The sequence below is a fragment of the Lysobacter sp. Hz25 genome (assembly GCF_046097045.1).
Lineage (GTDB): Bacteria > Pseudomonadota > Gammaproteobacteria > Xanthomonadales > Xanthomonadaceae > Lysobacter > Lysobacter antibioticus_B.
On sequence record NZ_CP175666.1, the window covers coordinates 4448075 to 4504450 of the forward strand.

General features: G+C 65.7%; 58 protein-coding genes (2 of these 58 only partly in view). 12 read left to right on the forward strand and 46 right to left on the reverse strand.

Features of this window, described 5'->3' with window-relative positions; all coding sequences use genetic code 11:
- The 4 genes from prpB to ACKN61_RS18300 all read right to left on the reverse strand — a co-directional run.
- Positions 1-119 carry the start of a methylisocitrate lyase gene (prpB, locus tag ACKN61_RS18285; protein WP_031373152.1) on the reverse strand. The gene continues 769 nt to the left of window position 1, outside the view, so 119 of the gene's 888 nt are visible here — the first part of the coding sequence; its start codon is at positions 117-119; its stop codon lies off the left edge, out of view.
- A 132-nt stretch (positions 120-251) separates the two neighbouring features.
- Positions 252-1304 (reverse strand): suppressor of fused domain protein, encoded by a 1053-nt coding sequence (locus tag ACKN61_RS18290; RefSeq protein WP_408950722.1) that lies wholly within the window; start codon positions 1302-1304, stop codon positions 252-254.
- 131 nt (positions 1305-1435) lie between these two features.
- Entirely contained in the window at positions 1436-3346 is a 1911-nt protein-coding gene (gene prpE, locus ACKN61_RS18295) for a propionate--CoA ligase (protein WP_408950723.1), read from the reverse strand.
- A 1025-nt stretch (positions 3347-4371) separates the two neighbouring features.
- The gene (locus tag ACKN61_RS18300) at positions 4372-6723 is read right to left on the reverse strand and encodes a TonB-dependent receptor (RefSeq protein ID WP_408950724.1); all 2352 of its coding nucleotides are present in this window, start codon (positions 6721-6723) and stop codon (positions 4372-4374) included.
- A gap of 405 nt (positions 6724-7128) precedes the next feature.
- Here ACKN61_RS18300 and ACKN61_RS18305 point away from each other — a divergent pair, with 405 nt between their 5' ends.
- The 4 genes from ACKN61_RS18305 to ACKN61_RS18320 all read left to right on the forward strand — a co-directional run bounded on the left by ACKN61_RS18305 (position 7129) and on the right by ACKN61_RS18320 (position 14055).
- Complete coding sequence (locus tag ACKN61_RS18305; RefSeq protein WP_408950725.1) at positions 7129-8457, forward strand: MFS transporter; 1329 nt, start codon at positions 7129-7131, stop codon at positions 8455-8457.
- A 60-nt stretch (positions 8458-8517) separates the two neighbouring features.
- Entirely contained in the window at positions 8518-9840 is a 1323-nt protein-coding gene (locus ACKN61_RS18310) for a dicarboxylate/amino acid:cation symporter (protein ID WP_051885240.1), read from the forward strand.
- A gap of 122 nt (positions 9841-9962) precedes the next feature.
- Positions 9963-11165, forward strand: coding sequence for an OprO/OprP family phosphate-selective porin (locus ACKN61_RS18315; RefSeq protein WP_408950726.1), 1203 nt, complete (start codon positions 9963-9965; stop codon positions 11163-11165).
- A 223-nt stretch (positions 11166-11388) separates the two neighbouring features.
- Positions 11389-14055, forward strand: a complete 2667-nt coding sequence (locus ACKN61_RS18320; protein WP_408953856.1) for a PAS-domain containing protein — start codon at positions 11389-11391, stop codon at positions 14053-14055.
- A gap of 347 nt (positions 14056-14402) precedes the next feature.
- Here the strand turns inward: ACKN61_RS18320 and ACKN61_RS18325 are convergent, their stop codons facing one another.
- From ACKN61_RS18325 to ACKN61_RS18345, 5 genes are all read right to left on the reverse strand, one after another.
- Positions 14403-15071, reverse strand: a complete 669-nt coding sequence (locus ACKN61_RS18325) for a LuxR C-terminal-related transcriptional regulator (protein WP_408950727.1) — start codon at positions 15069-15071, stop codon at positions 14403-14405.
- Between the two features lie 268 nt (positions 15072-15339).
- On the reverse strand, positions 15340-16326 hold the full coding sequence (locus ACKN61_RS18330; protein ID WP_408950728.1) for a malate dehydrogenase: 987 nt from the start codon (positions 16324-16326) through the stop codon (positions 15340-15342).
- A 117-nt stretch (positions 16327-16443) separates the two neighbouring features.
- Entirely contained in the window at positions 16444-16821 is a 378-nt protein-coding gene (locus ACKN61_RS18335) for a glutaredoxin domain-containing protein (RefSeq protein WP_031373214.1), read from the reverse strand.
- A gap of 44 nt (positions 16822-16865) precedes the next feature.
- The gene (locus ACKN61_RS18340; protein WP_408950729.1) at positions 16866-18071 is read right to left on the reverse strand and encodes a pyridoxal phosphate-dependent aminotransferase; all 1206 of its coding nucleotides are present in this window, start codon (positions 18069-18071) and stop codon (positions 16866-16868) included.
- Between the two features lie 406 nt (positions 18072-18477).
- Positions 18478-18984 carry a peptidylprolyl isomerase gene (locus ACKN61_RS18345; protein WP_031373212.1) on the reverse strand — a complete coding sequence of 169 codons (507 nt, stop codon included), beginning with the start codon at positions 18982-18984 and terminating at the stop codon, positions 18478-18480.
- 364 nt (positions 18985-19348) lie between these two features.
- Here ACKN61_RS18345 and typA point away from each other — a divergent pair, with 364 nt between their 5' ends.
- The 8 genes from typA to ACKN61_RS18385 all read left to right on the forward strand — a co-directional run bounded on the left by typA (position 19349) and on the right by ACKN61_RS18385 (position 27443).
- Positions 19349-21178 carry a translational GTPase TypA gene (gene typA / locus ACKN61_RS18350; RefSeq protein WP_408950730.1) on the forward strand — a complete coding sequence of 610 codons (1830 nt, stop codon included), beginning with the start codon at positions 19349-19351 and terminating at the stop codon, positions 21176-21178.
- A gap of 378 nt (positions 21179-21556) precedes the next feature.
- Entirely contained in the window at positions 21557-22030 is a 474-nt protein-coding gene (locus tag ACKN61_RS18355) for a DUF2127 domain-containing protein (RefSeq protein ID WP_031373210.1), read from the forward strand.
- A 253-nt stretch (positions 22031-22283) separates the two neighbouring features.
- Entirely contained in the window at positions 22284-22367 is an 84-nt protein-coding gene (pqqA, locus tag ACKN61_RS18360) for a pyrroloquinoline quinone precursor peptide PqqA (protein ID WP_036111709.1), read from the forward strand.
- A 65-nt stretch (positions 22368-22432) separates the two neighbouring features.
- Positions 22433-23365, forward strand: a complete 933-nt coding sequence (pqqB, locus tag ACKN61_RS18365) for a pyrroloquinoline quinone biosynthesis protein PqqB (RefSeq protein WP_408953857.1) — start codon at positions 22433-22435, stop codon at positions 23363-23365.
- Between the two features lie 55 nt (positions 23366-23420).
- Complete coding sequence (gene pqqC / locus ACKN61_RS18370; protein WP_408953858.1) at positions 23421-24203, forward strand: pyrroloquinoline-quinone synthase PqqC; 783 nt, start codon at positions 23421-23423, stop codon at positions 24201-24203.
- Complete coding sequence (gene pqqD / locus ACKN61_RS18375) at positions 24200-24496, forward strand: pyrroloquinoline quinone biosynthesis peptide chaperone PqqD (protein ID WP_408950731.1); 297 nt, start codon at positions 24200-24202, stop codon at positions 24494-24496. Before pqqC ends, pqqD begins: the two co-directional genes overlap by 4 nt.
- A complete protein-coding gene (gene pqqE / locus ACKN61_RS18380; RefSeq protein WP_408950732.1) occupies positions 24493-25659 on the forward strand; it encodes a pyrroloquinoline quinone biosynthesis protein PqqE in 1167 nt (388 codons plus the stop codon). Before pqqD ends, pqqE begins: the two co-directional genes overlap by 4 nt.
- Positions 25660-25808: 149 nt before the next feature.
- On the forward strand, positions 25809-27443 hold the full coding sequence (locus tag ACKN61_RS18385) for an amidase (RefSeq protein WP_408950733.1): 1635 nt from the start codon (positions 25809-25811) through the stop codon (positions 27441-27443).
- A gap of 43 nt (positions 27444-27486) precedes the next feature.
- Here the strand turns inward: ACKN61_RS18385 and ACKN61_RS18390 are convergent, their stop codons facing one another.
- From ACKN61_RS18390 to rpoC, 37 genes are all read right to left on the reverse strand, one after another.
- Entirely contained in the window at positions 27487-28491 is a 1005-nt protein-coding gene (locus tag ACKN61_RS18390; protein WP_408950734.1) for an alpha/beta hydrolase, read from the reverse strand.
- An 888-nt stretch (positions 28492-29379) separates the two neighbouring features.
- A complete protein-coding gene (locus tag ACKN61_RS18395) occupies positions 29380-30768 on the reverse strand; it encodes a class II 3-deoxy-7-phosphoheptulonate synthase (RefSeq protein WP_031373809.1) in 1389 nt (462 codons plus the stop codon).
- A 60-nt stretch (positions 30769-30828) separates the two neighbouring features.
- The gene (locus ACKN61_RS18400) at positions 30829-31329 is read right to left on the reverse strand and encodes a disulfide bond formation protein B (protein WP_408950735.1); all 501 of its coding nucleotides are present in this window, start codon (positions 31327-31329) and stop codon (positions 30829-30831) included.
- A gap of 307 nt (positions 31330-31636) precedes the next feature.
- Positions 31637-32011: a 50S ribosomal protein L17 gene (rplQ, locus tag ACKN61_RS18405; RefSeq protein WP_031373811.1), complete on the reverse strand. Its 375-nt coding sequence runs from the start codon at positions 32009-32011 to the stop codon at positions 31637-31639.
- 300 nt (positions 32012-32311) lie between these two features.
- On the reverse strand, positions 32312-33310 hold the full coding sequence (locus tag ACKN61_RS18410; RefSeq protein ID WP_031373812.1) for a DNA-directed RNA polymerase subunit alpha: 999 nt from the start codon (positions 33308-33310) through the stop codon (positions 32312-32314).
- Positions 33311-33462: 152 nt separating this feature from the next.
- A complete protein-coding gene (gene rpsD, locus ACKN61_RS18415; protein WP_031373813.1) occupies positions 33463-34092 on the reverse strand; it encodes a 30S ribosomal protein S4 in 630 nt (209 codons plus the stop codon).
- A gap of 14 nt (positions 34093-34106) precedes the next feature.
- Positions 34107-34499 (reverse strand): 30S ribosomal protein S11, encoded by a 393-nt coding sequence (gene rpsK / locus ACKN61_RS18420; RefSeq protein ID WP_031373814.1) that lies wholly within the window; start codon positions 34497-34499, stop codon positions 34107-34109.
- Between the two features lie 12 nt (positions 34500-34511).
- Positions 34512-34868: a 30S ribosomal protein S13 gene (gene rpsM / locus ACKN61_RS18425; RefSeq protein ID WP_031373815.1), complete on the reverse strand. Its 357-nt coding sequence runs from the start codon at positions 34866-34868 to the stop codon at positions 34512-34514.
- A 232-nt stretch (positions 34869-35100) separates the two neighbouring features.
- A complete protein-coding gene (gene secY / locus ACKN61_RS18430; protein ID WP_031373816.1) occupies positions 35101-36474 on the reverse strand; it encodes a preprotein translocase subunit SecY in 1374 nt (457 codons plus the stop codon).
- Between the two features lie 7 nt (positions 36475-36481).
- Positions 36482-36919, reverse strand: coding sequence for a 50S ribosomal protein L15 (gene rplO / locus ACKN61_RS18435; protein ID WP_408950736.1), 438 nt, complete (start codon positions 36917-36919; stop codon positions 36482-36484).
- Between the two features lie 10 nt (positions 36920-36929).
- A complete protein-coding gene (rpmD, locus tag ACKN61_RS18440; protein ID WP_057918897.1) occupies positions 36930-37136 on the reverse strand; it encodes a 50S ribosomal protein L30 in 207 nt (68 codons plus the stop codon).
- Positions 37129-37668, reverse strand: coding sequence for a 30S ribosomal protein S5 (rpsE, locus tag ACKN61_RS18445; protein ID WP_031373819.1), 540 nt, complete (start codon positions 37666-37668; stop codon positions 37129-37131). The genes rpmD and rpsE overlap by 8 nt, the downstream gene beginning before the upstream one ends.
- 191 nt (positions 37669-37859) lie before the next feature.
- Positions 37860-38213: a 50S ribosomal protein L18 gene (rplR, locus tag ACKN61_RS18450; RefSeq protein WP_057918898.1), complete on the reverse strand. Its 354-nt coding sequence runs from the start codon at positions 38211-38213 to the stop codon at positions 37860-37862.
- Between the two features lie 65 nt (positions 38214-38278).
- Entirely contained in the window at positions 38279-38806 is a 528-nt protein-coding gene (gene rplF, locus ACKN61_RS18455) for a 50S ribosomal protein L6 (RefSeq protein ID WP_057918899.1), read from the reverse strand.
- 14 nt (positions 38807-38820) lie between these two features.
- Complete coding sequence (gene rpsH, locus ACKN61_RS18460; RefSeq protein ID WP_031373822.1) at positions 38821-39219, reverse strand: 30S ribosomal protein S8; 399 nt, start codon at positions 39217-39219, stop codon at positions 38821-38823.
- A gap of 137 nt (positions 39220-39356) precedes the next feature.
- Entirely contained in the window at positions 39357-39662 is a 306-nt protein-coding gene (rpsN, locus tag ACKN61_RS18465; protein WP_031373823.1) for a 30S ribosomal protein S14, read from the reverse strand.
- Between the two features lie 17 nt (positions 39663-39679).
- Positions 39680-40222, reverse strand: coding sequence for a 50S ribosomal protein L5 (rplE, locus tag ACKN61_RS18470; protein WP_031373824.1), 543 nt, complete (start codon positions 40220-40222; stop codon positions 39680-39682).
- 11 nt (positions 40223-40233) lie between these two features.
- Entirely contained in the window at positions 40234-40548 is a 315-nt protein-coding gene (rplX, locus tag ACKN61_RS18475; protein ID WP_031373825.1) for a 50S ribosomal protein L24, read from the reverse strand.
- Between the two features lie 15 nt (positions 40549-40563).
- The gene (gene rplN, locus ACKN61_RS18480; protein ID WP_031373826.1) at positions 40564-40932 is read right to left on the reverse strand and encodes a 50S ribosomal protein L14; all 369 of its coding nucleotides are present in this window, start codon (positions 40930-40932) and stop codon (positions 40564-40566) included.
- A gap of 14 nt (positions 40933-40946) precedes the next feature.
- Positions 40947-41216: a 30S ribosomal protein S17 gene (rpsQ, locus tag ACKN61_RS18485; RefSeq protein WP_031373827.1), complete on the reverse strand. Its 270-nt coding sequence runs from the start codon at positions 41214-41216 to the stop codon at positions 40947-40949.
- 9 nt (positions 41217-41225) lie between these two features.
- Complete coding sequence (rpmC, locus tag ACKN61_RS18490) at positions 41226-41411, reverse strand: 50S ribosomal protein L29 (RefSeq protein WP_031373828.1); 186 nt, start codon at positions 41409-41411, stop codon at positions 41226-41228.
- Positions 41411-41824, reverse strand: coding sequence for a 50S ribosomal protein L16 (rplP, locus tag ACKN61_RS18495; protein WP_031373829.1), 414 nt, complete (start codon positions 41822-41824; stop codon positions 41411-41413). Before rplP ends, rpmC begins: the two co-directional genes overlap by 1 nt.
- A 6-nt stretch (positions 41825-41830) precedes the next feature.
- Complete coding sequence (rpsC, locus tag ACKN61_RS18500) at positions 41831-42574, reverse strand: 30S ribosomal protein S3 (RefSeq protein WP_031373830.1); 744 nt, start codon at positions 42572-42574, stop codon at positions 41831-41833.
- A gap of 14 nt (positions 42575-42588) precedes the next feature.
- Entirely contained in the window at positions 42589-42924 is a 336-nt protein-coding gene (rplV, locus tag ACKN61_RS18505) for a 50S ribosomal protein L22 (protein WP_036149638.1), read from the reverse strand.
- A 10-nt stretch (positions 42925-42934) separates the two neighbouring features.
- Positions 42935-43204, reverse strand: a complete 270-nt coding sequence (gene rpsS, locus ACKN61_RS18510; protein ID WP_031373832.1) for a 30S ribosomal protein S19 — start codon at positions 43202-43204, stop codon at positions 42935-42937.
- A gap of 6 nt (positions 43205-43210) precedes the next feature.
- Positions 43211-44038, reverse strand: a complete 828-nt coding sequence (rplB, locus tag ACKN61_RS18515) for a 50S ribosomal protein L2 (RefSeq protein ID WP_031373833.1) — start codon at positions 44036-44038, stop codon at positions 43211-43213.
- 10 nt (positions 44039-44048) lie between these two features.
- Positions 44049-44345 carry a 50S ribosomal protein L23 gene (rplW, locus tag ACKN61_RS18520; protein WP_031373834.1) on the reverse strand — a complete coding sequence of 99 codons (297 nt, stop codon included), beginning with the start codon at positions 44343-44345 and terminating at the stop codon, positions 44049-44051.
- Positions 44342-44947 (reverse strand): 50S ribosomal protein L4, encoded by a 606-nt coding sequence (gene rplD, locus ACKN61_RS18525; RefSeq protein WP_036149636.1) that lies wholly within the window; start codon positions 44945-44947, stop codon positions 44342-44344. Before rplD ends, rplW begins: the two co-directional genes overlap by 4 nt.
- 2 nt (positions 44948-44949) lie before the next feature.
- Entirely contained in the window at positions 44950-45606 is a 657-nt protein-coding gene (rplC, locus tag ACKN61_RS18530; RefSeq protein WP_031373836.1) for a 50S ribosomal protein L3, read from the reverse strand.
- Positions 45607-45616: 10 nt separating this feature from the next.
- The gene (rpsJ, locus tag ACKN61_RS18535; protein WP_031373837.1) at positions 45617-45928 is read right to left on the reverse strand and encodes a 30S ribosomal protein S10; all 312 of its coding nucleotides are present in this window, start codon (positions 45926-45928) and stop codon (positions 45617-45619) included.
- Between the two features lie 669 nt (positions 45929-46597).
- Positions 46598-47188, reverse strand: a complete 591-nt coding sequence (locus ACKN61_RS18540; RefSeq protein WP_408950737.1) for a papain-like cysteine protease family protein — start codon at positions 47186-47188, stop codon at positions 46598-46600.
- Positions 47189-47208: 20 nt separating this feature from the next.
- Positions 47209-47895 carry a hypothetical protein gene (locus tag ACKN61_RS18545; RefSeq protein WP_408950738.1) on the reverse strand — a complete coding sequence of 229 codons (687 nt, stop codon included), beginning with the start codon at positions 47893-47895 and terminating at the stop codon, positions 47209-47211.
- 906 nt (positions 47896-48801) lie between these two features.
- Positions 48802-49992: an elongation factor Tu gene (tuf, locus tag ACKN61_RS18550; RefSeq protein ID WP_031373753.1), complete on the reverse strand. Its 1191-nt coding sequence runs from the start codon at positions 49990-49992 to the stop codon at positions 48802-48804.
- Between the two features lie 73 nt (positions 49993-50065).
- The gene (gene fusA, locus ACKN61_RS18555; RefSeq protein WP_408950739.1) at positions 50066-52183 is read right to left on the reverse strand and encodes an elongation factor G; all 2118 of its coding nucleotides are present in this window, start codon (positions 52181-52183) and stop codon (positions 50066-50068) included.
- Positions 52184-52327: 144 nt separating this feature from the next.
- Positions 52328-52795 (reverse strand): 30S ribosomal protein S7, encoded by a 468-nt coding sequence (rpsG, locus tag ACKN61_RS18560; protein WP_031373763.1) that lies wholly within the window; start codon positions 52793-52795, stop codon positions 52328-52330.
- Between the two features lie 86 nt (positions 52796-52881).
- The gene (gene rpsL / locus ACKN61_RS18565; RefSeq protein WP_031373762.1) at positions 52882-53256 is read right to left on the reverse strand and encodes a 30S ribosomal protein S12; all 375 of its coding nucleotides are present in this window, start codon (positions 53254-53256) and stop codon (positions 52882-52884) included.
- A 307-nt stretch (positions 53257-53563) separates the two neighbouring features.
- On the reverse strand, positions 53564-56376 hold the 3' portion of the coding sequence (gene rpoC / locus ACKN61_RS18570) for a DNA-directed RNA polymerase subunit beta' (RefSeq protein ID WP_408950740.1). It continues 1429 nt past the right edge of the window; the window shows 2813 of its 4242 coding nt (coding positions 1430-4242); its start codon lies off the right edge, out of view; its stop codon occupies positions 53564-53566.

Genomic DNA, 56376 nt, shown 5'->3' on the forward strand with positions numbered 1-56376 from the left:
CGATAACCGGCGCGCTTGGCCAGCAGCGCATGATTGGCGTTGATCGCACCGATGACCTGCAACGGCGATTCTTCGGCGAGCGCGGCGCGGAACTTCGCGCCAGCGGACAGTAGCGTCATCTTGGAACTCCGGATGGCCCGGGCGGGGCGATCCGGCATTTTAACCCGCCTCGCCGACCCGCCGATGACGCCCCCGTACAGTCGCCCGGGCCGCGGCCCGCGACAGCGGTCCCAGACCGGCGCCCAGGGTCTTCAGCCGAGCTTCGGCTCCGGCCGGTCGTGGTGGCCGGGGCCTTCGCTCTTGCGCACCACCACTTCGACCGAGTCGAGCCCTTCGACCTGGTAGCGCCCTTCCTGGGTGCGCAGGCAGGCCACCAGATTGCGCAAAGTCGCCTCGTTCAGGCGCAGATGCAGGGCCTCGTCGGCGACTTGCGCGCTGTTGCGCGGCGCCGGTTCGAACACGATCCGCGCCGTCGGGCCGATCAGGCTGAAGGGCTTTCCGAACGGCAGGCGCAGCGGCAACAAGGCGAGCAACTCGCCGACCTGGCGCGAGTCCAGGGAGATTTCGGTGATCGGCCGGCGCAGCAGGCGCTTTTGCTGGCGCCACTCCAGTTGCTCGGTATAGACCATCGCCGAACTGGAGCCTTCGTGGAGGGAGCCTTCATGCAGGCGCTCGGCGATCTGCACATCGTCGAGCAGGGATTCGCGATCGAGCTCGGTCACCCACAGCGGCAGGTAATCGAGAAAGACCTCCAGCACCCGCAGGGTCGACCAACGCTTGAGCGCGAACTCTTCTTCGTTGGTGATGCCGACTGCCTGCAGGAACTCGACCCGGCCGTGCTCGGTGTCGATCGCCGGCATCTCGGGATCGGGCGCGAACGCCACCGCCTGGATGCGGGTGGTGGTGTCGGCGGCGATCGGGCCGTTGGCGTTGAGGTAGTGCCCGGCGTGGAAGGCGTTGCCGCTTTCGAACACGTAGCGAGCCAGGTTCTGCAGGAAATCCGGCACCCAGGCCGGTGGGGTTTCGGCGTCGCCCGGGTTGGCCAGGCGGAAGGTCAGCTCGAAACCGAAACCGCTGACCTGCGGGTCGTCGGAGGTCTTGCGATACAGCTCGCTGAAACCGTAGGTGATGAAATGCCAGTGAGGCACCGGGGTGATGCGTTTGTAGGCGCGGATGCCCGCCAGGGGTTCGCTGCCATCGTCGACCGAGGGGCCGTAGTGCTTGGGCTCCTGACGCAGATACAACCGGGTCAAGGCCCGGTCGATCGCATCCCAACCTGGCGCGCTGTCCTGTAGTGCATCCATTACGCGTTCTGCCTCGCTTTTGGCGATGAGAGCGGACGTACCCGCACACTGGGGCCGATGCTAACGCGACTGCGGAAAAAGTTCTGTCAACAAGCCTATCGCCATCCTCCCCGGCTCTCAACAGTCTGCCCTCAACCACCGGCATCGGCCCCGCGCACCAGGGCGCGGCGGACCTCGTCGAGCGCGGCCGGGTCGTCGAGGGTCGACAGGTCGCCGGGGTCGCGGCTTTCGGCCAAGGCCTGGATCGAGCGCCGCAGCAACTTGCCCGAACGCGTCTTGGGCAAGGCATTGACCACGTACACCCGCGCCGGCCGCGCGACCGCACCGAGCTGCTCCACCACGCAGCGCTGCATGCCGGCCGCCGCCATGGCCGGGTCCTGGTCGGCGGACTGCTTGAGGGTCGCGAATACCACCGGCACCTGCCCCTTGAGCTCGTCGTGCACGCCGATCACCGCGGCCTCGGCGACGCTGGCATGGCTGGCGACGGACTCCTCGATCTCGCGCGTGCCGAGGCGATGGCCGGCGACGTTGATCACGTCGTCGGTACGGCCGAGGATGAAGGTGTAGCCGTCCTCGTCGCGGATCGCCCAGTCCAGCGAGCTGTACAGCAGCTCCTTGAAGTGGCTGAAGTAACTCGACAGGAAGCGCGCGTCGTCGTTCCAGACCGTGGTCATGCAACCCGGCGGCAGCGGCGGCACGATCACCAGCACGCCCTTCTCGCGCGGGCCGACGTCGGCGCCGGTGGCCTCGTCGATCACGCGCAGGTGATAGCCCGGCGTCGGCAGCCCGGGCGAACCGAACTTGACCGGTTGCAGATCCAGACCGGGCATCAAGGACAGCACCGGCCACCCGGTTTCGGTCTGCCAGTAATTGTCGATGATGGTCTTGCCGATGCCGTCGGTGATCCAATGCGCGGTCGGCTCGTCGAGCGGTTCGCCGGCGAGGAACAGCCATTGCAGTTTCGACAGGTCGTGTTTCTTCAGCCACGACGCGTCCTGCTTCTTCAGCACGCGGATGCCGGTCGGCGAAGAGAACATGGTGCGCACGCCGTACCGCTCGCAGATGCGCCACCAGATGCCCGGGTCCGGATTCGTCGGCAGGCCTTCGTACAGCACCGAAGTCGCGCCGGCGATCAGCGGACCGTAGACGTTGTAGGAATGGCCGACCGCCCAACCGACGTCGGAGGTGGAGAACATCACCTGCCCGGCGCGGACGTCGTAGATCGACCACATCGACAAGGCCAGTGCGACCGCGTAGCCGCCGACGTCGCGCTGCACGCCCTTGGGCTTGCCGGTGGTGCCTGAGGTGTAGAGCAGATAGCTGGGCTCGTTGGATTCGAGCCATTCGACCTCGACCTGGGCGCCGTCGTGGAGGGCGCGCAGGGCGGCATAGTCGACATCGCGCCCGGCAACGAGCGTCAGCGCCGGGTCGAGGCCGCGGCTGACGACCAACACCCGCGGCGGCGGCGACTGCGCTTCGGCGCAGGCGGCGTCCACCAAGGGCTTGTAGGGAATCACCTTACCGCCTCGCATGCCGGCGTCGGCGCAGATCAACAGCTTGGGCGTGGCATCGTCGATGCGCAGGGCCAGGTTGTGCGCGGCGAAGCCGCCGAACACCACCGAATGCACCGCGCCGATGCGCGCGCAAGCGAGCATGGCGAACACCGCCTCGGCCATGTTCGGCATGTAGATCACCACGCGGTCGCCGCGCCCCACCTCGAGCGACTTCAGGATCGCCGCGAAGGTATTCACTTCGCGATGCAATTCGGCGTAACTGACCTCGCGCGTCGATCCGGTTTCGCTGGAGATCGCGATCAGCGCGGCCTGCTCGCCGCGCGCTTGCAGATGGCGGTCGACCGCGTTGTAGCAAAGATTGGTTTCGCCGCCGGCGAACCAGCGCCGGAACGGCGGCCGCGAATAGTCGAGGACCTGTTGCGGCGGCTTGTGCCAATGGATCGCCTGCGCCTGCTCTGCCCAGAACGCCTCGGGCTGCTCGATCGAGCGGCGATGGAACGCTTGATAGGACTCGACCTCGTCACGCATGCGGCTGCCTCGTGCGACCTTGGGGGCTATCGCTCGCAGGCTAGACCAAGCGGCGGGCGGGCGGCGTTACGACCATGGTCTAGAGGGGTGTTGGCGGGGTGTGAATGGGGGGCCTTGGCGATCCCGTCGGGAGGCTCGCCCCAGGAGTCGCTGCCCTGCCCTTGCTACGGTCAGCCATTGCTGCGGCTTTGGCTTTGGCTTTGGCTGCGGCTTTGGCTTTGGCTTTGGCTGCGGCTGTGGCTGTGGCTGTGGCTGTGCGCAGCTTAAGACTCGCGAAGGCAATAGAAGACCCGGAGGGCGGCCTGCATGGATGCAGGCCGTTTTTCATCGGGACAGGGATGTCCCGTATGAAAAATCCCTGCGTCGGCATCGCTCGTGCGGGCCTGTGATTCAAAGAGAAAGCGTTTTTCTTTGGTTACTTTCTTTTGTCGCTTTTGACAAAAGAAAGTTACCCGCCGCTTTAGTGGCGGAAGCTTTAGGCGTTTGATCTGGATTTTGATCTTGATCTCGCGGGAGCGAAACGCCGCAAGACCGCCGCAGCGCGGTCGCGGCTCGCGCCGCTCCTACCCTGGGACGGGCTGCGGCTGGCATCGGCGCGATATTGAGAGGTCACGGTCGCGGCTCACGCCGCTCCTACAGGAGAAGGATTCGCGATGCTCCCTTCTTCGAGCAAGTGCAAAGCTTTCGCCCGCAAGCGGGCGAGTTACTTTCTTTTGTCATAAGCAACAAAAGTCCGATTGGATTCCCTTCGGTCAAAGGTAACCAAAGAAGTTGCTTTTCTTTGAATCACAAGCCCGCACGCGCGAAGCTGACGCAGGCATGCAACACACGGGACATCCTTGTCCCGGTGTTGCACGGCGCGCATCCATGCGCGCCGCCCTCCGGGTGACCTTTGCCTTCGCGAGACTTAAACCGCGCACAGCCAAAGCCAAAGCCAGAGCCAGAGCCAGAGCCAGAGCCAAAGCCAAAGCCAAAGCCAAAGCCAGAGCGTAAGCCGAGTCGAGTCGAGCTAAAACCAGAGCGGATCAGAATCGGGCGTCGATCGTCAGAAACACCTGCCGCGGCGCGTTGGCATGGAAGGCGAAAGTCTTGCCCTGCGGATCGGACGCACTGAACGCGGACAGATTGCTGGCGGTGCGCTTGTCGGTGAGGTTGCTGCCATTGAGCGCGACCGACCACTGCCGGAACGGACCCATCGCGCCGAAGGTGTAGCGGGCCGAGGCGTCGAAGGTGGTCGAGCCGCCGAAGCCGTTGTCGTTGGTGTAGGTGTAGTAGCGCTTGCCGGTGTACTTGCCGCTCAGGCTCAGCAGCCAGGGGCCGTTGCGATAGCTGACTTCGCTCGACAGCATCTTGTCGGGCACGTCGACCACGCGCTTGTCGCGGGTCTGGATCACGCGGCCGCTATCGATGTAGTTGTCCTGATAGGTCGACTTGTTCCACGACAAGGCGTTGTACCACTGGAACTGTTCGCTCGGCTTCCAGATGAAGACCAGCTCGCTGCCGACACTGTCGACCGAGCCGACGTTGAAGAACTTGGTGATGCACTCCGGCCGGGTGCCGGCTTCGATGCTCGAGCAGGGGTTCAGCGACAACAGGCGGTTGTCGAAACGCACCGCGTACAGGCTCAACGAGGCCTGGTAGGTCTCGCCGACGCGGCGGTAGCCGGCTTCGATGGTGCGCGACTCCTCGGGGTCGAGGCTGTCCTTTTGCGCATCGAACGCGGCCTGGTTGATCGCCAGCGGGCCGCCGGCGCCACCGCCGACGAAGGCCGCGACGTTGCGCGTATAGGCCGCAAACAGCTCCTGGCCTTCGCCGAGCTTGTAGCCGATGCCGAGCTGCGGCAGGAAGCTCTTGTCGGTCTTGAGGCGGCCGGTCGCGTTCGGCACTTCCATGGTCGACGGCGCCACCTGGCGGGCGCGCATGTCGACCTGGGTGCTCTTGGCGCCGATGTCGAGGGTCATGCGCCCGTCGAGCAGGCTGATGGTGTCCTGCAGATAAGCCTGGCGCGTGTTGATGCGGTACTTCTGGAAGAACAGGCGGCGGTCCGGGTCGCGCAGGTAGCGGTCGTCGTTGACCGGGCCTTCGATGAAATAGAAGTTGCGCTGCACATCGTGGTGGTTGCTCTCGTACCAGAAGCCGCCTTCGATGCGGTGGTTGCCGATCTCCCAGTTCAACGACGCCATCGCGCCGTAGCGGTTGATGCCGTAGTTGGTGCTGCGGATCGAGATCGGGATCGCCTTGGAGGTGTTCGGGTAGGAGTAATTGCCCGGCGACCACCAATGGCCCTGGCCGCGGTTGTCGTGGTAGTAGGCCTGCGACTTCAGCTGTAGGCCTTCGCCGAGATTGAACTCGCCGGCGATCGCGGCGAGGTGGTCGGTGCGCAAAGCGCGGCTGGCGTAATAGGCATCGTCGATGCTGTTGGCCGGGCCGCTGAAGGCGCAGCGCGGGTCGCCGGCCAGGTGCTGGCGCGCCGGCCACGGGCGCGGCGCGCAATAGGCCGCGGCCAGGGCGCGTTGCCAATCGGGCTTGTACAGGTTCCAGTCCCAACCGGCGCCGCGCGCGAGCAGGCCCTTGGACAGATAGGCGAAGTTGGCCTGGCTGGTTTCGGCGCTGGCGAGGTAGGCGCTGATGCGGTGGCCGTCACCGAAGTTGTAGACCGCCTTGAGGTTGACCTGGTTCTGGTCCTGGTTGTCGCCCGGCGCCGACCACATGTCGGCGCTGAGGATCGAGCCGGACAGATACATCGAGAAGCCGCCGTGCTCGCCGGTGTCCAGGCGCGCATAGGTGCGGCGGGTCTTGTCGCTGCCGAAGGTCTGGGCCAGGCGCAGGCCGAACTCGGCCTCCGGGTCGGACGAGAAATACTGCAGGGTGCCGCCGAGGTTGCTGGTCGAGGCGGTGCCGAGCGAACCCACGCCGGCGGCGAGTTCTGCGCCGGCGAGGTTTTCGCCGATCAGGGCGCGGCTGATGCCCAGGCCGTTGTAGTTACCGTAGCTGTTGTCGCCGAGCGGGATGCCGTCGAGCGTGTAGCCCAACAGGCGCTGGTTGAAGCCGCGCAGGCTGATGGTCTGGGATTCCTCGTTGGCGCCGTAGACGTCGTTGGACTGCACCGAGATGCCCGGCAGCTTGTTGAGGATCTTCTGTGCGCTGGTGCCCGGGGCCGGCAGCTCGAGGTCGGCGCGCTTGATGCGCTGGACCTGGCGGGTCTCGCCCATGCCGATCACCGACACCGCATCGAGCGTGGTCGCGTCGCTGTCGGCGGCCGCACCGGCCGCAGAGTCGAGGGCACCGCTCTCGAGTTCGGCGGCCTGTGCCGGCAGCATCGCCAGCGCCGACCAGATCGCCAGCACCAGGGTCGGCGTTGCGTGGGCTCGTTTCATTCGCACATCTCCAAAGGGGCATCGATCACAGCCGGCAAGGATGGCGGTCGCAGATGACGCGAAGATGGCGAGGTTGCGCCCGCGACGCCGCTGCGAGGCGCGAGTGCGGCCGCGCCGCGACGCCGATCGCCGACGGCGCGGCCCGCGGATTCATCGACCGCGGTCACGGCGCCGAAGCCCCTCGCCGCCGTCGATCCGCACAGGCCGAATGCGGCGGAGCGCCTGCATTTCCGGCCTTCGGCGCGGCCTCGGCCGGCCCTAACCCTAAGGTGCTATTGGTCGCGGCCGGCCGCGCACCCACCATCGGCAACGGGCGCAGGGACGTGCCGCCGTCGTGCCATGGCCGTTCCGCGATGCCTCCGCATCGAACGATCCGGCGCCGTCCCTACCCAACCAGGAGCCGCCGTGAGCGCCACCACCGCCGACACCCTCCTCGCCAGCGCCCCGGCCATGAGCCCCAGCCAGCGCCTGAAGTCGATCTTCTCCGGGTCGATCGGCAACTTGGTCGAGTACTACGATTGGTACGTCTACAGCGCGTTCTCGCTGTACTTCGCCCACGTGTTCTTCCCCAAGGGCGACCCTATCTCGCAAGCGCTCAATGCCGCGGCAATCTTCGCCGTGGGCTTCCTGATGCGCCCACTCGGCGGCTGGGTGTTCGGCCGTTACGCCGACCGCCGCGGCCGCAAGGCAGCGCTGATGCTGTCGGTGCTGATGATGTGCACCGGCTCGCTGATCATCACCTTTACCCCGGGCTACGAAACCCTGGGCATCTTCGCGCCGATCCTGCTGGTGTTCGCGCGCCTGCTGCAGGGGCTCAGCGTCGGCGGCGAATACGGCAGCTCGGCGACCTACCTCAGCGAGATGTCCTCGCGCGAGAACCGCGGCTTCTGGTCGAGCTTCCTTTACGTCACCCTGATCATGGGCCAGTTGCTCGCCCTGATGGTGCTGATCGTGTTGCAGCAGTTCGTGCTCGACGACGAGCAGCTGAAGTCCTGGGGCTGGCGCATTCCGTTCGCGATCGGCGCCCTGGCCGCGGTGATCGCCCTGTACCTGCGCCGCAACATGCAGGAAACCGAATCCTTCACCAAGCTCAAGGCCAGCGACACGCCGCAGCGCAAGGAAGGCTCGCTGCGCACCCTGATGCAGCACCCGCGCGCGGTATTGACCGTGATCGGCCTGACCATGGGCGGAACGTTGGCGTTCTACACCTACACCAACTACATGCTGAAGTTCCTCACCATCAGCACCGGCTTCGACAAGGAGACCGCGTCGTTGATCAACGCCGCGACCCTGTTCGTCTACATGCTGATGCAGCCGCTGGTCGGCGCCCTGTCCGACCGTATCGGCCGGCGCCCGCTGCTGATCGCCTTCGGCGTGCTCGGCACGGTGCTGACGGTGCCGGTGATGCACCTGATCCAGGACGCACGGACGCCGATGCAGGCGTTCTGGCTGATCATGATCCTGCTCAGCGCGGTCAGCGGCTACACCGCGATCAATGCGGTGGTGAAGGCCGAACTGTTCCCGGTCGAGATCCGCGCGCTCGGCGTCGGCCTGCCCTACGCGCTCACCGTCGCCCTGTTCGGCGGCACCGCCGAGCCGGTGGCGCTGTGGTTCAAGAAGATCGGCATGGAGACCGGCTTCTTCTGGTACGTCAGCGCCTGCATCGCCTGCTCGCTGCTGGTCTACACCCTCATGCCCGACACCCGCAAGCATTCGCACATCGACCGCGACTGAGCGCCAACGCTCCACTCACTGCTCGTTCCTCTTCACTCGTTCCTCGCCTGAGTACCCGCCATGAAAAAGTCCGGCTCGCGTTTCTACCTCTGGGTGCTCGGCGCCATTCTCCTGGGCGGCGTGGTCGGCCACTTCTTCCCGGACTTCGCGGTCAAGCTCAAACCGCTCGGCGATGGCTTCATCTCGCTGATCAAGATGCTGATCGCGCCGATCATCTTCCTGACCGTGGTGCTCGGCATCGCCGGCGTCTCCGACGTCAAGAAGGTCGGCCGTGTCGGCGTGAAGGCGATCCTCTATTTCGAGGTCGTCTCGACCATCGCTTTGGTGATCGGCCTGATCGTGGTCAACACGCTCAAGCCCGGCGCCGGCTTCAACGCCGATCCGGCCACCCTGGATGCGAGCGCGGTCGAGAAGTACGCCGCCGCGGCCAAGGACCAGAGCACGGTCGAGTTCCTCCTGCACATCATTCCCAAGACCTTCACCGACGCCTTCACCGGCAACGGCGACCTGTTGCAGGTGCTGCTGCTCGCGGTGCTGTTCGGCTTCGCCCTGCTGCACATCGGCAAGACCGGCGAGAAAATCGTCGACCTGTTCGAGTCGGTGTCGAAGGTGTTCTTCGGCATGATGAGCATGATCATGAAGCTGGCCCCGATCGGCGCCGGCGCGGCGATGGCCTTCACCATCGGCAAGTACGGCGTCGACTCGCTCGGCCCGCTGGCGCGCCTGATGGGCAGCTTCTACCTGACCTGCGCGGTGTTCATCCTGGTCGTGCTCGGCACCATCGCCTACTTCACCGGCTTCAGCATCCTGCGCTTCATCCGCTACATCCGCGACGAACTGCTGCTGGTGCTCGGCACCTCGTCGTCGGAGTCGGCGCTGGTGCCGTTGATGCGCAAGCTCGAACGCCTGGGCTGTTCCAAGCCGGTGGTCGGCCTGGTGGTGCCGAGCGGATATTCCTTCAACCTCGACGGCACCAACATCTACCTGACCATGGCGACGATCTTCATCGCCCAGGCGCTGAACGTCGACCTGACCCTGACTCAGGAACTGACCCTGCTCGCGGTGGCGATGCTGACCTCGAAGGGCGCTTCCGGCGTCACCGGCGCCGGCTTCATCACCCTCGCCGCGACCCTGACCGTGGTGCCGGCAGTGCCGGTCGCGGGCCTGGCGCTGATCCTCGGCATCGACCGCTTCATGAGCGAGGCGCGCGCATTGACCAACTTCATCGGCAACGGCGTCGCCACCATCGTGGTGGCGCGCTGGGAAAACGAGCTCGATCGCGACAAGCTCAACCATGAGCTGCTCAACCCGCCGAGCGCAGTCGAACTCGATGCCGCCCTGCCCTCGGACACCCACGCGCCGCTGGCCGACAAGATCGCCTGAGCCCTCCGTAACGCCCGCTTAGCCCTCCCCCTCCCTTAGCCATCGCCGCAGCCGGACGCATCGCGTCCGGCACGGCACGCTGCTGCCAGGACGGCTGCTGCACGACCCTGGAGCCCGCCCCGATGCCGCGTCCCGATCGTCTCGCCCTCGCCTTGTCCGCCGTGTTGTTGTCGTCCGCCGCCTGCGCCGCCCAGGCCGCCGGCTTCGACGATTGGCCTACCAAGTACAGCTTCGGCAACGGCACCGAGTTGTCGGCCACCGGCAATTTCGCCTACGACGTGGTCGACTTTTCCGGCGACCGCGGCTACGGCACCGCAGCGACCGCGCTCGGCGACGACGGCCACTACCGTCGCCGCGAGTTCGGCATCGGCCTGAAGAAGAAAGATGTCTACGATTTCACCGCGGTCATGGACTTCGAGTCCAAGCTCTGGCTCGACGTCGCCCTGCGCCTGGAAACCAAGGCGCTGTTCGGCGCCGACTACGGCAAGCTGCGGGTCGGCTATTTCAAGACCCCGGTCAGTATGGAAAGCGTCGCGGCCTCGCGCACGGGCAGCATGATGGAACTGTCGGCGGCCTCGCAGGCGATGTTCCAGGGCCGCCGCACCGGCGTGGAGTGGTCACTGGAACGGCCGCGCTATGCCGTGAGCACCTCCTACTTCTTCGGTCACGACCTGCAGGGCGACAACCCCGGCACCACCGCCGCGGCACGCGCGGTGTGGACGCCGGTCAAGGACAAGAACCGCGTCGTGCACCTGGGCCTGACCGGTTCGGTCGAAAACCCGCACGGCTTCCGCGACGGACGCGGCGCCTACTTCGGCCCGTCGGCGCGGTTCCGTGCGCGCCCGGAGAACGGACTGACGTCGGTGCGCCTGGTCGACTCGGGCAGCCTGCGCAACACCGACCGCATCGTGCGCAACGGCCTGGAAGCGCTGTGGATCGACGGCCCCTGGTCGCTGCAGGCCGAGTACCTGCGCGCCAGCGCCGAACGCGAAAACGGCGCGCGCGATTTCACCGCCCACGGTTATTACGTGACCGGCAGTTGGGTGCTGACCGGCGAAACCCGCCCCTACAGCAACAACAACGTCGCCAACATCAAACCGGCGCACGGCTATGGCGCGGTGGAACTGCTCGCGCGTTACGGCGAGCTCGACCTCGACGACGGCGGCATCGCCGGAGGCCGCCAGCGCGACCTGACCCTCGGCGTGAACTGGTACCTGACCACGCACTTCAAGTTCCAGGCCAATTACGTGCGCGTGTCTGCCGACAAGGGCGTGTTGTCGGCGAGCCCGGACGTGCTGGAGGTGCGGGCGCAGGTGCATTTCTGACGGTACGCAGCTGACGGACCGTCGCATCGTCGTCGCAGTGACGCGGTCGCGGCTTGCGCCGCTCCTACCCGGAAGCTGCGTAGCAAAGGGTAAGAGCGGCGTCCTACTGGATTTCCTCCGCTCACAAGCCGCGACGGCGAACCCTCGACACCCGGCGCCGCTGCGGCCCTCGGCCCAAACCGGTTAGTCTTGCCCCGAGGCCCCAGCGAGCCCCGCCACCGTGATTCCCCGCCCACGCCAGCTCAAGACCGCGCTTTGGATCGCCGCGATCCTGGCCGTGCTGTTGCTGGCAATGCTGATCGCCGGGCGCGTGGCTTATACCCGGGCGCTGCAACGCCAAGCCACCGAGGCGCGCGCCCTGCTCGATCAGCGCGCCCAGGTCATCGAACAGCACATCGACCGCTACCGGATCATGCCGGCGGTGCTGTCGCTCGATCCGCAACTGCGCGCCACCCTCGCCAATCCCGACGACACGCTGCAACGCCAGCGCGCCAACGAACGCCTGGTCCAGCTCAATTTCGCCAACCGCACCAGCACCCTGACCCTGATCGACGGCAACGGCATCGGCATCGCCGCCAGCAACTGGGCGGGGTCGAACAGCAACGTCGGCCATTCCTATGCCTTCCGCCCTTATTTCCAGCAGGCGATGACCGAAGGCACCGGCGAGTTCTATGCGATCGGCGTGACCACCCACGTGCCCGGCCATTTCATCGCCCGCGCCATCCACGACGAACGCGGCGGCGCGGTCGGCGCGGTCGCGGTCAAAGTCGAACTCGAAGACATCCGTTCGGACTGGAGCGAGCGCGGCGACCTGGTGTTGCTCAGCGACGCCAATGGCGTGGTGTTCCTGAGCGCGGCGCCGCAGTGGCGCTACCGCATGCTGGAGCCGCCGACACCGGCGCAACGCCGCGAACTGCAACTGACCCGGCAATACCAAGGGCAGTCCTTGCGCCTGGCCTCGATCCGGCTCGAACGCGACATCGGCGGCGGCGCGCGCGTGGTGCGCCTGCGCGACCCGGCCATGCGCGAGCCGATGCTGTGGCAATCGCTGCACCTGCCGCGCGAAAACTGGACCCTGCACCTGCTGCGCGACACCACGCCGAGCCTGCGCACCGCCTGGATCGCGCGCGCGGTCGCCGCCGGCGGCTGGTTGTTGCTGGTCTCGCTGGCCCTGCTGATCCTGCAGCGTCACCGCATCGCGACGCTGCGCCTGCGCAGCCGGCAGGAACTGGAAAAGATGGTCGAGCACCATGCCGAGGCCTTGCGCACGGCGCAGGACGGCGTGGTCCAGGCCGCCCGCCAGGCCAGCCTCGGCGAAGGCCACAGTCTGGAGCATCTGCCGCAAGGCGTCAGCGTGGTCGATTCGCAACTGCGCCTGGTCGCCTGGAACCAGCGTTACGCCGAGTTGTTCCGCTACCCGCCCGAGCTGCTGCAGGTCGGGCGGCCGATCGAAGACCTGATCCGCTACAACGCCCGCCGCGGCCTGCTCGGCAGCGATCCCGAAGAGGCGATCCGCCGCCGCCTCGATCACCTGCAACGCGGCCAGCCGTATCTGCACGAACGCGAGCGCCCCGACGGCACCGTCATCGAAATCCGCGGCAATCCGATGCCCGACGGCGGCTTCGTCACCAGCTACGCCGACATCACCGCCTACAAGCAGGCCGCGCGCGATCTGCGCACGCTCGCCGACAGCCTCGAACGCGGCATCGAACAACGCACCAGCGACCTGCAGACCGCCAAGGGCGAGGCCGAACGCGCCAACCGCTCCAAGACCCGCTTCGTCGCCGCGGCCGTGCACGACTTGTTGCAGCCCTTGAACGCGGCGCGCATGTATTTGTCGTCGCTACGCCGGCGCGTCGATGCCGAGGGCCGCGAACTCACCGACCACATCGAGGCCGCGCTGGCGGCGCAGGACGACATCTTGTCGAGCCTGCTCGACATCTCGCGCCTGGAATCGGGCGCGCTGGAAGTGCGCCGTGGCGCCCTGCCGTTGGCTCGCGTGTTCGCCACCATCGACAGCCAGTTCCGCATCCTGGCCGAGTCGCGCGGCCTGCGCCTGCACTGCATCGCCTCCAGCGCCGCGGTCGACAGCGACGAAGTGCTGTTGCGCCGGATCGTGCAGAACTTCCTGTCCAACGCCTTGCAGTTCACCCCGCGCGACGGCCGCATCGTGCTCGGCGCACGGCGCCTGCGCAACGGCCTGCGCATCGAGGTCTGGGACACCGGCCCCGGCATTCCGGCCAATAAACTCGAACTGATCTTCGAGGAATTCCAGCGCCTCGACCTCGGCGTCGAAGCGCCGGCGCGCGGCGCCGGGCTCGGCCTGGCGATCGTGCGACGCGTCGCCCAACTGCTCGACCATCGCATCGCGGTGCGTTCGTGGCCCGGCCGCGGCAGCGTGTTCTCGGTGGAAGTGCCGTATGCGGCCACGCAAGCCGAACCGGCTGTGGCCGCGGCTTCGGGCCAAGCCCACGACAGCGATCCCGTATCCGATTTCGATCCGTTGTTGCGCGGTCGTCGCGTGTGGGTGGTGGACGACGATCTGCATTCGCGACAAGCCGCGCAGCGGCTGCTCAGCGATTGGGGCTGCCGCGTCGACACCGCCGCCGACGCTGCCGGCGCCCTGCACATGGCCGCATCGCTGGCCATGCCCGAACTGTTGCTGCTCGATTATCGTCTGGGCGAAAGCACCGGCTTCGAACTGGCCGTCCAACTCGAAGCCGAGTGGGGGCGCATGCCGCCGGTGGTGCTGATGTCGGCCGATGCCGACCCCACCCTGCGCCCGCGCGCCGCCGAACGCGGCTGGAGCTTCCTGCCTAAACCGCTCAAACCGGCCGCACTGCGCGCGCTGTCGATGCGCTTGTTGGGACGCGGTGCGGTTGAGGGATAGCGGTTGCGTGTTCGGAGCGAGCCTTAGTCAGAGACAAGGCACTGCGCTGCTTTGCTTGAGCGTTGGCCGCAAAGCCAAAGCAAATCCCCCCTACCCCCCCTTTTTCAAAAGGGGGAACTGCACGGCTGCCTTGTCGCGTTGTCGGCCGTGCAAGATCCCAGCTCGTAACGAGGTTGCCGACCGGAATAATCGCCCCCTTTGGCAAAGGGGGCTGCGCCCTGCGCCATCACGAGGCCTGAGTTCGGCTCAATGGCGCGGGGGATTTGCTTTAGCGCTCACTGCAAAGCCAAAGCCCCCTCCCTTTTGCAAAGGGGGGAACTTCATACGGGTTCCGGCGTCCTGTTCCGCTACTGCGTCGTCGAGCCGTGCAAGTCCGCGCCTTCGTCTTCCAGCGACAGCCCCTTCACCAGCACCGCCGCCTGGGTGCGCGAGTGGCAACCGAGTTTGCGCAGGATCGCGGTGACGTGAATCTTCACCGTGTTCTCGGCCAGCGACAGTTCGTAGGCGATCTGTTTGTTGAGCAGGCCATCGGCGAGACGCATCAACACGCGCAGTTGCTGCGGCGTCAGCAGGGCAAGACGGTCGGCGAGTTGCGCATCGTGTTCGTCGCGTTCGGCCTTCTGCGCCGGAAACCAGACGTCGCCGGCCAGCACCGCCTTGACCGCTTCGCCGAGCACCGTGGTCGGCGCCGACTTGGGTACGAAGGCGGCGGCGCCGAACTGCTGGGCACGACGGATCGTGCGCGGATGTTCGTTGGAGGAAATGATCACCACCGGCAACTCGGGCCGTTCGCCGCGTACGTATACCAGCGAGGAGAAACCCATCGCGCCGGGCATCATCAGGTCGAGCATGGCGAGGTCGAACTCCTCGCCGCTGGCGATGGCCGCCTCGAGCGCGCTCTGGCTCGACACCTCGACGATACTCGCGCCCGGCGCGATCTCGCCGAGCGCATAACGCAACGCCGCCCGGAACATCGGGTGGTCGTCGGCAATCAACAGGCGCAGGGTCTCGCTCATCGGACTGTGGTCCCCTCGGACTTCGGAGCGGGATCGATGCTACACGCTCGCGGCCGGTTCGGCGGCAGAGGCCCCGGCCCCTTTCGACCCAGGGGAAAGCGGTTGGGGTGCTGCGCAATGGGCCGACGACGCGAGCCGCCATCGCGATGCGTTGGCGAGACACAGGGCGATCGCCGCGGAGAGGGATCGGGGCATCCGGCGGTCCAGCACCCAAACGAAAACGGGGCGGCCAAGGCCGCCCCGTTCATGCATCGCGATGCCGCTGCGATCAGCCCAGCAGATGGGCCACGCCGGCGCGCTCTTCTTCGAGCTCGGCCAGGGTCTTGTCCATGCGCTCGCGGCTGAAGGCGTCGATTTCGAGGCCTTCCACGCGGGTGTATTCGCCGTTCGCGGTGATCACCGGCACACCGTACATCACGCCTTCCGGGATGCCGTAGCTGCCGTCGGAGGGCACGCCCATGGTCACCCACTTGCCGTTGCTGCCGAGCACCCAGTCGCGGATGTGGTCGATCGCGGCGTTGGCCGCCGAGGCCGCCGAGGACAGGCCGCGCGCTTCGATGATCGCCGCGCCGCGCTTGCCGACGGTCGGGATGAAGCTGTCGGCGTTCCAGGCGGCGTCGTTGATCTTGTCCTTCAGCGACACGCCGCCGGCCTTGGCGAAGCGGTAGTCCGGGTACATGGTCGGGCTGTGGTTGCCCCACACGATCAGGCTGTCGATCTCGCCCACGGCGACGCCGGCCTTGGCGGCGAGCTGGCTCAGCGCGCGGTTGTGGTCCAGGCGGAGCATGGCGGTGAAGTTCTTCGCCGGCAGGTCCGGAGCCGACTTCATCGCGATGTAGGCGTTGGTGTTGGCCGGGTTGCCGACCACCAGCACCTTGACGTCGCGCGAAGCGACCTTGTTCAGCGCCGCGCCCTGGGCGGTGAAGATCTTGGCGTTTTCCAGCAGCAGGTCCTTGCGCTCCATGCCCGGGCCGCGCGGACGCGCGCCGACCAGCAGGGCCACGTCGGCGTCCTTGAACGCGACTTCGGCGTCGTCGGTGCCGATCACGCCGGCCAGCAGCGGGAACGCGCAGTCCTCGAGCTCCATGATCACGCCCTTGAGCGCGGCCTGGGCCTTTTCGAGCGGCAGTTCGAGCAACTGCAGGATGACGGGCTGGTCCTTGCCGAGCATTTCGCCGGAGGCGATGCGGAACAGCAGCGAGTAGCCGATCTGGCCGGCAGCACCGGTGACGGCAACGCGGACGGGGGTCTTCATCGGGGTGTTTCCTTCGCTAGTTGATCGATAGTGCGGGCACGGGGCCCGCCAAGGTGATCGTGAATGAGGGTGGAAAGCGCTACGCGCTTTCGAAGGTGGGTAGCCGCGCCAGGCGCTTCAGAGTCGATAGCCCAGCGGTTTCAGCCGGTCCTTGATCTCGTCCATGTCGTAGCCGTAGACGATCTCCTGGCCGACGATGGTCACCGGCACGCCGCGCGCGCCGACCGCGCTCATGGCGCGCTGGCCGGCGGGCGTGTCGATGTCGATGATGCTGTAGCGCACGTCGGCGAGTTCGAAATCCTTGCGCAGCTTTTCGCAGTAGCCGCACCACTCCGCGGCCAGCATGACGATGCGCTTGTCGCCGGTCTGGTGACGCGGGTCATCGGGTTTCAGTTCGGCCTGGCGGGTGGCGAACCAGGCGGTATCGCCCTTGTAGGCCAGCGCATACGCGCCACCGGCCAGACCCAGGATCAGCAGGACGGTGAGTACGCGCATGCGAGGCTTTCCTTGGCTACGTCAGTGATGGGACTGCGCCGGGCTCAGACGAGCTCGGCGAAGAACTCCTGGAACCGCTGCAGGCCCGGAGCGAGCTGCGGCGTCGGGCAGGTGTAGCTGATGCGCAGCGCGCGCGGCTCGCCGAACGCCGAACCCGGCACGCAGGCGACGCCCTTGGTTTCCAGCAGCGCGCTGCAGAAATCCATGTCGTTGCCGATCTTCAGGCCGCTCGGCGCGTGGGTCTTGCCGAAGGCGACGCTGATGTCCGGGAACACGTAGAACGCACCCTGCGGACGCGGGCAGACCACGCCCGGAATGGCGTTCATCACCGCCATGACCTGGTCGCGCTTGGCCTGGAATTCGGCGCATTTCTGCGTCGGCACGTCCTGCGGGCCCGACAGCGCGGCGACTGCGGCGGCGGTGACGACTTCCGGCACGTTGGTGATGTGGTTGGAGTTCATCGTGGTCACGGCCTGGGCGACCGATTCCGGTCCGGCCATGAAGCCCACGCGCCAACCCGGCATGCCGTAGGTCTTGGACAGCGAGTCGATGAAGATCACGCGGTCGCGCAGTTCCGGACGGGCATGGACGAAGTTGTGGTAGCCCAGGCCGTCGAACACCATGCGGTTGTAGATGTCGTCGGTGATGATCCAGGTGTCCGGATACTTCGCCACGACGTCGGCCAGCGCGTCGATTTCTTCCTTCCCGTAGACCATGCCGGTCGGGTTGGACGGGTTGTTGAACAAGAACACCTTCGGCTTCTTCGCCAGTGCGGCGTCGAGCTGGGCGGGGGTGAGCTTGTAGTCCTGCGAAGCCGGGCACGGCAGCAGGTCGATCCGGGCGTTGACGATCTCGGCGATGTCGAGATAACTGGTCCAGTACGGGGTCGGGAACGCGATCGTGTCGCCTTCGTCGAGCAGCGCTTCGGCGATGTTGTAGATCACGTGCTTGGCGCCGATGCCGGTGGCGACGTTGACGCGGCCGTAGCCGGTCAGGCCGATCTTGCTCATGTGCTCGATGAAGGCATCCAGCAAGGCGTCGGCGCCGCGGTTGCTGCCGTACTGGCCGCTGTCTTTGGCCAGCGCATCGCGCACGGCGGCGTAGACATGGTCGCCGGGCAGAAAGTTGGGAACGCCGATCGAAAAGCTGATGATGTCGCGGCCTTCGGCTTTGAGCCGCTTGGCCTTTTCGGCAACCTGCATGATCGCGCTGGGCTTGGCGCGACCGATGCGCCGGGCGAGCTGGGGCATCGTCTTGAACCTCGTGGGGTGGTGTACGACGGAGCTGGTGCGGGAGAGGAGCGTGCGCGAGACGGCAGTGGCGGCGCGTCGGCGTGCCCGGCAGCTGAAGAACAATGCTCCGGAAACGCCTGCCGGAACCACTGGTTCGAGCCGCAAAATGGTAGCACAGCGTCGCCGCCGCGCCGGCTTCGATCAGGCCTGTTTACGCGCCCGGATCGGCGTCTTCGCCGCCGTTCGCGGTGCCCGATCGGCCGCGCCGCTTTGCCGGGGCGGCCGCTTCGGCGCGGCCCTGGCGCGGCAGCCGCGGCGGAGGCCGGCGGCGGCGCTGCAAAAACGAAAAGACGGCCTTGCGGCCGTCTTTCCTGTCCTGCCTTGGAGAGGGCCGCGGCGGTGGCCGCCGCAGCCCCACCACGCCTCAGGCGCGGGCGTTCTCGTCGAGGACCTTGTTCCAGTCGGCGACGCGCTCGGCCTTGGCGGCCAGGGCGCCGGCGACATCGCCTTCGATCTTGACCGACTTGATCTTGTCGCCCTGCTTGACCGCGTCGACCACGTCCAGGCCTTCGAGGACCTTGCCGAACACGGTGTGCTTGCCGTCGAGCCAGTCGCAGACGATGTGGGTGATGAAGAACTGGCTGCCGTTGGTGCCCGGGCCGGCGTTCGCCATCGACAGCACGCCGCGCTGGTGGCCCAGGCCGTTACGGGTCTCGTCTTCGAAACGGTAGCCGGGGCCGCCGGTGCCGGTGCCCTGCGGGCAGCCGCCCTGGATCATGAAGTTCGGGATCACGCGGTGGAAGTTCAGGCCGTCGTAGAAGCCGCGCTGGGCCAGATTGACGAAGTTGGCGACGGTCAGCGGCGCCTTGTCGGCGGCGAGTTCGACGCGGATCGGGCCGCGGTCGGTGTCGAAAGTGGCGATCAGGCTCATACAGCGGACTCCAGATGGTGCGAGGGGATGGGACAACGGACGTTCGGCAGCCGACATGGCGGCGCCCGGGGCCATCCACAAGGGTACCCGATGGACGATTCGGGCCGTCCCGCATGAGCCGCGCGCGGCCGCGCCCGCGGCAGCCGGCGGCGCCTGGCTCAGCTTGGGGCGGTCCGCAGGGGGCGCGGGGAAAACGGCGTCCGAGGCCTGCGCCCCGGGGTCTGCCCGGCCTGGACCGCCCTGCCCCGTTCATAAAACTGGCCCGCAGGCGAATAAATCCTCGCCCCGCAGGCACTTGCCATGTTTGCCCGCTATAATGATCGGCTTACTTCCTCAGCTATAGCGCCTTCCGGCGTCCAATCGCATGTCCATCGAACGCCTGCGCAATATCGCCATCGTCGCCCACGTCGACCATGGCAAGACCACCCTCGTCGACTGCCTGCTCAAGCAGTCGGGCACCCTGTCCGAACGCACGGTGCTGGCCGAGCGCGCGATGGACAGCAACGACCAGGAAAAGGAACGTGGCATCACGATCCTGGCCAAGAACACCGCCATCACCTGGCAGGGCAACCGCATCAACATCGTCGACACCCCAGGCCACGCCGACTTCGGCGGTGAGGTCGAGCGCGTGCTGTCGATGGTCGACTCGGTGCTGATCCTGGTCGACGCGATGGACGGCCCGATGCCGCAGACGCGCTTCGTCACCCAGAAGGCCTTCGCGATGGGCTTCAAGCCGATCGTGGTGGTCAACAAGATCGACCGCCCGGGCGCCCGTCCGGACTGGGTCATCGACCAGGTGTTCGACCTGTTCGACAAGCTCGGCGCCACCAACGAGCAGCTCGACTTCCCGATCGTCTACGCCTCGGCGCTGCACGGCTACGCCAGCCTCGACGACTCCGCGCGCTCGGGCGACATGACCCCGCTGTACGAAGCGATCATGAAGCACGTGGCGCCGCCGCAGGTCGACCTCGACGGCCCGTTCCAGATGCGCATCAGCCAGCTGGACTACAGCAACTTCGTCGGTCTGATCGGCATCGGCCGCATCCAGCGCGGCAAGGTCCGCCGCAACATGCCGGTCAGCGTGATCGACCGTCACGGCAAGAAGCGCCAGGGCAAGGTTCTGCAGGTGCTCGGCTTCATGGGCCTTGAGCGTCTGGAGACCGAGGAAGCCGAGGCCGGCGACATCGTCGCCATCTCCGGCGTCTCCGAGCTGTCGATCTCCGACACCGTGTGCGCGCTCGATACCCCGGAAGCCCTGCCGGCCCTGACGGTGGACGAACCGACCATCAGCATGACCTTCCAGGTGAACAATTCGCCGTTCGCCGGCAATAAAGAACTCAGCGGCGGCAAGTTCCTCACCAGCCGCCAGCTGCGCGAGCGCCTGGAGCGCGAGACGCTGCACAACGTGGCGCTGAAGGTCGAGGAAGGTTCCGACCCGGACAAGTTCCTGGTCTCGGGCCGCGGCGAGCTGCACCTGTCGGTGCTGATCGAAAACATGCGCCGCGAAGGTTTCGAGCTGGCCGTGTCGCGCCCGGAAGTCATCATCAAGGAAATCGACGGCAAGCTGATGGAGCCGATCGAGCAATTGGTGGTCGACATCGAAGAGCAGCACCAGGGCGGCGTCATGGAGAAGCTCGGCACCCGCAAGGCCCAGCTCAAGAACATGGAGCCCGACGGCAAGGGTCGCGTGCGCCTGGATTACATGATCCCGGCGCGTGGCCTGATCGGCTTCCAGAACGAGTTCCGCACCCTGACCCAGGGTTCGGGCCTGCTGTTCCACGTGTTCGACCATTACGGCCCGAAGGAACAGGGCGCGATCGCCAAGCGCATCAACGGCGTGATGATCGCGAATGCGCCGGGCGCCACTCCGGCCTACTCGCTGGGCCCGCTGCAGGAGCGCGGCCGCCTGTTCGCCGCCGAGGGCGACAACGTGTACGAGGGCCAGCTGATCGGTATCCACTCCAAGGACAACGATCTGACCGTCAACGCCATCAAGACCAAGCCGCTGACCAACATGCGCGCTTCGGGCAAGGACGATGCGATCCAGCTGAGCCCGGCGATCAAGTACACGCTGGAGCAGGCCCTGGACTTCATCGAGGACGACGAGCTGGTCGAAGTCACCCCGAAGGAAATCCGCCTGCGCAAGAAGTTCCTCACCGAAAGCGATCGCAAGCGCGCCTCGCGCGCGGCCTGATCGTTACGACCGCCGCCTTGTCCGCAAGGCGGCATCGCCCCAACGCTCTCCCGCCCGCGGGAGAGGCCCGGGGCCAAGGAACGCGCGCCGATGGCGCGCGTTTCGGTTTCTGCGGCCTGCCTGCAGTCGATCCTGCGGCCGGCGGCCTGTATCGGCACAGTCGACGGCCACGCTCGACGGCGCAGGCCGGGAACCCTGACGCACAACCGGGATCGAACGCCGCATGTCCATGCACGATCTGATCATGTCCGCCCCTATCCGGTCCGCCTCTATCCGGCTCGATTCCACCCGGTTCGACCCAAGCCCCTTCGATTCCTGCCGATTCGCTTCGAACCGACACGCACGGCCTCGCCTGCGATCCGCATCCGGCGCACCGCGATGACCTCGACCGCCCCCGACTACGACAGCGACCCCAAGGCCCATCCGGGCCTGCACCTGATCGCCGCGGTCGAAGCAATCAAGGGCCTGCTCGCCTTGTCGGCCGCGAGCGGGCTGGAACTGCTCGGCCCAGCGCCTTTGCAGCGCTGGATCGAAGAACTCATCAAACGCTTCCACCTCGATCCCGAACACGGCTCGCTGGCCTGGCTCGCGCAGGCGATCAGCCCGCACTCGGTGCACCTGGCCGCCGGCGTCGTGCTCGCCTACGGCCTGTTGCATCTGCTCGAAGCCTGGGGCCTGTGGAAGGCGAAGGCCTGGGCCTCGTGGCTCGGCTGCATCGGCGCGGCCCTGTATCTGCCGTTCGATCTCTATGCCCTGTATCGCCATCCCGGCTGGCTGGCCATTGCAGTTCTCATAATCAACGTGATCGTGGTTTGGGTTCTCGGCCGCGACCTGTTCAAGCGCCGTCACTGAGGCCGGCCGTCGCAGTTCGGCGGCGACATCCAGGCGTGCCGGAACCTGCCGCAAGCACCACGATCGGGCTCGGAATCACAGGCGCCGCCCACCCGGCGGGTGTATCGTTTTGAGGTCGCGGCCCCGGCCCGACCGCATGCCGCGGCCTCCGCAGCCCGGCTTGCGCGATGCAAGGCCGTGCGGACGCGCGCAAGCCATCGCCCGCGGTTCCACCGTCCCGGCAAGGCCCCACTCCCCAACGCGAGGAACGTATATGAAGACCTGGTCCAAGCCTCAGATCCGCGAAATCTCGGTCGGCTGCGAAATCAATTCGTACTCCTCCGGCGACCTGTTCTGAATCATGCCCGCTTCCGCCGTCGCAACGCGCGCGAGTCGTAACGCTGGCCCGATGGCGACACGATGATGCATATCGTCGTGCTCGGTGCGGCGGCCGGAGGCGGTTACCCGCAGTGGAATTGCAACACTCCCGGCAGCCGGCGCGCCTGGCGCCAGGAGCCCGGCCATAAGCGCCGCAGCCAGGCCAGCATCGCGGTCAGCGCCGATGGCGAACGCTGGCTGCTGATCAACGCCTCGCCCGATTTCCGCCAGCAGGTGCTGGCTATCCCGCGGCTGTGGCCGCAACGCGGCCTGCGCCATTCGCCGATCGAGGCGGTGCTGCTGACCAGCGGCGAGATCGACCACATCGCCGGCCTGCTGTCGATGCGCGAACGCCAGCGCTTCGACCTGTGGGCTAGCGCGCGCGTGCTGCAGTTGCTGCGCGACAACGCGATCTTCGACGCGCTGGATCCCGAGTACGTGACGCGCAGGCCGCTCACCCTCGATGCGCCGCTCGATGTCGCCGGCCTCGATGCTCCCCTCGGTCTGCGCGTGACCGCGTTCAGCGTACCCGGCAAGGTGCCCTTGTTCATGGAATCGCGCAGCGGCGGCGACCTCGCCGGCTCGGCCGAGGAAACCGTCGGCCTGGAAATTTCCGACGGCGCGCAACGCTGCTTCTATATCCCCGGCTGCGCGGCGATGACGCCGGCCTTGCGCGAACGCTTGCGCGGCGCGGCCCTGGTGTTCTTCGACGGCACCCTATGGCGCGACGACGAGCTGATCCGCGCCGAAGTCGGGCGCAAGACCGGCGCGCGCATGGGCCACATGAACATCCTCGGCCAAGGCGAAGGCGACGCCGGCGGCACCCTCGCCGCGTTCGCCGACCTCGACGTGCGGCGCAAGCTGTTCATCCATCTCAACACCACCAACCCGGTGCTCGACGAGGCCTCGCCCGAACGCGCGCACGTCGCCGCGCACGGCTGGGAAGTCGCCGAGGACGGCATGGAGATCACACTGTGATGGAGATCGGGCTGTGAACGCGCACGCCATCGAAACCGATCCGTCCGAGCCGCGCATCGCCGACGACGCGCTGCTCACGCCGGCGCAGCTCGAAGCGCGCCTGCGCGCGATCGGCGCCGAGCGTTATCACGACAAGCATCCCTTCCATGCGCTGCTGCACAGCGGCCGTCTGAACCGCGGCCAGGTCCAGGCCTGGGCGCTCAATCGTTTCGAGTACCAGCGCTGCATCCCGCTCAAGGACGCCGCCCTGCTCGCCCGCATCGAAGATCCCGACCTGCGCCGCGTCTGGCGCCAGCGCATCGTCGATCACGACGGCGAACGACCCGGCGACGGCGGCATCGCGCGTTGGCTGCACCTCACCGATGCGCTCGGCCTCGACCGCGACCTGGTCGAGTCCGGACGCGGCCTGTTGCCGGCGACGCGTTTCGCGGTCCAGGCCTATATCCACTTCGTGCGCGAACGCAGCCTGCTCGAAGCCATCGCCTCGTCGCTGACCGAACTGTTCGCGCCGAACATCATCGGCCAGCGCGTCGCCGGCATGCTCGCCCACTACGACTTCGTATCGAAACAGGCGCTCGCCTATTTCGATTCGCGCCTGCACCAGGCGCCGCAGGACGCCCACTTCGCCCTCGACTACGTCAAACGCCATGCGCGCACCCGCGAGCAGCAGGACGCGGTCTGCGCGGCGCTGCGCTTCAAGTGCGAGGTGCTGTGGTCGATGCTCGATGCGCTCTACCTGGCCTATGTCGGCAATGCACCCGGCGAGGACCGCATCGACATGATCCCGCCGGGCGCTTTCCGTCCCGACCCGCAGCCCGCCCCGGAGCCCGGCGCATGAGCGCGACGATCGATGCCCGCGCGGTGCCGCGCTTCCCCGCCGGCGTGCGTCTGCAACACGACCGCGCGCGCGAACAATGGGTGCTGCTCGCGCCCGAACGCGTGGTCGAACTCGACGAGATCGCCCACGCCGTGCTGGCGCGCGTCGACGGCGCCGCCGACGTCGGCGCGATCGTCGCCGCGCTCGCGGCCGAGTACGACGCCGATGCCGAGCAAGTCCGCGGCGACGTGCTCGAACTGTTCGCCAACCTGCTCGACAAGCGCATGCTCGCGGTCGCAGCGCCGGCCTCATGACCGCGGCGACGTCATCGCCGACCCTGGCCGCCGCGCTGGCGCCGCCATTGCGCGCCGAACGCGTACCGGCACCGCCGCTGGCGGTGCTGCTCGAACTCACCCATCGCTGCCCGCTGTCCTGCCCCTACTGCTCCAATCCGCTGCAGCTGGTCGGCCTGCGCGACGAACTGGCGACCGCCGACTGGCTGCGCGTGCTCGGCGAAGCCGCCGAACTCGGCGTGCTGCAGGTGCACTTCTCCGGCGGCGAGCCGACCCTGCGCAAGGATTTGCCCGAGTTGCTGCGACACGCGCGTTCGCTGGGCCTGTACTGCAACCTGATCACCTCCGGGGTCGGCGTCGAGCGCGAACGTCTGCTGACCCTGCAACAGGCGGGCCTCGATCATCTGCAACTGAGCATCCAGGACAGCGAGGAACGCGGCGCCGACCGCATCGCCGGGTATGCCGGCAGCCATCGGCGCAAGCTCGCCCTGGCGCGCTGGTGCGGCGAACTGGGCATGCCGCTGACTCTCAACGCCGTGGTCCATCGCCACAACGCCGAAAGAGTCGCGGCGATGATCGAACTCGCGCTCGATCTCGGTGCCGGCCGGCTCGAAGTCGCCCACACCCAGTACTACGGTTGGGGCCTGAAGAACCGCGCCGCGCTGATGCCGACCCGCGCGCAGCTCGATGCCGTCACCGCCGTGGTCGAGGACGCGCGCCTGCGCCTGCGCGGCACCCTGACCATCGACTACGTCACTCCCGACTATTACGCGCGCCGTCCCAAGGCCTGCATGGGCGGCTGGGCGCAGCGCTTCGTCAACATCACTCCGGAAGGCAAGGTCCTGCCCTGCCACGCTGCCGAAACCATCGCCGGGCTGCATTTCGATTCGGTGCGCGAACGCGGCCTGGGCGAGATCTGGCGCGAGTCGGACGCCTTCCAGCGGTACCGCGGCACCGACTGGATGCCGGAGCCCTGCCGCGGCTGCGACCGTCGCGAGATCGACTGGGGCGGTTGCCGTTGCCAGGCGCTGGCTTTGAGCGGACGCGCCGACACCCTGGACCCGGTCTGCGATCGCTCGCCCGACCACGCCGGCGTGCGCGAACTGGCCGAGCGCGAATCGCAGGCGCCGGCGCCGGAATTCGTTTATCGCAAGATCCGGCCCGCGGGCAGCCGCGCGCCCTGAGCCGCATCGGCGCGCCGACACTCGCGCACTGTCCATAGGAGGACCGCCATCCGACCGAACGGCAGCCTGCGCCGCACCAGCGGACGAGTGTGCCTCGCCCGCGTACGTTCGCGCGGGCATACTCGCCCGAGTCTCTGCAGGAATCCGCCATGTCCGCCACGCCCGCGCTGCGCCTGAGCGCCGTCGCGCTCGTCCTGGCCGTCGCCGGCTGCGCGAGCAGCGGCGCGCCGCGCCCGACCCGCCCGGCCGTGCCGGCCGACCTGCCACGCGGTTTCCTGCCTGCCGACCCGCTGCGCCTCACCGAGGCCGACAGCGCGACCTTGGCGACACGCATGGCCGCCGGCGACTTCAGCAGCGTCAAACTGACCCAGGCCTACCTCGACCGCATCGCCGCCCTCGACGACGACGGGCCGAGGCTCAACGCGGTGATCGAACTCAACCCGAATGCCGTGGCCGAGGCGCGCGCGCTCGACGAAGAACGCAAGGCCGGCCGGCTGCGCGGCCCGCTGCACGGCATCGCGGTGCTGATCAAGGACAACATCGACGCCACGCCGATGGTCAATTCGGCCGGCTCGCTGGCCTTGGCCGCGCACCGCCCGCCGCAGGACGCGCCGCTGGTCGCCGCGTTGCGCCAGGCCGGCGCGGTAATCCTCGGCAAGACCAATCTCAGCGAGTGGGCCAATTTTCGCTCGACCCGCTCGATCTCCGGTTGGAGCGGCCGCGGCGGCCTGACCCGCAATCCCTACGCGCTCGACCGCACCGCCTGCGGCTCCAGCAGCGGCACCGGCGCCGCCATCGCCGCCAGTCTGGCCACCCTCGGCGTCGGCACCGAGACCGACGGCAGCATCCTGTGCCCGGCGGCCATGAACGGCCTGGTCGGCTTCAAGCCCAGCGTCGGCCTGGTCAGCCGCGCCGGCATCATTCCGATCTCGCACAGCCAGGACAGCGCCGGCCCGATGGCGCGCAACGTCACCGATGCCGCGCGACTGCTGAGCGTGCTCGCCGCGGCCGACGCCGGCGGCGACGACGCCGCGCAAGCCGCCACCGGCAAACGCATCGACGACTACGTCGCGACGCTCGACGCCGAGTCCTTGCGCGGCGCCCGCCTGGGTTTCATCCGCGACTCCGGGGTCAAGACGCCTCCATCGATCGATGCGCTCCTCGAACGCACGTTCAAGGGCATGCGCGACGCCGGCGCGACCATCGTCGAGGTGCGGATCCCGACCACCGGGCAATGGAACGCCGCCGAGTTCCAGGTGCTGCTGTACGAGTTCAAGGACGGCGTCGAACGCTACCTGCGCGAACACGATGCACCGGTCAAAACGCTGAGCGAGCTGATCGCCTTCAACCGCGCCAACGCCGCGACCGAGATGCCTTACTTCGACCAGGAGCTGCTCGAACAGGCCGACAAGAAAGGCAGCCTCAAGGAGCCGGCCTATCGCAAGGCCGCGGCGCGCGCGCGCCAGCTCGCCGGCGCGCAAGGCATCGATGCGGTGATGAAGCGGCACAAGCTCGACGCCTTGATCGCGGTGGCGACGACCCCGGCGTTCATGGTCGATGCGGTCAACGGCGACCCCTTCGGCGGCGCGAGCTGGGGCGCGGCCGCGGTGGCCGGCTACCCGAGTTTGACCGTGCCGCTCGGCGAAGCCTCCGGCCTGCCGGTCGGCATGGTCTTCATGGGCCGGCGCTGGAGCGATGAGAAGCTGCTGTCGCTGGGCTATGCCTTCGAGCAACTGACTCAGGCGCGCACCGCGCCGAGGTACCGGGCGACACTGAACCCCTGAGCCACGCATCGGCGCGGCTCACGCCATCGCGATAGGCAAGCGATCAATCGCGCAGAAAAGCAGTCGTCGTCGACCACAGCGCGGAGCGCCGCGGTTGCAGGTGCAGCCAATGATTGCCGCCCGAAATCTTGACCTCGCGCCGCTCCGCCGCCCGGCTGAGTTCGGCATACAGTCGCGCGGCATCGGCATCGGTGGTGACGTGGTCCCACTCGCCGCGCACGATCAAAGTCGGCTGACGCACGCGTGCATTGTCGACCAGCGCCTGTCCGGCCCAGAGTCGCTCGATGTCGGCGACCGGCCCGTTGGGTACTCTCACCGACGACGGGCTGCGCGTCGCCGAGCCTTCGTCGCTGTCCAGATAGGCCTGGCACCAGCGTTCCAGTTCCTGCGAACTGACCGGCGTGGCCGCATCCGCCGGCAAACCAGAGCGCTGCCGAGGCCGTTGATCGGCCGCGCTGATCAAGGTCCAGGCCGGCTTGGCCTCATCGCCTGGCGAGCCTTCGCGAGTCGAAACCGGCCCGAACAACACCAGCTTGGCCACCGCATCGGGATGCTCGATCGCCGCCTGCCGTGCCGGCAGCGTGCCCCAGGAATGCGCAAGCAGATGAATCGGCGCCCGCGGCCGTTCGCGTCGTATCGCCGCGATGGCCGCGGCGATCTGCGCCGCGCCCATGCGGTAGTCGCCCCACGGCGGCGCCGAATCCCGATCGGCGCGGAACGCCGACGGACGTTCGGAATGGCCATAACCGGCGAAATCCAGTCCCCAGGCATCGAAACCCTGGGCCTGCAGATGGTCGAGCCACGACAGCCCGCCCATGCGCCAGCCGACCGACAAATCGCAGGGGAACGTCGCGCCATGCACGTACAGCACCACCGGGCCGGCGGCCGGCTGCCGCACGAGCGACAAGCGCAGCGTTTCCCCATCCAGGGCGCATGCGACCGAGCGCCGCTCCTGCGCAGACGGGCTGCCGGTGGTCATTGCCGGCAGCGGCACTATCGACAGCGCCATCGCCGATAGCGGCCAGGTCATCAGATCGCGTCGGTTCATTGCAGTCGTCGCAGAGGGAGATGGCGCGATTGTGCGCATTGCATCGTCGGAACGATTCGGCCGGCAGCGAAGCGTGGGCGTCGCGATTGCGAGAGGTTGCATCATGCAGCCGAGGTTCCGTCGCATCGGCGAATTCGCGGTCGCGGCTTGCGCCGCTCCTACCCAAGAGCAACGACGGCTTTTGCTTTTGCTTTTAGAGCTTGGCGCAGTTCCGAACTTGCGATGCAATCGTAGACCCGGAGGGCGGCGCACAGGACGTGCGCCGTTTTTCGATAGGACAAGGATGTCCTATCGAAAAATCCCTGCGCAGGCATCGCACTCGTGGCCTGTGCCCTTGCAAGGAGAGCCCTTTTCTTTGGTTACTTTCTTTTGGGCTTAGCAAAAGAAAGTAACCCGGCCGCGTAGCGGACGGAAGCTCTGCACTTGCTTGTGGCTTTCATACAAGCAAGATCAAACGATAAAAGCTTCCGCCACTAAAGCGGCGGGTAACTTTCTTTTGTCTAAAGCAACAAAAGAAAGTAACCAAAGAAAAATGCTTTTGTTTTGAATCACAGGCCCGCACGAGCGACGCATACGCGGGGATTTTTCATACGGGACATCCCTGTCCCGATGAAAAACGGCCCGCATCCATGCGGGCCGCCCTCCGGGTCTTCTATGGCCGTCGCGAAGCTTAGACGGCGCACAGCAACAGCAAGGGCAACGGCAATCGTCCGATGTTCGTGCTCGGGAGCAGCCCCCGTCTGGATTTCCTTCGGTCGCAAGCCGCCACCGTCCACTGCGCGCGACCGGCATCTCTCCAACCACCGACACGCCACCCAACAAAAAAGCCCGCCTTGCGGCGGGCTTTCGTCTTGCGGTGCGTTTGCCGAAACCTGAAGCGAAAAAACCTCAGGCCGGCGCGGCGATCTGCGCTTGCTTGCGCACGATCAGCATCGCCACTTCCAGCGCCTGCTCGTAGTTCAGGCGCGGGTCGACCGTGGAACGGTAAGCGCGATCGAGATCGCTCTCGGTCAGTTCGCGCGCGCCGCCCAGGCATTCGGTCACGTCTTCGCCGGTCAGCTCCAGGTGCACGCCGCCCATGCGCGTTCCCGCCGCCGCGTGCAGTTCGAACGAGGTCTCGATCTCGGCGCGGATGTTGCGGAAGCGACGGGTCTTGTAGCCGTTGCTGGTGCTCTCGGTGTTGCCGTGCATCGGGTCGCAGACCCACAGCACGCGGCGACCGTCGCGACGCATCGCATCGAGCAGCGGCGGCAGCTTCTCGGCGATGTGGCTCGCGCCCATGCGGTGGATGAAAGTCAGGCGGCCGGGCTCGTCCTCGGGGTTGAGCAGGTCGATCGTGCGCAGCAGTTGGTCCGGCGTCACCGACGGACCGACCTTGAGCGCGATCGGATTGCGGATGCCGCGGAAGTACTCGGCATGGGCGCCGTCGACGGCCGCGGTGCGCATGCCGATCCACGGGTAATGCGTGCTGAGGTTAAAGAAGCCCCAGTGACGCGGCACCTGCCGGGTCAGCGATTCTTCGTACGGCAGCAGCAAGGCTTCGTGCGAGGTGTAGAAGTCGACGCGGTTGAGGTTGTGCACCTCGGAACCCGACAGCGTCTCCATGAAGCGCACCGCATCGCCGATGGCGTTGACCATGCGCCGGTATTCGTCGGCCAGCGGCGAGTGGCCGACCCAGCTCAGGTTCCAGTACTCGGGGTGGTGCAGGTCGGCGAAACCGCCGTCGATCAGGGCGCGGACGAAATTCATCGTCATCGCCGAACGCGCATGCGCCTTGATCATGCGGCGCGGGTCGGGCTTGCGCGCGGCCTCGTTGAAGGCCGGCGCATTGACCATGTCGCCGCGGTAGCTCGGCAGGGTCACGCCGTCGATGGTCTCGGTGTCGGCCGAACGCGGCTTGGCGTACTGGCCGGCGAAACGGCCGACGCGCACGACCGGCTTGCGCATGCCGTGCACGAGCACCAGGCTCATCTGCAGCAGCACCTTCAGACGGTTGGAGATCACATCCGAGGAGCACTGGTCGAAGCTCTCGGCGCAGTCGCCGCCCTGCAGCAGGAAGCGCTTGCCTTCCTGCGCCTCGGCGAGCTGCTGCTTCAGCGAGAGGATCTCCCACGAAGTCACCAGCGGCGGCAGGTGACGCAGTTCCTGCAACGCGGATTCCAACTCGGCCGCGTCCGGATAATTCGGCAACTGCAGTGCGGTGCGCTCGCGCCAGGACGTCGGCGTCCAGTCGGCGGGAAGGTTGACGGCACGGAGGTTGCGATCGGAGGCGCTCATTTCCTTGGTTTCCAGTTGGGGACAGCGGTGGGGATCGAGTGAGGCGGGGACTCTATTGAATCAACGAGGGCGGAACGCGGCATAGGCCGCCCAGACCGCCAGGACGACGAAGCAGATCAGGCTCCAGGCCGGCATGGCCAGGCCGAGGAAGCTCCAGTCGACCGCGGCGCATTCGCCGGAACCGGTCATGACCTTGCGGATCACCCCGGCGATCGGCATCGCGTCGAGCATGTAGTCCAGGCCCGGGCCGCAGGCCGGGACCTGGTCGGGCGGCAGGTGCTGCAGGCGTACGTGATTGCCGGCGACGGCGATGCCGCCGAGCGAGGCCAGCAGGGCCAGCACGCCGTAGCTGCGGCGTCCGCCGGCCTTTTTCGGGCCATGCAGGGCGCCGGCCAGGAACACCAGGCCGAGGGCGAAGAAGGCGACGCGCTGGAAGATGCACAGCGGGCAGGGTTCGAGGTGCTGGTACAGCTGCAGGTAGAACGCGTACGCAAGCAGGCCCGTGCAGGCCAGGAAGCCGAGCAGGTATTGGGTCCGGAAAGAGGCTTTGAAGGGGTTCATGTTCACACCATACGGGTCTGGGTCGGGTCGTGCCAATGTCGGATAGGCATGTCGCTACGCAACGTGGCGTTTCGTCGCAGCAACATCGACTGCGCCGGGGCGGAAAAGTTGCGTCGCGAAACCGATTGCCCCCGAAACCCGCCTCCCATAATCATTACCGCCGCAACCGTTGCCGAAGTAACCGTCGCCGAAAAGCAAAAACCCCGGCCGGGGCCGGGGCTTCGCTAGCTCGGCGAGCGACCGTCGCCGGTCGCCTGCCTATTGGCTTGCATGTCGTATCGCAGCGCCGGTCGCCCGGCGCCGGCGATCACTCGGCCGCGGCTTGCGGACGATCGACCAGCTCGACGTAGGCCATCGGCGCATTGTCGCCAGCGCGGAAACCGCACTTGAGGATGCGCAGGTAACCGCCCGGACGCGAGGCGTAACGCGGGCCGAGTTCGACGAACAGGGTGCCGACGGCTTCCTTGTCGCGCAGGCGCGAGAAGGCCAGGCGGCGGTTGGCGACGCCGTCCTTCTTGGCGAGGGTGATGAGCGGCTCGGCAACGCGACGCAGCTCCTTCGCCTTCGGCAGGGTGGTGCGGATGAGACCGTGCTTGATCAGCGAAGCGGCCATGTTGGTGAACATGGCATCGCGGTGAGCACTGGTGCGGCTGAACTTACGGCCGGATTTCTGGTGGCGCATGGTTGTGATTCCTGATGAATGTCGTAACTGTTGGAGATCGCTGTCGCCATCCAGGCGTTGGAGCATTGGACTGCGGTTGGTCCGAACCGGCCTTCCCTGACCGGCGAGCCGCGGACTTCTGGGTCCGTCGGCGTGTGTTGCGGTGTTGCTGATTGCGGTGTTGCGGGTGGATCCGGATTCAGATCAAAAATCCACGCTTCGGCTAGCCTCGGCGTGGATTCTTTTCGTTCCCCGGCCCGGCGCAGCGCGCCTGGCCTTCGCCCAAGCCGCGCGGCAGTGCCGCGCGGGCTAGGCTTGGGCTCAGCCCATCATCCCGTGCGAGGCGATGCCGGCCGGCGGCCAGTTTTCCAGCTTCATGCCGAGGGACAGGCCGCGCTGAGCCAGCACTTCCTTGATCTCGGTGAGCGACTTCTTGCCGAGGTTCGGGGTCTTGAGCAGCTCGACTTCGGTCTTCTGGATCAGATCGCCGACGTAGTAGATGCTCTCGGCCTTGAGGCAGTTGGCCGAACGAACGGTCAGCTCGAGGTCGTCGATCGGGCGCAGCAGGATCGGATCGATGCCGCTGGTGGCCGGCTTCTGCGCACCGCGGTCGCGGTGGGTGAAGTCGCCGAACACCGACAGCTGATCGGTGAGGATGTCGGCGGCGGTGCGCACGGCTTCCTCGGCGTCGATCGTGCCGTTGGTTTCGATGTCGAGCACGAGCTTGTCGAGGTCGGTGCGCTGTTCGACGCGCGCGGCTTCCACCGCGTAGGCGACGCGACGGACCGGCGAGAAGCTGGCGTCGAGCATCAGGCGACCGATCGCGCGGGTTTCTTCGTCCGGACGACGGCGCGAAGCCGCCGGCTGGTAGCCGAAGCCGCGCTCGATCTTCAGACGCATGTTGAGTGCCGTGTCCTTGGTCAGGTGGCAGATCACATGGTCGGTGTTGAGGATTTCGACGTTGTGGTCGGTCTTGATGTCGCCGGCGGTGACGATGCCGGGACCCTGCTTGGCCAGCGACAGCGTCGAAGCGTCGCCGGTGTGCATGCGGATCGCGACGTCCTTGAGGTTCAGCAGAACCTCCAGCACGTCTTCTTCCAGACCTTCGACCGTGGTGTACTCATGCAACACGCCGTCGATTTCGACCTCGGTGATGGCGAAACCCGGGATCGAAGACAGCAGCACGCGGCGCAGCGCGTTGCCCAGCGTGTGGCCGTAACCGCGCTCCAACGGCTCGATCACGACTTTCGCGCGATTGCCGGTGAGGCGTTCGATCTGCGGACCGCGCGGGCGCAGTACCTGGTTGGCGGTAACCGTCATGTTTCGGTGTCTCCAATGACCTTCGTCGGGGGGCGACGGAAGGCTTTAGCTCTTGGAGCCCCCTCTGTTCGAGGGAGCGGCCGATGCGCCTGGCGCATCGACCTGGGTTGCGGGTACTGCCGGCCCCGGGGGACCGGCAGCGCCCTGCACTATTACTTGCTGTACAACTCGACGATCAGCGCTTCGTTGATGTCGGCCGGCAGGTCCGCACGATCCGGAACCGCCTTGAACACGCCGCTGAACTTCTTGTTGTCGACCTCGACCCACGACGGCGACAGGTCCATCTGCGACGACACGGTCAGGGATTCCTGCACGCGAAGCTGCTTCTGGGCGCGCTCGGACAACGCGATCGCGTCGCCGGCCTTGACCTGGTACGACGGGAGGTTGACCGACTTGCCGTTGACCGTGACGCCACGGTGCGAAACCAGCTGGCGGGCGGCCGGACGGGTCACGGCGAAGCCCATGCGGTAGACGACGTTGTCGAGACGGGTCTCCAGCAACTGCAGCAGGTTCTCGCCGGTGTTGCCCTTCTTGGTCGAGGCCTTCTTGTAGTAATTGCGGAACTGACGTTCCAGCAGACCGTAGATACGCTTGACCTTCTGCTTCTCGCGAAGCTGGGTGGCGTAGTCGGACAGCTTGCCCTTGCGGGCGGTGGGGCCATGCTGGCCGGGCTTTTGCTCGAGCTTGCACTTCGAGTCGAGCGCGCGAGCGGACGACTTCAGACCAAGGTCGGCGCCTTCGCGACGAGCGAGCTTACAGGTGGGGCCAATATAACGAGCCATTTTTCTTCAGCTCCTCAGACGCGACGCTTTTTCGGCGGACGGCACCCGTTGTGCGGGATAGGCGTCACGTCGATGATGTTGATGATCTTGTATCCGACGTTGTTCAGCGAACGAACGGCGGACTCGCGACCCGGACCCGGGCCCTTGATGCGCACTTCCAACGACTTGACGCCGTAGTCGAGCGCAGCACGGCCAGCCTTTTCGGCTGCCACCTGGGCGGCGAACGGGGTCGACTTGCGGGAACCGCGGAAACCCGCGCCGCCCGAGGTCGCCCACGAGAGCGCGTTGCCCTGGCGGTCGGTGATCGTGATGATGGTGTTGTTGAAAGAAGCGTGGACGTGGGCGATGCCGTCGGTGACGACTCGCTTGATCTTCTTCTTGGTTTTGGCAGCTGCCGGCTTGGCCATGGTATGGGTCCCTTACTTCTTGATGGCCTTGCGCGGACCCTTGCGGGTACGTGCATTGGTACGCGTGCGCTGACCACGCAGCGGCAAGCCGCGGCGGTGACGCAGGCCGCGGTAGCAGCCCAGGTCCATCAAACGCTTGATCGCAATACCGACCTCGCGACGCAGGTCGCCTTCGACCACGAACTTGCCGACTTCGGCGCGCAAGCGCTCGACTTCCGGCTCGGACAGGTCACGGATTTTGGTCGTCGAAGTGACGCCTGCGGACTCGCAGACTTGCTTCGAACGGGTACGGCCGATGCCGAAAATGCTTTGCAGGCCAACCCAGACATGCTTCTGGGCAGGCAAATTAACGCCCGCAATACGCGCCATAAGGCGATCTCCAACTGATTTGGCGGCCAGGACGGATTAATCCCGGCGGAGTGAACTGGAAATTATATCTAGGTCTCGGGTTAATAGGAAGCCCCGCGGCACCAAAGGTGCCACGGAACCACGGCATGGGGAGTGTGCCCATGCTCCGGCGACGAATCTGAACTGGCTGAACAAGGCGGTGACCTGCCCTCCCAGCCCCGCGCGCTACTCTGGCGCGCGGAACGGTCCTGACTCACCCGCGCGCGAGACCGCCGCGCGAGCCGCCCTTCAAGTTCGCTTTCTTCAACAGGCTTTCGTACTGATGCGACATCAGATGAGCCTGGATTTGAGCGATGAAATCCATCACCACGACCACGACGATCAGCAACGAGGTGCCGCCGAAGTAGAACGAGGTTCCCAGTTGGGTGCGCATGACCTCCGGAAGGAGGCAGACGATCACCAGGTAAATTGCGCCAGCCGCCGTAAGACGAGTCAGCACGCCGTCAACGTAGTCCGCGGTGGCCTTGCCGGGACGGATGCCCGGGATCAGCGCGCCCGACTTCTTGAGGTTGTCGGCGGTTTCCTGCGAATTGAACACCAGCGCCGTGTAGAAGAACGCGAAGCCGATGATCAGGCCAGCATACAGGATCATGTGAACCGGTTCACCCGGGTTCAACCACTGGCTGAGGCGCTGCAGGAAGCCGGAGAAACCGCTGCCGCTGTTGTTCTGGGCGAACCAGGTCGCTGCCGTCGCCGGGAACATCACGATGCTCGAGGCGAAGATCGCGGGGATCACGCCCGACATGTTGAGCTTCAGCGGCAGGAACGAGGCCTGATTCATGTAGGCGTTACGGCCGCCCTGACGACGGGCGTAATTGACCGTGATCCGGCGCTGGCCGCGCTCGACGAACACCACCAGATAGGTGAAGCCGACGACCAGGGCGATGATCGCGATCGCCGCAATGGCGCTCATGTCGCCGTTGCGGATCTGCTCGAACATCTGCAGGACCGCGGCGGGCAGGCCCGCGACGATGCCGGCGAAGATGATGAGCGAGACGCCGTTGCCGATACCGCGCTCGGTGATCTGCTCGCCGAGCCACATCAGGAACATCGTGCCCGCGGTCAACGCGATCACGGCGGTCAGGATGAAGCCCATGCCCGGTGCGTACACCACCGGCACGCCGTTCGGCGCCATGCTCGACTGCAGGCCGGCGGCGATGCCCCAGGCCTGGAACACCGCCAGCGGGATCGCGCCCATGCGCGACCACTGGTTGATCTTGCGCCGGCCCGACTCGCCTTCCTTCTGGATGGCTTTCAGGCTGGGCACGATCTGCACCAGCAGCTGCACGATGATCGAGGCCGAGATGTACGGCATCACGTTCAGTGCGAACAGACTGAAGCGATGCAGCGCGCCGCCCGAGAACATGTTGAACATGTCCACGATCGTGCCCTGCTTGGTCGACATGAACTCGACCATCGCCTGCGGGTTGACGCCGGGCACCGGGATGTAGCTACCGATGCGGTAGACGATCAAAGCGCCGATCACGAACAGCAAACGCTGACGGAGCTCGGTGAACTTACCGAGCCCGCCACCGAGGCCAGCCATCGCGTTGCCGCTCCGCGCCATGCGTCGTTTACTCCTCGACCTTGCCGCCGGCCGCTTCGACGGCGGCCTTGGCGCCGGCCGTGGCCAGCACGCCCTTGAGTACGAACTTCTTGGTCAACTCGCCCTTCTTGACGATCTTGGCCTGCTTGGCCGTGCTCGGAACGAGCTTGGCGGCCTTGAGGGCGGCAAAATCGACGTCGCCGGCGTCCAGCTTGTCCAGCTGGTACAGCAGCACTTCGGCCGTGTCGTTCTTCAGCTTGGAGCGGAAGCCGATCTTCGGCAGACGACGCTGCATGGGCATCTGGCCGCCTTCGAAACCGGCCTTGATCTTGCCCTTGCCCGAACGGGCGAACGAACCCTTGTGGCCGCGGCCGGCAGTCTTGCCGAGGCCGGAACCGATACCGCGACCGACGCGCTTGCGGTCTTCGCGGGCGCCGTCAGCCGGCTTGAGTGTATTGAGACGCATGATGTTCTCCTTAGCCCTCGACCTGAACCAGGTAGTGGACCGTGTTGATCAGACCACGAACCTGCGGGCTGTCTTTCAGCACGCGCACGTCGTTCAGCTTGTTCAGGCCGAGCGCCTTCACCGACAGGCGGTGACGGGCCTGGCAACCGCGCATGCCCTTGACCAGGCGCACGGTGACGGTGCCGCCTTCGACGGCCTTGTTCTGAGCCTTAGCCATGGTGCAGATCCTCCACCTTCTTGCCGCGCTTGGCAGCGATCTTGGCCGGCGAGTGCATGCCGGTCAGGCCCTTGAGCGTGGCGCGAACCAGGTTGATCGGGTTACGCGAACCGGTGGCCTTGGCCAACACGTTCTTGACGCCGACCGCTTCGAGCACGGCGCGCATCGCGCCGCCTGCGATCACGCCGGTACCTTCCGACGCCGGCTGCATGAACACATGCGCCGCGCCGTGGCCCGACTTCACGGCGTGCCACAAGGTGCCGTTGTTCAGATCGACGTTGTTCATCGCCTTGCGGGCGTACTCCATCGACTTCTGGATCGCGACCGGCACTTCGCGCGCCTTGCCGTAGCCGAAGCCGACCTTGCCGTTGCCGTCGCCCACCACCGTCAGAGCGGTGAAGGTGAACTGGCGACCGCCCTTGACCGTCTTGCTGACGCGGTTGACCGCGATCAGCTTCTCGATCATGCCGTCGTCGATTTCTTCGCGGTTGCGATCACGGTCGCGGCCCCGCGGTGCTCTATCGTCTGCCATTTCGATGTCTCGTTTATTGAAGGGATTTGCGGCATCGCCGCTTATGATTGTGATGTGACTCGGGTGTTGCAGCGATGGCGGGAATCCGTCATCGCGCCCGACGCAGCTCGCGTCGGCGAGTTGAAACGATTCGTTGCATCAGGCGTGGAGACGGATCTCCACGCTTTCAAGCCTGGGAAAGGCCCGGATGCTTAGAACTGCAGACCGCCTTCACGCGCGGCATCGGCCAGCGCCTTGATGCGGCCGTGGTAGCGGTAGCCCGAGCGGTCGAAAGCGACCTTCTCGATACCGGCAGCCTTGGCGCGCTCGGCGATCAGCTTGCCGACCTTGACGGCGGCTTCGGCGTTCTTGCCGTTCTTCAGGCCTTCCTTGACGTCGGCCTGGACGGTCGAAGCCGTGGCCAGGACCTTGGAACCGTCGGCGGTGAAGACCTGGGCGTACAGGTGCTGGCCGGTGCGGAGCACGGTCAGGCGGGCGACGCCGAGGTTGCGGATGTGCGAACGGGTCGACTTGGCGCGACGCAGACGAGCGATGTTCTTGTTCATGTTCTGATCTCCGAAAGCTGAAAGCTTGGTGTTGTGGGGCCGGTGCGGGACCGGCGCCCTACCCGTTAGGCCTTCTTGGCTTCCTTACGGATGATGACTTCGCCGGCGTACTTCACACCCTTGCCCTTGTAGGGCTCCGGCGGACGGAAACCGCGAATCTTGGCAGCGACTTCACCGACGCGCTGCTTGTCCGCGCCCGAGACCAGGATCTCGGTCTGGGTCGGCGTGGCGATGGTGATGCCTTCCGGGGCCTTGAACAGGACCGGATGCGAGAAACCCAGCGACAGATTCAGGTCGGCACCGGCCATCGAGGCGCGGTAACCGACGCCGACGAGCTCGAGCTTGCGCTCGAAGCCTTCCGACACGCCCTTCACCATGTTGGCGAGGATGGCGCGCAGGGTGCCGGTCAGCGGGATCAGCGCCGCGTCTTCGGTCGCGAACAGCGCTTCGCCGTTCTCGATCTTCAGGTTGATGGCGGCCGGCTTGGCGATCGACAGCGAGCCCTTCGGGCCCTTGGCGACGATCGAATCGGACTGGACGTTCAGCTCAACACCCTTCGGCAGGGCGATCGGCTTCTTGGCAACTCGGGACATGGTCGTTTACTCCCTTAGGCCACGAAGCACAGGACTTCACCGCCGACGCCCTGCTGGCGCGCCTGCGCATCGGTCATGATGCCTTTCGAGGTGGAGATGATGGCGATACCCAGGCCGCCGAGGACCTTGGGCAGCGCTTCCTTGCCGCGGTACTGACGCAGGCCCGAGCGGGAGTAGCGCTGGAGGCGCTCGATCACCGGCTTGCCTTCGTAGTACTTCAGCGAAATTTCGAGTTCGGACTTGCCCGGAGCGACTTCCGTCACGCGGGAATCCAGGATGTAACCCTCGTCCTTCAACACGGCCGCGATGGCCACCTTGACCTTGGACGACGGCATCTTCACCGTCGGCTTGCGCACAGCCGCCGCATTCTTGATGCGGACCAGCATGTCGGCGATGGGATCAGTCATGCTCATTGAGATTCACCTTATGAGTAGCACCGATATCCGCGGAATTGCGAATTTCAGTAGTAGTAACGCTTTGTTGCAGCAGCCCCCAGAAGCGCCGCCGCGACCCGAAGGCCGCGGCAGTGGATCCGGGAAAGCCGACTATCTTACCAGCTTGCCTTGCGAAGACCAGGCACGTCGCCGCGCATGGTGGCTTCGCGCAGCTTGTTGCGGCCGAGGCCGAACTTGCTGTATACGCCGCGCGAACGGCCGGTCAGGGCGCAACGGTTGCGCTGACGGCTCGGCGAGGAGTCGCGGGGCAGCTTGGACAGCTTGACCACGGCCTCGGCCTTGTCTTCGTACGACGAGGCGTCGCTGGAGATGATCTTCTTCAGCGCTTCGCGCTTGCCGGCGAACTTCTTCGCCAGCTTGGCCCGCTTGACCTCGCGGTTGACCATGGAAGTCTTAGCCATTGTTCAATCCTTAAGTATCAGTTGCGGAACGGGAAGCGGAAGGCTTCGAGCAGGGCCTTGGCCTCGGCATCGGTCTTCGCGGTCGTGGTGATCGCGATGTCCATGCCGCGCAGCGCGTCGACCTGGTCGAAATCGATTTCCGGGAAGATGATCTGTTCCTTGACGCCCATGTTGTAGTTGCCGCGGCCGTCGAACGAACGGCCGGACACACCACGGAAGTCGCGCACGCGCGGCAGCGAGATGTTGACCAGACGGTCGAGGAACTCGTACATCTTGGCGCGGCGCAGGGTGACCTTGGCGCCGATCGGCCAACCGTCGCGGATCTTGAACGAAGCCACCGACACGCGGGACTTGGTCACGATCGGCTTCTGGCCGGCGATCTTGGTCATGTCGGCGACGGCATTTTCCAGGATCTTCTTGTTGGTGGCGGCTTCGCCCACGCCCATGTTCAGCGTGATCTTGACGAGGCGCGGCACTTCCATCGGGTTCTTGTAGCCGAACTTTTCGGTCAGCGCCGGAACCACTTCTTTCTTGTAAAACTCTTCGAGCCGGGTGGTCATTTCAGCATTCCTCAGGCGTCAACCGCCTCACCACTGGAGCGGAACACACGCAGTTTGCGTCCATCCTCCAGCATCTTGAAACCGATGCGTTCGCCCTTGCCGGTGGCCGGGTTGAACAGCATGACGTTGGAAATGTGAATCGGCGCTTCGCGCTCGATCACGCCGCCCGGCTGGTTGGCCTGCGGATTCGGCTTGGTGTGGCGCTTGATGATGTTGATGTTCGCCACGACGACCTTGTCGCCGAGCACGCGCACCACATCACCCTTCTTGCCCTTGTCCTTGCCGGCGGTGACGATGACTTGATCGCCCTTCTTGATACGGTTCATGTCTAGTTCCTCCGCTCAGAGCACTTCAGGCGCGAGCGAGACGATCTTCATGAACTTCTCGGAGCGAAGCTCGCGAGTCACGGGCCCGAAGATACGGGTGCCGATCGGCTCATGCTTATTGTTGAGCAACACCGCAGCGTTGCCATCGAAGCGGATCAGCGAGCCGTCCGGACGGCGCACACCCTTGCGGGTGCGGACCACGACGGCGTCGTAAACGTCGCCCTTCTTGACCTTGCCGCGCGGGATCGCGTCCTTCACGGTGACCTTGATGATGTCGCCAATGTGCGCGTAACGGCGCTTGGAGCCGCCGAGCACCTTGATGCACATCACTTCCTTAGCACCGGAGTTGTCGGCCACGCCGAGGTAGCTTTGCATCTGGATCATGGTTCAGCCTCCTCTTATTCGGCCGCGCGGCTGACGATTTCAACCACGCTCCAGTTCTTGGTCTTGGACATCGGAGCAATCTCCTTCACGCGGACGATATCGCCTTCTTTGCAGGCGTTCTCGGCGTCGTGAGCGTGGAGCTTGGACGAGCGACGGATGTACTTGCCGTACAGCGCGTGCTTGACCTGGCGTTCGACGAGCACGGTGACGGTCTTGTCCATCTTGTTGCTGACGACCCGGCCTTCAACCGTGCGCAGCGCCTTGTCTGTATTGTTGTCGGTCATGGCGGGTCCTTACTTCTTCTCACCCAGCAGCATGTTGACGCGAGCAATTTCGCGCTTCACACGGCGGGCTTCATGAGTCTTGGCGAGCTGGCCGGTGGCCTTCTGCATGCGCAGAGCGAAGCTCTCCTTGTGCAGTTCCACCAGGTGGGCCTTCAGTTGGTCGGCCGACTTCTCGCGCAGTTGCTTGAGTTCCATTAGCGCACCGTCCGGGTAACGAAAGTAGTGGTCACCGAGAGCTTGGCGGCGGCCAGACGGAACGCTTCGCGCGCCACGTCCTCGCCCACGCCTTCGATCTCGTAAATCATGCGACCGGGCTGGATCTGAGCGACCCAGTACTCGACGTTGCCCTTACCGGAGCCCATTCGGACTTCGATCGGCTTCTTGGTGATCGGCTTGTCCGGGAACACGCGGATCCACATCTTGCCGCCGCGCTTGACGTAACGGCTGATCGAGCGGCGGGCCGCTTCGATCTGGCGCGCAGTGAGCTGGCCGTGAGCGGTGGCCTTGAGGCCGTACTCGCCGAAGCTGACGGCGTTGCCGCTCCAGCTCAGGCCATCATTGCGGCCCTTGTGTACCTTGCGGTACTTAGTTCGCTTGGGTTGCAACATGACGGATTACCTCTGTTCGCGGGCCGGACGGCCCGGACGGTCGTTACGATCACCGCGGTCGCCGCGGTCACCACGATCGCTGCGCGGGGAATCGTCCTGCTTCTCCTGGCCCACTTGGGAGAAGTCGAACACTTCGCCCTTATAGATCCAGGTCTTGATGCCGATGATGCCGTAGGTCGTCTTGGCTTCAGCGAAGCCGTAGTCGATGTCGGCACGCAGCGTGTGCAGCGGCACGCGACCTTCGCGGTACCACTCCGAACGCGCGATTTCGGCGCCGTTGAGACGGCCGGCGACGTTGACCTTGATGCCGAGGGCACCCAGGCGCATCGCGTTGCCGACGGCACGCTTCATCGCGCGGCGGAACATGATGCGGCGCTCGAGCTGCTGCGCGATCGATTCGGCGACCAGCTGTGCGTCGAGTTCCGGCTTGCGGACCTCGGTCACGTTGATGTGCGCCGGAACGCCCATCAGTGCGCTGACTTCCTTACGCAGCTTCTCGATGTCCTCGCCGCGCTTGCCGATCACCACGCCCGGACGGGCGGTGTGGATCGTCACGCGGGCGTTGTTCGCCGGACGCTCGATGAAGATCTTGGAAATACCAGCCTGAGCGAGCTTCTTGCGTAGCATCTCGCGGACCTTGAGGTCGGCAGCGAGGTACTCGGCATACTGCTTCTTGCCGGCAAACCACTTCGAATTCCAGTCCTTGGCGATGCCCAGGCGGATTCCGGTCGGATGTACTTTATGACCCATTGTCTGACTCCGCCTTACTTGCCCGCGCCCACAACCACAGTGATGTGGCTGGTGCGCTTGAGGATGCGGGTGCCGCGGCCTTTCGCACGAGCCATGAAGCGCTTCAGTGCGGGACCCTCGTCCACCATGATGGTCGTGACCTTGAGTTCGTCAACGTCGGCGCCCTGGTTGTTCTCGGCGTTCGCGATGGCGGACTCCACGACCTTGCGGATCAGTGCAGCTGCCTTCTTGTCCGAGAACTTCAGCAGGTTGACGGCGCGCTCAGCGGACAGACCGCGCACCTGGTCGGCGACCAGGCGGGCCTTCTGCGGGGAGATGCGCGCGGTGCGCAGGATGGCTTTCGCTTCCATGGTCATCTCCTTACTTACCCGACTTCTTGTCGCCGCCGTGACCCTTAAACGTACGGGTCAAAGCGAATTCGCCAAGCTTGTGGCCAACCATGTTCTCGTTGACCAGCACCGGGATGTGGTTCTTGCCGTTATGCACGGCGATGGTGAAGCCCACCATTTCCGGCAGCACCATCGAGCGGCGCGACCAGGTCTTGATCGGCTTCTTGTTGTTGCCCGCGGTCTCCACCTTCTTGATGAGATGGTGGTCGACGAACGGACCCTTTTTGAGTGAACGTGCCATGGCCGATTAACCCCTGCGATCGCGCACGATGAATTGCGAAGTGCGCTTGTTCTTGCGCGTCTTGTAACCCTTGGTCGGAACACCCCAGGGGGTGACCGGATGCGGGTTGCCCTGGCCAGCCTTCGCCTCACCACCACCGTGCGGGTGGTCGACGGGGTTCATGGCGGCGCCGCGGACGGTCGGCTTGATACCGCGCCAGCGCTTGGCACCGGCCTTGCCCAGCTTTTCAAGGCTGTGCTCGTCGTTGCCGACTTCGCCGATGGTGGCGCGGCACTCGACCGGCACCTTGCGCATTTCGCCGGAGCGAAGACGCAGCGTGGCGTAGCCCTGCTCGCGAGCGACCAGCTGGACGCCGGCGCCGGCGGCGCGGGCGATCTGGGCGCCCTTGCCGGGCTTCATTTCGATGCAATGCACCGTCGAACCGACCGGGATGTTGGTCAGCGGCAGCGTGTTGCCGACGCGGATCGGAGCATCGCGGCCAGCGATCACCTGATCGCCGTCCTTCAGGCCCTTCGGGGCGATGATGTAACGGCGCTCGCCATCGACGTAGCACAGCAGCGCGATGTGCGCGGTGCGGTTGGGATCGTATTCGATCCGCTCCACGCGCGCCGGAATGCCTTCCTTGTCGCGCTTGAAGTCGATGATGCGGTAGTGCTGCTTGTGACCACCACCGATGTGACGGGTGGTGATGCGGCCGTGGTGGTTACGACCGCCGCTCTTGCTCTGCTTTTCGACCAACGCCGCGTGCGGCGCGCCCTTGTGCAGGCCCGGCGTCACGACGCGGACCGCGTTGCGGCGGCCGGCGGAAGTGGGCTTGAAAGTCATCAATGCCATGGGTCTTTCCTCAGGCCTTGGCCATTACGTCGATCGACTGGCCTTCGGCCAGCTTCACGTACGCCTTGCGCCAGTCGGCGCGACGGCCCATGCGGAACTTGAAGGCCTTGTTCTTGCCCTTCACGTTGACCACATTCACCGCCTCGACCTTAACGTCGAACAGCTTTTCCACGGCGACCTTGATGTCGGCCTTGGTAGCGTCCGTCGCGACTTCGAAGACGTATTGGTTGGATACTTCCTGCAGACGTGCGGTCTTTTCGGACACGCGCGGCGCACGGATGATGCTGTAGAGCTTGGCCTCGTTCATGCCAGCCACTCCTCGATCTTCTTGACCGCATCGGCGGTGAACACGATCGAATCGGCGCCGACGAGGGCCACCGGATCGAGTCCCTGCACGTCGCGGACTTCCACATAGGGCAGGTTGCGAGCCGAGAGGTACAGATTCTCGGAGGCTTCCTCGGTGACGAGCAGCGGACGACGGCCCATTTCGAGCGACTTCAGCATGGCGACCATGCCCGAGGTCTTCGGCGTCTCGACGTCCAGCTTCTCAACGACGGTGATGCGGCCCTGGCGGTTCAATTCCGACAGGATCGCAGCCATCGCTGCGCGGTACATCTTGCGGTTCACCTTCTGGGCGAAGCTGCGCGGCTTGGCCGCGAAGGTCACGCCGCCGCCGACGAAGATCGGAGCCGTCAGCGCGCCATGACGCGCACCGCCGCCCTTCTGCTTCTTCGACTTCTTGGTGGTGCCGTTGACTTCCGAACGCGTCTTCTGCGCCTTGGTGCCGGCGCGGCCCGCGTTGCGGTAGGCCACAACAACCTGGTGGACCAGGTCTTCGCTGAATTCGCGATCGAAGATGGCGTCGGAAACCGACAGCTTCTTGTCGCTACCGTTGATGGCAAGTTCCATCGTCATACTCCCTTGCTCGACGGACGGACGATCACGTCGCCGCCCGGAGCGCCCGGCACGGCGCCCTTGATCGCGATCAGGCCGCGCTCGGCGTCGACCTTGACCACTTCCAGGCCCTGCGTGCTCTGCTGGACGGCGCCCATGTGACCGGACATCTTCTTACCCGGGAAAACGCGGCCCGGCGTCTGGCGCTGGCCGATCGAACCCGGCGAACGGTGCGACAACGAGTTACCGTGCGTCGCGTCGCCCATGCTGAAGTTCCAGCGCTTGATCGTGCCCTGGAAGCCCTTGCCCTTGGTGATGCCCTGGACGTCGACGATCTGGCCCACTTCGAAGATGTCGGCCTTGATTTCGCCGCCGACTTCGAACGCGCCGATCTTGTCGTCTTCCACGCGCAGCTCCCACAAGCCGCGACCGGCTTCGACCTTCGCCTTGGCGAGGTGTCCGGCTTCGGGCTTGTTGACGAGCGCAGCGCGGCGCACGCCGACGGTGACCTGCACGGCGCTGTAGCCGTCGGTGTCCGTGGTCTTGATCTGGGTAATACGGTTCGGGGTCGCCTCGATCAGGGTCACCGGAACCGACTTGCCGTCTTCAGTGAAGAAGCGGCTCATGCCGGCCTTGCGACCGACGATGCCCAACGAATATTTCTTCGCGGTCATGGTGGTGGCCTCAGGTCAGCTTGATCTGCACATCGACGCCAGCCGCCAGCTCGAGCTTCATCAGCGCGTCTACGGTCTTGTCGTTCGGGTCGATGATGTCGAGCACGCGCTTGTGCGTGCGGGTTTCATACTGGTCACGCGCGTCTTTATCGACGTGCGGGGACACCAGGATGGTGTAGCGCTCGATCTTGGTCGGCAGCGGGATCGGGCCGCGCACTTGCGCGCCGGTCCGCTTAGCTGTCTCGACGATCTCGCTGGCCGAGCGGTCGATCAGACGATGATCGTACGCCTTCAGCCGAATCCGGATCTTTTGGTCCGCCATGACGGAATTCCTTGGTTAAAAGAGCGACGGGCCGGCCTCTGGGTGTGCCGAGCCCCACGAAAACGCAAACACTCCAGGACTACACCCACGTCCCGGAGCCTCCTTGCCTGGTAAAAACTAAGGCAGGCCGGTTGCCCGGCCCGCCCAGAAAGGAATGGAACGCACGAAAGGCCCCGTTTACTGTTCCTTGGAAGCCCGAGGGCCCGGAACGTACGGAGCGCAGCCGTGCGACATGTCCTTGTCTGGCGAATACGAGGCGCGTCCTGCACCTCATTTCGCTGGTCGTGCCGCCCTGGCGTGAACAAGGGTTGCACGGTGGTCGCGCATTCTACACGCACTCCTGCGGCAGGCGCAACCATGGATTTCGAGCCCCCAAGCCGGGGCCTCCGGGCACTGGCGCGAGGATCTTCGCGCCGGGGTTCCGGGCCGGCGAGGCCGATGCCCCCTCCCCCCTCTATCCCCGAGCCGATGCGGCGACCGCCCCCATCCCCTGCCACGGGCAAGGACCGGGAACCCGCCATGGCGGCTGGAAGCGGCACCCGGCCGGCGGACTGAGCCATGACGAAGACGGCCCCGCATTGTAATCGCGACGCCAGCCGCAGGCGACGAGGCCGCTCGCAACCGCTGCCGAACGAGCACCCCGCTCCGCGGGGCGCCCGCCGGCCTGCCTCAGCGGTAGGTATTAAGCGAATGGGTCCAGGTGTGGCCGCCGCCCTTGGTTGCCCAGCTGTGAGTCGCCCACGAGTTACCTTCGCCCGGCCAGGGATCGGCCATGGTCACGTAACCCACCCCGCCGGAGGTCTGGTAACCGTAGATGGCCAGGATGTGACCGCCGCCGCCGTCCCAACCCCAGCGCACGGCCAACGGCCCGCGAGTGTCGATCTGGGTGGCGACCTCGGAATAGCTCAGGGAGCGGTTATAGCTGACGGTCGAAACCCCCCAGTACCAAAGGATATGGTCGACACCGTCATAAGCGTCGCCGTACAGGTAGTTGGCCCGGTTGGCGCTGTTGTTCCAGTCGAACGGCTGGCTCTGGCAGGCGTAATTGATCCGGAAGTCGTAGTTGACCGTGGCGCACTGGCTGGCGCCGGCTCCGTAATAACCGAGGATGCTGCTGGCCGTCGCCGCCCAGCACCAGTTGCTGTGTTGCTGTTGCTGCGTCGACCAGTTCACCAGGTAACCCGCCTGGACCGGAACCAGCGCGGCCAGGGCCAGCGCCAGGGGCGCGACGACGGAGCGGATGCGTGTGCGATTGGACATGATGGAATGCTCCAGTGGGCTCAGGGGCGCTTGACGGCTGCGGCCACGGCGGCACGCAAGGCGGGGGTGGCCTGGGCCGCGCTCAGCCCCTGCGCAGTAGCGGCGGTTTCCGCCGCGTCCAGCGCCAGGTTGGCGCGGGCCGCGGCCAGCGGGACGTAGCGCGGGACCTGGCTACCGTCACTCATCTCCAGGAAGTCGGCCACGCCCTGGCGGCTGCGCACCAGGCGCAGACTGCCCTGCCCGCGCCGCTGCAAGGCAACGGCTTCGATCTCGTTGGCCAAACCCGAGGCGCCGACACCGACCACTTGATAGCGGCCGCGCGCATCCGGATCCAACGTGGCCAGGCCGACCGGGGTCTGCCCGTCCCACAGCACGTAGCGCAAGGTGGGCGCGCCACGGGTGGCCTGGGCAATGTCGCTGCCCGCCAGCAGCAGCGCAGGGTCGACGAACGCGACCGGAACGGCGCGCCCGACCCGCAAAGAGCGCAGCGAGCCTTCGCCATCCAGACTAAGCACCTTGACCAGACCTGCGGCCTGCCCGGCCGAGACCGACTGGGTGGCGAGCCAGTCCTGGATCAGGCGCCGAGCTTGCGCATCCGCCAGCGCCGGCGCGGACAGCGATGCGCTCGATGGCTGTGCCTGCGCGGGCGATGGCGCGTGCAGCGCCAAGCCCAAAACGAGCGCACAACCGAGATTTACATACTTCATGAAAAACTCCTTTCGATTATTGGGGAAAGTGCGCGGCCGCGCCCCATGTCGAAATTGAGTTTCTCCGCACCCGCGGTCAAGCGAAAAACAAATGAATGCGGGCGACACCTGCGATTAACATTATTTAATCGATGAAACTCCCAATAACTGCGTGACGCACCGCACCCTGGCTAAATATGCTTTGCTGCCGCGCACTACAGTTTCAATTGAGTGATAATCGAATCACATTCAGTGAAAACCCCTATAAAACAGGCACTTCGAGACACTTATATCGCTCGCATCGAGCCAGAATCGCCGCACCCCGGATAATTTTTCCCCTTTCATCGAAATAGCGCGACTGCTCCGCTGCGCCGTCGATCCCGGGACCTGTCGGCGGCGAATAATGCCTGCACGCACGAGACACGACCGGGCCGCCACAAGTGGCCGCGCCGCAGGACTTATTACGCCTGGCATCGGAATTAGTGGGGTAAAGATCTCGCGACCGAGTCGCGGCGGGCGCGCATCTGGCGCGGGCAATGACCGGCAACGCCGGCCATAAACGACGTGGAACTGTGCCGCAGGCGCAGGACCCTATTCGCGGGTCGGCCAAGGCGGATTTCGAATCGGAAAGAACGCCGGTCGTCGCGACTGCGTCGGTGCGAAACCCCGGATCGCGTTGCGGAGCGCTGCATGAGTGCGCAGCCCCCGTCTTCAGGTACCTATCCGCCCATCGCGGGCCGGCGGGCGCCGCGCGAAGCCACGGACAACCCCGTGTATCGCCGCTGCAGAGCGGATTGTGCGCCCCCCCCTTTGATCGCCTCGCCCCAAACGAAAACTGGCGGCCTCGAAAGGCCGCCAGTATCGGTTGTTACGACGCGCCGGGAACCGGTGCGTTGCGGCGGCCTTGCGACCGCCGCGATGGTGCAATTACTTGATGATCTTGGCCACGACGCCGGCGCCGACGGTACGGCCGCCTTCGCGGATCGCGAAGCGCAGGCCTTCGTCCATCGCCACCGGGTTGATCAGCGTGACGACCATCTTCACGTTGTCGCCCGGCATCACCATCTCGACGCCCTCCGGCAGCTCGCAAGCGCCGGTGATGTCGGTGGTGCGGAAGTAGAACTGCGGACGGTAGCCCTTGAAGAACGGGGTGTGACGGCCGCCTTCGTCCTTCGACAGCACATAGACTTCGGCTTCGAAGTCGGTGTGCGGCTTGATCGAACCCGGCTTGCACAGCACCTGGCCGCGCTCGACGTCGTCGCGCTTGGTGCCGCGCAGCAGCAGACCGGCGTTGTCGCCCGCCTGACCCTGGTCGAGCAGCTTGCGGAACATTTCCACGCCCGTGACCGTCGTCTTCTGGGTCGGACGGATACCGACGATTTCGATTTCGTCACCGACCTTCACGATGCCGCGCTCGATACGGCCGGTCACCACGGTGCCGCGGCCCGAGATCGAGAACACGTCTTCCACCGGCATCAGGAACGGCTTGTCGACATCGCGCTCCGGCTGCGGGATGAAGCTGTCCAGCGCCTCGACCAGACGCAGGATCGACGGCACGCCGATTTCGCTCTGATCGCCTTCCAGCGCCAGACGGGCCGAGCCGTGGATGATCGGGGTGTCGTCGCCCGGGAACTCGTACTTGCTCAGCAGCTCGCGCACTTCCATCTCGACCAGCTCGAGCAGCTCGGCGTCGTCCACCATGTCGGCCTTGTTCAGGAACACGACGATGTACGGCACGCCGACCTGGCGCGACAGCAGGATGTGTTCGCGGGTCTGCGGCATCGGGCCGTCAGCGGCCGAGCACACCAGAATCGCGCCGTCCATCTGCGCGGCGCCCGTGATCATGTTCTTCACGTAGTCGGCGTGGCCCGGGCAATCGACGTGCGCGTAGTGACGCGTCGCCGATTCGTATTCCACGTGCGCCGTCGAGATCGTGATGCCGCGCGCCTTTTCTTCCGGCGCCGCGTCGATCGCGTCGTATGCCTTGAACTCGCCACCGAAACGCTCGGCGCCCACCTTCGTCAGCGCCGCCGTCAGCGTCGTCTTGCCGTGGTCAACGTGGCCGATCGTGCCGACGTTCACGTGCGGCTTGGTGCGCTCGAATTTACCCTTAGCCATGGTTGTCTCTCTTTAAGGAATTACTTGTTGATTGCTTGAACGTGAGCCGGCCGACAGGCCGGCTCACTTACGATCAGGACTTCTTGATCACTGCGTCGGCGATGTTGTTCGGCGCTTCGGCGTAGTGGTCGAATTCCATCGTGAAGGTCGCGCGGCCCTGGGTCAGCGAACGGATGGTGGTCGCGTAACCGAACATCTCGCCCAGCGGCACCATCGCGTTGATGGTCTTGCCCGACGGCGTGTCGTCCTGGCCCTGCAACAGGCCGCGACGACGGCTCAGGTCGCCCATCACGTCGCCGACGTACTCTTCCGGCGTCACGACTTCGACCTTCATCATCGGCTCCAGCAGGACCGGATCCGCCTTGCGGAAACCCTCCTTGAACGCCATCGACGAAGCGAGCTTGAACGCCATTTCCGACGAGTCGACGTCGTGGTACGAACCGAACACGAGCTTGACCTTGACGCCGACGACCGGGAAGCCGGCCAGCGGACCGCTGGTGATGGTCTCGCGCAGGCCCTTCTCGACGGCCGGGATGAATTCCTTCGGAATCACGCCGCCGGTGATGTCGTTGACGAACAGGAAGTCGTTCTCGACGTCCGGATGCGCGCGGTCCTTCTCGTCCATGGGCGACAGCTCGATCACGACGTGACCGTACTGACCCTTACCGCCGGACTGCTTGGCGTGCTTGTAGTCCGACTTGACGTCCGACTTGCGGATGGTCTCGCGGTAAGCGACCTGCGGCTTGCCGACGTTGGCTTCGACGTTGAACTCGCGCTTCATGCGGTCGACGAGGATGTCCAGGTGCAGCTCGCCCATGCCGGCGATGATGGTCTGGCCCGACTCTTCGTCGGTGCGCACGCGGAACGAAGGATCTTCCTGCGCCAGGCGGCCCAGGGCGATACCCATCTTTTCCTGGTCCGACTTGGTCTTCGGTTCGACCGCCATCGAGATGACGGGCTCCGGGAAGATCATGCGCTCGAGGGTGATGATGTGATCCTGCGCGCACAGCGTGTCGCCGGTGGTCACGTCCTTCAGGCCGACCGCTGCGGCGATGTCGCCGGCGCGGACTTCCTTGATTTCGTCGCGCTGGTTGGCGTGCATCTGCAGGATGCGGCCGACGCGTTCCTTCTTCGACTTGACCGGGTTGTACACCTGGTCGCCCGAGTTCAGCACGCCCGAGTAGACGCGGAAGAAGGTCAGCGAACCCACGAACGGGTCGGTCATGATCTTGAACGCCAGCGCCGAGAACGGTTCGGTGTCGGACGCCTTGCGGGTGTCCTCCTTCTCGTCCTCGTCGATGCCGGCGACCGGCGGGCGGTCGGACGGCGACGGCAGCAGGTTGATCACGCCGTCGAGCATGGCCTGCACGCCCTTGTTCTTGAACGCCGAGCCGCAGAACACCGGCACGATCTCGACGCGCAGGGTGCGCGCGCGCAGACCGGCGACGATCTCTTCTTCGGTCAGCTCGCCCTCGTTGAGGTACTTGTCCATGAGCTCTTCCGAGGCTTCCGCCGCGGCTTCGACCATGAACGCGCGAGCCGCTTCGGCGGTGGCCTGCAGATCGGCCGGCACGTCGCGGTATTCGAACTTGGTGCCCTGCGAAGCGACATCCCAATGGATGGCCTTCATCTTGAGCAGGTCGACCACGCCCTCGAAGCCTTCTTCGGCGCCGATCGGCACCTGCATCGGCACCGCGTAGGCGCCCAGACGGGCCTTCAGCTGCTCGACGACCTTGTCGAAGTTGGCACCGGTACGGTCCATCTTGTTGACGAAGGCCATGCGCGGCACGGAGTACTTGTTGGCCTGGCGCCACACGGTCTCGGACTGCGGCTGCACGCCGCCGACCGCGCACAGCACGAACACCGCGCCGTCGAGGACGCGCAGCGAGCGCTCCACTTCGATGGTGAAGTCGACGTGCCCGGGGGTATCGATGATGTTGAAACGATGCTCGGGCAGGGACTTGTCCATGCCCTTCCAGAACGCGGTCGTCGCTGCCGACGTGATGGTGATGCCGCGTTCCTGCTCCTGCTCCATCCAGTCCATCGTCGCGGCACCTTCGTGCACTTCGCCGATCTTGTGGCTGACGCCGGTGTAGAAAAGGATGCGCTCGGACGTCGTGGTTTTACCCGCGTCGATGTGCGCCATGATGCCGAAGTTGCGGTAACGCTCGATGGGAGTGGTGCGAGCCACGGGACCCTCTCGTAATAAGTTTTCGAATTCCAAATGGCCGGACGCCGCCTCGTGGGCGGCCTCCGGTTCGCTAGGCGGCCTTTACGCCGCCGCGGCAACATCTCATGCGGATGTTGCGAAGGCCCTGTTGCCAGGGCGCTCGGATCACCAGCGGTAGTGCGCGAACGCGCGGTTCGCTTCCGCCATACGGTGGGTCTCTTCGCGCTTCTTGATCGCAGCGCCGCGGTTTTCCGAGGCGTCGAGCAGTTCGGCGGCGAGCTTGCGCGGCATGCTGCTCTCGCCGCGCTTGCGCGCCGACTCGATCAGCCAACGCATCGCCAGCGCCATGCGGCGCGACGAACGCACTTCGACCGGCACCTGGTAGGTGGCGCCGCCGACGCGACGCGACTTCACTTCGACCGACGGAGAGACGTTGGTCAACGCCTTCTCGACCAGCTCGAGAGCATTCGGGCTCTTTTCGCCGATGACGTCCATCGCGCCGTAAACGATCTTCTCGGCGACGGACTTCTTGCCGCTCTGCATGACCATATTGATGAAGCGCGCGATCGTCTCGCTGCCGTGCTTGGGATCGGGCAGAACCGAACGCTGCGGGGTGGAACCTTTACGCGACATGGTGCGTACCTATTCTCGTGATTCTTGGTAGACGTGTTTCCGGGACCCGGCGCTTACGCGAAGCGCCAGTCGACGAAACGACGCGCTTAGGACTTCGGACGCTTGGCGCCGTACTTGGAACGGCTCTGGCGACGCTTGGCGACACCGGCGGCGTCGAGCGAGCCGCGCACGGTGTGGTAGCGCACGCCCGGCAGATCCTTGACGCGACCGCCGCGGATCAGGACCACCGAGTGCTCCTGCAGGTTGTGGCCTTCGCCGCCGATGTACGAAATGATTTCGTAGCCGTTGGTCAGGCGCACCTTGGCGACCTTGCGCAGAGCCGAGTTCGGCTTCTTCGGGGTCGTGGTGTAAACGCGGGTGCAAACGCCGCGACGCTGCGGGCAATTCGCCAGCGCCGGCGAGGCGCTCTTGTAGGTGGTCGCCTGCCGCGGCTTGCGGACGAGCTGATTGATGGTTGCCATCTAGAACTCTATTGATGAGGGGCCGGGCGGCCGCTTCGTGAGAAACGAACGGCAAGCCGAATACACCCGACCCACCGAGACGAAAAAGTATAGCTCGCGTTTGACGTGGCCGTCAACGCGAGCGACGCGGACGAACGAAATCGGCGCTAGATAGCGCCAATTCCATTCCAACTCCGATTGATCCCGCCCTGCCCTGGGCCGAACACGAGGCGCTCCATGCGCCTCATTTCGTGATCTGGGACGGCCCGAAGGCCGTCCGAATTACCTAGTTTAGCTGTATTTCCGTGCGATTACGAGCCGCAGCGCCTCAGGAGGCGCTGGACTCCTCGCCTGCCGCTTCGGCCACCGGGGCCGCCGGGGCCGGAACCTCGACCGCCGGGGCCGAGACCGGGCCCGACAGGGCTTCCATTTCCGAGTCGGTCAGACCCGAAGCGTTCTTGCGGCGCTGGGTGTGGTACGCCAGGCCGGTACCGGCCGGAATCAGGCGACCGACGATCACGTTCTCCTTGAGACCGCGCAGGCCGTCGCGGGTGCCGCGCACGGCAGCCTCGGTCAGCACGCGGGTGGTCTCCTGGAACGAGGCGGCCGAGATGAACGACTCGGTCGCCAGCGAGGCCTTGGTGATGCCGAGCAGGACCGGGTCGTACTTCGACGGGATCTCGTTGCGGGCCAGCAGGCGGGCGTTCTCTTCGACGAAGCGCTGACGCTCGATCTGCTCGCCGTGCAGGAACTTGCTGTCGCCCTGGTCGGTGATCTCGACCTTGCGCAGCATCTGGCGAACGATCACCTCGATGTGCTTGTCGTTGATCTTCACGCCCTGCAGGCGGTAGACGTCCTGGATTTCCTTGGTCAGGTACACGGCCAGCGGCTCGACGCCCAGCAGACGCAGGATGTCCTGCGGGCTCGGCTCGCCGTCCACCACGGTCTCGCCCTTCTCCACGTGCTCGCCTTCGAACACGATGATCTGGCGGTACTTCGGGATCAGCTCTTCGTGCTCTTCACCGTCGGCCTGCTTGATGATCAAGCGCTGCTTGCCCTTGGTGTCCTTGCCGAAGCTGACGATACCCGAGACTTCGGCGAGGATCGCCGGGTCCTTGGGCTTGCGCGCTTCGAACAAGTCGGCCACGCGCGGCAGACCACCGGTGATGTCGCGGGTCTTCGAGGCTTCCTGCGGGATCTTGGCGACCACGTCGCCCACGCCGACCGGCGCACCGTCCTGCAGGTTGACGATCGAGCGCGGCGGCAGCAGGTACTGCGCCGGCAAGTCGGTGTTCGGGATCTGCAGATCCTTGCCGTTCTTGTCGACGATGCGCACGATCGGGCGCAGGTCCTTGCCCATCGAGCCGCGACGCTTCGGATCGGTGATCTCGCGCGAAGCCAGGCCGGTCAGTTCGTCGGTCTTCTCGATCACGGTCACGCCGTCGACGAAGTCGATGAAACGGATGAAACCGGCGACTTCCGAGACGATCGGGTGGTTATGCGGATCCCAGTTGGCGACGGTCTGGCCGGCCTTGATCTCGGCGCCGTCCTTGACCGCGACGGTCGCGCCGTACGGCAGCTTGTAGCGCTCGCGCTCGCGGCCGTGCGGGTCGAGGACCGACAGTTCGCCCGAACGCGACACCGCGACCAGGTGGCCGTTGGCGTGCGCGACGTGCTTGAGGTTGTTGAACTTGATCGAACCGGTGGTCTTGACCGTGACGTTGTCGATGGCGGCGGCACGCGAAGCCGCACCACCGATGTGGAACGTACGCATGGTCAGCTGCGTGCCGGGTTCGCCGATCGACTGAGCGGCGACGACGCCGACCGCTTCGCCGTGGTTGACCAGGTGACCGCGGCCCAGGTCGCGACCGTAGCAGTGCGCGCACACGCCGAAGCTGCTTTCGCAGGTGATGGTCGAACGCACCTTGATCGACTGGACGCTGGCGTCCTCGAGCTTCTGCACCCAGGCTTCGTCGAGCAGGGTGTTGCGGGTGACGATCGGATCCTCGTCGTTGCCCGGCAGGAACACGTCCTCGGCCACGACGCGGCCCAGCACGCGGTCGCGCAACGGTTCGACCACGTCGCCGCCTTCGACGATCGGGGTCATGGTCAGACCGCCGAGCGTGCCGCAATCGGTTTCGGTGATGACCACGTCCTGCGCCACGTCGACCAGACGACGGGTCAGGTAACCCGAGTTCGCCGTCTTCAACGCGGTATCGGCCAGACCCTTACGGGCACCGTGGGTCGAGATGAAGTACTGGAGAACGTTCAGGCCTTCGCGGAAGTTCGCGGTGATCGGCGTCTCGATGATCGAGCCGTCGGGACGCGCCATCAGGCCGCGCATACCGGCCAGCTGACGGATCTGGGCCTGCGAACCGCGGGCGCCGGAGTCGGCCATGATGTAGATCGAGTTCATCGACTTCTGCGGAACGCGCTTGCCTTCGGCGTTTTCCACGGTGTCGGTGCCGATCGCGTCCATCATCGCCTTGGCCACGCGCTCGTTCGTGCGCGACCAGATGTCGACGACCTTGTTGTAGCGCTCGCCGGCGGTGACCAGACCGGACTGGTACTGCTGCTGGATTTCCAGCACTTCGGTCTCGGCCTCGGCCAGGATGCCCTTCTTCTCGCCCGGGATGATCATGTCGTCGATGCCGATCGAAACGCCGGCGCGGGTCGCGTAAGCGAAGCCGGTGTACATCAGCTTGTCGGCGAACACGACCGTGTCCTTCAGGCCGAGCATGCGGTAGCACGAGTTGATCAGGCGGCTGATGTTCTTCTTGGTCAGCTCGGTGTTGGCCAGCGCGTACGGCAGGCCGTCCGGCAGGATCTCGCGCAGCAGGGCGCGGCCGACGGTGGTGTCGACGATCGAGGTCTTGGGCTCGCGGGTGCCGTCCTCGTTGATCACGATCTCGCTGATGCGGACCTTGACCTTGGCGTGGATCTGCACGACGCGGTTGTCGTAGGCGCGCTTGACTTCGGCCACGTTGGCGAACGCCATGCCCTCGCCCGCCTTGTTCTCCAGCGCGCGGGTCATGTAGTACAGGCCGAGCACGACGTCCTGCGACGGCACGATGATCGGCTCGCCGTTGGCCGGCGACAGGATGTTGTTGGACGCCATCATCAACGCGCGCGCTTCCAGCT

Coding starts and splice junctions, on each gene's coding strand:
- prpE (WP_408950723.1), bottom strand. CDS start 3,346: ATGCGTGACGAGGTCGAGTCCTATCAAGCGTTCCATCGCCGCTCGATC.
- pqqD (WP_408950731.1), top strand. CDS start 24,200: ATGAGCGCGACGATCGATGCCCGCGCGGTGCCGCGCTTCCCCGCCGGC.
- ACKN61_RS18330 (WP_408950728.1), bottom strand. CDS start 16,326: ATGAAGACCCCCGTCCGCGTTGCCGTCACCGGTGCTGCCGGCCAGATC.
- rplF (WP_057918899.1), bottom strand. CDS start 38,806: ATGTCCCGAGTTGCCAAGAAGCCGATCGCCCTGCCGAAGGGTGTTGAG.
- rplX (WP_031373825.1), bottom strand. CDS start 40,548: ATGAACCGTATCAAGAAGGGCGATCAAGTCATCGTCACCGCCGGCAAG.
- rplC (WP_031373836.1), bottom strand. CDS start 45,606: ATGACCGCGAAGAAATATTCGTTGGGCATCGTCGGTCGCAAGGCCGGC.
- ACKN61_RS18355 (WP_031373210.1), top strand. CDS start 21,557: ATGACCTCGACCGCCCCCGACTACGACAGCGACCCCAAGGCCCATCCG.
- rpsH (WP_031373822.1), bottom strand. CDS start 39,219: ATGAGCATGACTGATCCCATCGCCGACATGCTGGTCCGCATCAAGAAT.
- ACKN61_RS18410 (WP_031373812.1), bottom strand. CDS start 33,310: ATGACGGTTACCGCCAACCAGGTACTGCGCCCGCGCGGTCCGCAGATC.
- rplP (WP_031373829.1), bottom strand. CDS start 41,824: ATGTTGCAACCCAAGCGAACTAAGTACCGCAAGGTACACAAGGGCCGC.
- rplO (WP_408950736.1), bottom strand. CDS start 36,919: ATGCGTCTCAATACACTCAAGCCGGCTGACGGCGCCCGCGAAGACCGC.
- rpsC (WP_031373830.1), bottom strand. CDS start 42,574: ATGGGTCATAAAGTACATCCGACCGGAATCCGCCTGGGCATCGCCAAG.
- pqqE (WP_408950732.1), top strand. CDS start 24,493: ATGACCGCGGCGACGTCATCGCCGACCCTGGCCGCCGCGCTGGCGCCG.
- ACKN61_RS18395 (WP_031373809.1), bottom strand. CDS start 30,768: ATGAGCGCCTCCGATCGCAACCTCCGTGCCGTCAACCTTCCCGCCGAC.
- pqqA (WP_036111709.1), top strand. CDS start 22,284: ATGAAGACCTGGTCCAAGCCTCAGATCCGCGAAATCTCGGTCGGCTGC.
- rplR (WP_057918898.1), bottom strand. CDS start 38,213: ATGAACAAGAACATCGCTCGTCTGCGTCGCGCCAAGTCGACCCGTTCG.
- ACKN61_RS18400 (WP_408950735.1), bottom strand. CDS start 31,329: ATGAACCCCTTCAAAGCCTCTTTCCGGACCCAATACCTGCTCGGCTTC.
- ACKN61_RS18340 (WP_408950729.1), bottom strand. CDS start 18,071: ATGCCCCAGCTCGCCCGGCGCATCGGTCGCGCCAAGCCCAGCGCGATC.
- rplB (WP_031373833.1), bottom strand. CDS start 44,038: ATGGCATTGATGACTTTCAAGCCCACTTCCGCCGGCCGCCGCAACGCG.
- rplN (WP_031373826.1), bottom strand. CDS start 40,932: ATGATCCAGATGCAAAGCTACCTCGGCGTGGCCGACAACTCCGGTGCT.
- ACKN61_RS18540 (WP_408950737.1), bottom strand. CDS start 47,188: ATGTCCAATCGCACACGCATCCGCTCCGTCGTCGCGCCCCTGGCGCTG.
- rpsL (WP_031373762.1), bottom strand. CDS start 53,256: ATGGCAACCATCAATCAGCTCGTCCGCAAGCCGCGGCAGGCGACCACC.
- secY (WP_031373816.1), bottom strand. CDS start 36,474: ATGGCGCGGAGCGGCAACGCGATGGCTGGCCTCGGTGGCGGGCTCGGT.
- rplQ (WP_031373811.1), bottom strand. CDS start 32,011: ATGCGCCACCAGAAATCCGGCCGTAAGTTCAGCCGCACCAGTGCTCAC.
- ACKN61_RS18325 (WP_408950727.1), bottom strand. CDS start 15,071: ATGAGCGAGACCCTGCGCCTGTTGATTGCCGACGACCACCCGATGTTC.
- rpsJ (WP_031373837.1), bottom strand. CDS start 45,928: ATGGCGGACCAAAAGATCCGGATTCGGCTGAAGGCGTACGATCATCGT.
- rpmD (WP_057918897.1), bottom strand. CDS start 37,136: ATGGCTAAGGCTCAGAACAAGGCCGTCGAAGGCGGCACCGTCACCGTG.
- rplE (WP_031373824.1), bottom strand. CDS start 40,222: ATGACCACCCGGCTCGAAGAGTTTTACAAGAAAGAAGTGGTTCCGGCG.
- ACKN61_RS18300 (WP_408950724.1), bottom strand. CDS start 6,723: ATGAAACGAGCCCACGCAACGCCGACCCTGGTGCTGGCGATCTGGTCG.
- rpsN (WP_031373823.1), bottom strand. CDS start 39,662: ATGGCTAAGACTTCCATGGTCAACCGCGAGGTCAAGCGGGCCAAGCTG.
- tuf (WP_031373753.1), bottom strand. CDS start 49,992: ATGGCTAAGGGTAAATTCGAGCGCACCAAGCCGCACGTGAACGTCGGC.
- rpsK (WP_031373814.1), bottom strand. CDS start 34,499: ATGGCCAAGCCGGCAGCTGCCAAAACCAAGAAGAAGATCAAGCGAGTC.
- ACKN61_RS18545 (WP_408950738.1), bottom strand. CDS start 47,895: ATGAAGTATGTAAATCTCGGTTGTGCGCTCGTTTTGGGCTTGGCGCTG.
- rpsG (WP_031373763.1), bottom strand. CDS start 52,795: ATGTCGCGTAAAGGTTCCACCCCGCAGCGTTCGGTTCTGCCCGATCCC.
- typA (WP_408950730.1), top strand. CDS start 19,349: ATGTCCATCGAACGCCTGCGCAATATCGCCATCGTCGCCCACGTCGAC.
- ACKN61_RS18290 (WP_408950722.1), bottom strand. CDS start 1,304: ATGGATGCACTACAGGACAGCGCGCCAGGTTGGGATGCGATCGACCGG.
- pqqB (WP_408953857.1), top strand. CDS start 22,433: ATGCATATCGTCGTGCTCGGTGCGGCGGCCGGAGGCGGTTACCCGCAG.
- rpsS (WP_031373832.1), bottom strand. CDS start 43,204: ATGGCACGTTCACTCAAAAAGGGTCCGTTCGTCGACCACCATCTCATC.
- rplV (WP_036149638.1), bottom strand. CDS start 42,924: ATGGAAGCGAAAGCCATCCTGCGCACCGCGCGCATCTCCCCGCAGAAG.
- ACKN61_RS18310 (WP_051885240.1), top strand. CDS start 8,518: ATGAAAAAGTCCGGCTCGCGTTTCTACCTCTGGGTGCTCGGCGCCATT.
- ACKN61_RS18385 (WP_408950733.1), top strand. CDS start 25,809: ATGTCCGCCACGCCCGCGCTGCGCCTGAGCGCCGTCGCGCTCGTCCTG.
- ACKN61_RS18315 (WP_408950726.1), top strand. CDS start 9,963: ATGCCGCGTCCCGATCGTCTCGCCCTCGCCTTGTCCGCCGTGTTGTTG.
- ACKN61_RS18345 (WP_031373212.1), bottom strand. CDS start 18,984: ATGAGCCTGATCGCCACTTTCGACACCGACCGCGGCCCGATCCGCGTC.
- ACKN61_RS18390 (WP_408950734.1), bottom strand. CDS start 28,491: ATGAACCGACGCGATCTGATGACCTGGCCGCTATCGGCGATGGCGCTG.
- rplW (WP_031373834.1), bottom strand. CDS start 44,345: ATGAACGAGGCCAAGCTCTACAGCATCATCCGTGCGCCGCGCGTGTCC.
- rpsM (WP_031373815.1), bottom strand. CDS start 34,868: ATGGCGCGTATTGCGGGCGTTAATTTGCCTGCCCAGAAGCATGTCTGG.
- rplD (WP_036149636.1), bottom strand. CDS start 44,947: ATGGAACTTGCCATCAACGGTAGCGACAAGAAGCTGTCGGTTTCCGAC.
- rpmC (WP_031373828.1), bottom strand. CDS start 41,411: ATGGAACTCAAGCAACTGCGCGAGAAGTCGGCCGACCAACTGAAGGCC.
- rpsD (WP_031373813.1), bottom strand. CDS start 34,092: ATGGCTCGTTATATTGGCCCCACCTGTAAGCTCGCTCGTCGCGAAGGC.
- rpsQ (WP_031373827.1), bottom strand. CDS start 41,216: ATGACCGACAACAATACAGACAAGGCGCTGCGCACGGTTGAAGGCCGG.
- ACKN61_RS18335 (WP_031373214.1), bottom strand. CDS start 16,821: ATGCGCGTACTCACCGTCCTGCTGATCCTGGGTCTGGCCGGTGGCGCG.
- rpsE (WP_031373819.1), bottom strand. CDS start 37,668: ATGGCAGACGATAGAGCACCGCGGGGCCGCGACCGTGATCGCAACCGC.